Genomic DNA, 55768 nt, shown 5'->3' on the forward strand with positions numbered 1-55768 from the left:
CGTTTTATACCGTATTGACCGAAGGCGACGATCCCCAGGATCCGATTGCCGATGCGGCACGCGCGATTCTCGACGGCCACATTGTGCTGTCACGTCGCCTGGCGGAAGCGGGGCACTATCCGGCGATTGATATTGAAGCCTCAATCAGCCGCGCTATGACCGAGCTGATCCCGCAAGCGCAATATCGCAAGGTGCAGCGCTTTAAGCAGCTGCTGGCCTGCTACCAACGTAACCGCGATCTGGTCAGTGTCGGTGCCTATGCGTCAGGCAGCGATGCGCTACTCGATCAGGCCATCGATCGTTTTCCCGCTCTTGAAGCCTTTCTCCAGCAGGCGATCCACCAACGCAGCGACTACCCGACTGCAATGGCGGCGCTGGCTCAATTATTCCCTGACATCCCGGAGTGACAATGCACATGCGCAATCCCATGGTTATGTTACGTGACAGAGCCGAAGAGACACTGACCGCCTCCACGCAAACGCTGGGGCAGGTGCAGCAGACGTTGCAGCACGCCATGGCGCAGCATCAGCAGCTGCAAACCTATGCAGATGAGTATCAGCAGTCACTGCGGCGGGGCATGACGGGCAGCGGTATGTCGGTGGCGCATCTGGTCAACCATCAGGCGTTTATCGTGTCGCTCAATCAGGTGGTCAGGCAACATGAGAACCAGGTCGATCAGTGCGAACGTGCCGTCGATGGCGCGAAAAAATGCTGGATTAATGACAAGCAGCGCCTGAACGCGTTTGAAACCTTGCTGGCGCGGCGGCAGAGTGATGAGGCGCAGGCGGCCAGCCGTCGTGAGCAGAAGCTGATGGATGAGTGTGCGCAGCGAATCAATCATCTGCGTGGCCGGTTATGACGATGGATATCACGGCACTGCTTAACGGCAAACTCAGCGATGTGTTGAAAACCCGCGAGCCGACTGACGAGGATTTTAGCGAACTGTTACTGGAGAAGCAGGATGGCATGCTGGCGATGGAGGAACCTTTGCTATCGGTATTGGCCACTGCCATTTCCATGCGGAGTTCGGCATCGTCGAATTCCGGGCGGGCGCCAGCGTCTGCACTCACTGGCAGCGACAATCCCCGCTGGCAGTTGCAGCAGTTGATAAGCCAACAGACGGCCAACCTTCACGGATCGGCCCCAGCCGACTCCATCGGATTAGACGACGCCGGGTCTGATGCTACCGCCAGAGCCTTTAGCGCTGGCACGCGCAATATGCTTTTCGCAGACACGGATCGCCTGTCTGTCACGAATACGCGCCATGCACTTGTTGCTAATGCAGATAGTCTGCCTGCCGTGGACACGCGCCATGCGCTTCTCGCCAACGCGAGTAGCCAGCCTGTCGTGAAGACGCGCAGTCCGCTTCTCGCCGAAATGCGCGGCGCGCCCGCCGATCGCTTTAGTCAGCCAGGTTCAGGCAGCCGGTCACCTGTGCCGCAGCCCGAAGTTTCTGCCACGGCAGCCAGCGGCCAACTCGCCGAGCGACAAAGTACACCAATTCTGGCATCGCAAGCTGACACCATAGCGATCACCGAGCTGGGACTCTCCACCAATCATCCTACTCCGATGCCGTTACAGCGAGCGCTGCCCGCGCCAGCAACGGTCACGGTTGCCCTGCAACATCCACCTGAATCCCCCGCGTGGAAGCAGGAATTCAGCCAGCAGATTGCGATACTGAGCCGGCAGGGCGTGCACAGTGCGGAGATCCGTCTGCACCCGGAGAGCTTAGGTGCGTTGCAAATTTCCCTGCGCATGCAGCAAGAACAGGCGCAGATCCATATCGTCAGTGAACATGCCGGCGTACGTCAGGCCATTGAGCAGGCCTTGCCTCAGCTACGAGCGGCGATGGCCGAATCGGGTGTGCAGCTGGGGCAAGCCAGCGTGGGCAATGAGAACCCGCATGCCAATGCAGATGGCCAGCGCGGATCCTCACAGCGACCATCGCCTGACGATGCAGATGACCATCTAGCGGGAGAAGAAGAATCCACCACAGAGTTAATAGCGTCAGCTCCGGGAAATAGTTATGGAATAAATAATTTCGTATAAAAGGGTGAATTAGCCTCAGGTGTGAAATGACATTGGCTTATTCCACTCCATCGGAAAATATTATAATCATGCTCTTCATCAATATTGTTGAGTCTATTAACTCTCACGCTGAGTGTATTCATTATGCAAGAAGAAAAGACCGATAAACCAAAACGTAGCAGCCTGCGAACACTCCTTATTATATTTCTCACACTCAGCCTGGTAACCACCGGTGGCGGTGTAGCCTATTGGTTTTGGCTGGAAAAACAGAGCGTCTCGACTGACGAGCCGAAAGAACCGGTAATAGAAAAAGTGGAGCCGGTCTATGTGCCGCTGAATACTTTCACCGTCAGCCTTAAACCCACCGAGGAAGAAGCTGATCGCGTGCTGTATTTAGGCATTACGGTGAGTTTTATTGACTCACAGTCATCGGCGACGTTAGCGAAATTTATGCCGGAATATCGCAGTCGGCTGTTTATGTTATTCACCCAGCAAACTTTTGAAAAGTTATCAACGGATGAAGGAAAGCATCAGTTGATTGCCGATATTCAAACGGCACTCAGCCAGCCATTGCCACATCAACAGGCAATCACGCCCGCTGAAGTGTTAATTAATGAATTTATTCTGCGGTAAATACTATGTCAGATAGCTTTTTGTCTCAGGATGAAATCGATCGCCTGCTGAATGCCGACAGTGATAGCAGCGCCCCGGTCTCAGACAGTGCAGAAGCCAGTGATATCCGGCCTTACGATCCGCATACGCAGCGTCGGGTGATTCGCGAGCGTCTGCACTCGCTGGAGATCATTAATGAGCGCTTTGCTCGTCAGTTCCGCATCGGGCTGTTTAATCTGCTGCGTCGTGGCCCGGATGTGACCGCTGGCAATATTCACATCCAGTCCTACCACGAGTTTGCGCGCAATTTGCCGGTGCCGACCAACCTGAATCTGCTGCATCTGCATCCGTTGCGCGGCACTTCGCTGATGGCCTTCTCACCGGGGCTGGTGTTTATGGCCGTGGATAACCTGTTTGGCGGCGATGGGCGTTTTCCCACCAAAGCCGATGGGCGCGAATTCACCCCCACCGAGCAGCGTGTAATTAACCGCATGGTGAGCATGGCGCGCGAAGCCTATGAGTTCGCCTGGAGCACCATTTTCAGCATCAAAACCGAGTACATTCGTTCGGAAATACAGGTGAAATTCACCAACATCACCTCATCACCCAATGACGTGGTGGTCACCACCCCATTTGCGGTCGAGATTGGCTCGCATCGTGGCGAATTTAATATCTGTATCCCGTTTAGCACCCTCGAACCGCTACGCGAACTGTTAAGCAATCCGCCGCTCAGCCACTCCCGCAGTGAAGATGCTCACTGGCGCGGCATGCTGGCGGGCGAGATGCGCGAAACCGAGCTGGAGCTGGTGGCGACCTTTGCGCAAATGGAAACCCGGCTCTCATCGGTGCTGCGCATGCAGCAGGGCGATGTACTGACCTTCGACAAACAGGATCGCATCACCGCCAGCGCCGGCGGTGTGCCGATATTCACTGCGCACTACGGGGCCGTGAATAACCAATATGCCCTCAAGGTTGAACAAAAAATTCAGCCTGCATTGTCATCAATAAGCAAGGAGCCACATCCCCATGAGCGATAACCCAACCTCGACGGGCGCTGAAGATCCCTCTATCGACAATCTTTGGGGAGACGCCATGAGCGAGCAGCAGGCTGCCAGCAGCGCGTCGCAAAGCACTGACGATTTGAGCCTGATAATGGATATCCCAGTGAAAATGACTGTGGAATTGGGCCGTACCAAAATGACTATCAAAGAGCTGCTGCGTCTCAGCCAGGGTTCAGTGGTGACGCTGGATGGTCTGGCGGGAGAACCGCTGGATATCCTGATCAATGGCTATCTGATTGCCCAGGGCGAAGTGGTGGTGGTGTCGGATAAATTTGGTATTCGCATCACCGAAATCATCACGCCGTCTGAGCGTATGCACCGGCTAAGTCGCTAATGATCACACACTCTGCTGATGATTCGCTGCTTATGACGCTGCTCGGTGCGCTGGGATTGGTGATTTTACTGATGCTGTTGCTGGCGTGGAGTGCGAAACGCAGCGGCTGGCTGCAGCGTTATCAACGCAGCCATCCGGCCATTAACGTGGTGGCGCGTCTCTCGCTCGGCGCACGCGAGCGGCTGGTGCTGGTGGATATCGGTGAGCAGCGGCTGTTGCTTGGCATCACCGCGCATCAAATCACCTGCCTGAACCAATCACCGCAACCTGACGCTAAGGACGGACGATGAAAGGGCGCGCAGTCATAGCGTTGCTGCTGCTTTTCACCGCCGCCAGCGCCGGGGCCGCCAACAGCGACATTGTCATCGCCCGACCCAACGGTGAAGATGGCTGGACGCTGCCGCTGCAGACGCTGGTGTTGCTGAGCGGCTTTACCTTTATTCCCGGCATTTTGCTAATGATGACGGGTTTCACCCGCATTGTGATCGTGCTGGGGTTACTGCGCAATGCGCTGGGGACGCCCACCGCACCACCGAATCAGGTGCTGGTCGGGCTGGCGCTGTTCCTCACTTTCTACGTGATGTCGCCAGTGCTGAACCAGATTTATGAAAAAGCGTGGCAGCCGCTGCAAAACAACAGCATCACCATGGAAGTAGCGTTGGCGGAAGGGGTTAAACCGCTGCGCGCGTTTATGCTGGATCAAACGCGTGAAGCGGATCTCGCGCTATTTGCACGTATCGCCAAAGCACCGCCGATGAGCGGGCCGGATGCAGTGCCGCTCAGTATTCTGGTGCCTGCCTTTGTCACCAGCGAATTGAAAACCGCTTTCCAGATTGGCTTCACGATATTCATCCCGTTTTTAATTATCGATTTAGTGGTCGCCAGTATTCTGATGGCGCTGGGCATGATGATGGTGCCACCCACCACCATCGCGCTGCCGTTCAAACTGATGCTGTTTGTGTTGGTCGACGGCTGGCAGCTGCTGCTGGGTTCACTGGCACAAAGTTTCTACAGCTAAGGAGCCGCGAATGACACCCGAAAGTGTGATGGTGCTGGGCATGCAGGCGATAAAGGTAGGGTTGATGATTGCCGGGCCGTTGCTGCTGGCCGCACTGGTCACCGGGCTGGCGATCAGCATCATGCAGGCCGCCACTCAAATCAATGAAATGACCATGACCTTTATCCCGAAGATCCTGATGATTGTCGGCGTTGCCGTGTTACTGGGTCCGTGGATGCTGAAAATCTTTATTGAATACATGCGCACGGTGTTCACCAGCATCTCATTCGCGATCGGCTAATGGCGTTTGGCATCCCGTTTGAGCTGCTGACCGCGCAGATTGCCCACGTGTTTTTTATTATGGTGCGCGTGGCCGCGCTGCTGTTTGTCGCGCCGATTTTCAGTGAGAAGGCGATCAGTAAACGGCTGCGGGCTGCACTGGCGCTGCTTATCGCCTTGCTAATTGCCAGCAGCGTGGAAGATGCGCAGGTGGCGTTGATGTCGTGGCGCGGTGCCTGGCTGGTGGTTAAGCAGGTTGTGATCGGTGCCGCGCTCGGTCTGATGCTGCAGCTACTTTTCGCTGCGGTGCGTTTGTGCGGCGAGATCATTGGCATGCAGATGGGACTTTCGTTCGCCACCTTTTTTGACCCTAATAGCGGCAACACGCCGGTGATATCACGTCTGCTCAACCTGCTGGCGATGCTGCTGTTTCTCAGTATCAATGGTCATCTTTGGCTGCTGGCGCTGCTGGCAGAGAGCTTTACCAGCCTGCCGGTGGATGCCGAACCGTTACACGCGGGTGGCCTACGTTATCTGGTGATGCAGGGCGGGTTGATCTTCAGCCAGGGATTGATGCTGGGATTGCCAATCATCACGCTGTTGCTCTGTATCAATATGACGCTGGGGTTGTTGAACCGTTTAACCCCGCAGCTCTCGATCTTCGTGGTGGGTTTTCCCCTGACGTTAGGGGCGGGCATGCTGGCGCTGTTCCTGATGGGCGATACCTTGCCCCCCTTTTTTACCCACCTCACCGCGCGCATGTTTACTCACCTTGAACAGCTGTTAGCCACGCTACGCTAAATAATCTGGCTACCTGATGCAGACATTACGCGCCACGCTCTCTGTACCGGAGGCCAGCACGCGGCCATTGAACAGATACATGGCAATCACGCTGACATCGCCTGCCTGCAAATGCGGGAAGACATACTTTTGCACGTCCTCATCGCGGCTTTTGTCACCCAGGCCACGACTGTGTTGTGTGACGGTGATTTTAAGCAGGTTGTGGTTGAACTCACCGTTAAACCACACTGCACGATGAATCGGAGTGATCGGTGCCGTCAGTTGCCCATCCTCAAAACGCGAAAGCGTGCCGAGATAGCTTAAATGGCCCTGGCTGAAGCCATCGCGATAACTGCGGTAAATCCCCTGCGTCAGCACCCATTCACGCTCACTTTTGATGTCATAAAATGCCAGCGGAAACAGGCACTGGGACTGCTGTGTGGTGGTGGTCAGCCAGCGACCGATCACGGCAGAAAACGCCAGCACAAAGCAACCGATAAACAGCCAGAGCTGCGGGGATTTAATTGACGCGAAAATAGAACGACTCGCATGCATTGTTCGCTTCCTCAAAGGGGTGTTGGCACGCAATCACACCCTGATGTTGCGGATTGTTGGCTGAACTGAGGGTGACGTACAGCACGCTGGCCGCAGGTTTATCCGGGTTCGTCTCCAGTACATAACGGCGATAAGTGCGTAACGTGGTTTCAATTAAGGCGTGCTGCGTGTGATGTCCTTTCGGCACCCAGACGCTGCTGCCAGCAGGGATGGACGGTCCCTGCCAGCTGACAAAATCAATCGGTTTTGGCGTAAGCAGAAAAAAGTGTTGTACCAGTAAAGCCACCAGACACCCGGCAGTGATGCCAGCGACGGTGACGCCTGCTACTCGCCGCCCATTCAGCGGGCTCCGTGCCGGTAGCGAAAGGGGCATTGTCAGTGCGGCGGGTTGCTCGACGGCTGGCGGCGTATTGATGATCAAGCGGTAACCGCTGCGCGTGACGGCCAGCAGGCTAATCTGCTGCTCAAGTTCCAGCGACATCAATGCACGGCGCAGTTTATTGATCATCACGCGCACGCTGTTATCGGTGGCGGCATAACCGGCACGACGCCAGCCAATCTCCATCAGCTGTTCATGCGTCAGCACTTCGCCTTGCGCCTCCGCGAGTGCATACAGGCAGCGCGCGGCGCTGGCGGGCAGCGTCACGGACATATCATCCAGCGTCCGGTTCAGGATGCGCGTACGTCGATCTAATCTGGCCGCCTGACCAAGCAAGATTGTGTTAGGCATAGAGAATTCGTCTATCAATTAGGGTAAAGAGCGGGTCGGTTGTTAATGTTATTTTTGCGCTAACCGCTCCCATTTTTTGCGGCTAAAGAGTGCCAGATTTTCAGCGCTCTCCCGCGTTTATTTTCCCGAAAGTCACCCAAAATCCTCTTAATCATTAAGGTTATTTATTTGATCTAACCCGTAAGATTTATAGAGTTATTTTTTATCGATTATTAACAAGGCTAATGGCCGTTTCACGTTAGTTGTTCGGGTAAAAATGATTAGTATTTTTCATCAGAAAATTGCGGGCAGAAGCAAAAAAGCCCTCCACGGGGAGGGCGAAAAGTGCACGCTGAATGCAATTAAGGAGAGGCACTAATTAACGCAGCAGGCTCAGCACGTTCTGAGGCACCTGATTTGCCTGCGACAGCACTGAAACACCCGCTTGCTGCAGGATGTTGGCGCGGCTCATGGCGGAGACTTCTACCGAGAAGTCCGCATCCTGAATACGCGAACGCGCTTCGCTGGTGTTGATGACGGTAGAGTTGAGGTTGGCAATGATCGAGCCAAAGCGGTTTTGAATCGCACCCAGATCCGAGCGGAAGCTGTTGACGTCGGTCATGGCGCTATCGAGACGTTCCAGCAGATGGTTAGCGACCTTCTGCACTTCATGAGTATCACGCGCACTGGCATCAGCTACCGCGGTAGCGCCGCCTGCGGCATCATCCCAGGTAAAGGATTTCACTTCACCGTCTTTGTTGATGGCGAAGTAATTGCCGTTGTCGGCTTTGAAGATCTGCATCTCGGTATCCGCCATGTCGGCACCGAAGATGTCATTGGACATCTGATTCAGCGTGGCTTCATCAATCAGTTTGCTACCGATTTGCGCGCCGATGCCCTGACTTTTCAGGTTCTTCAGATCGCTTGGGCCATTCTTAAGAATGTCGAAGTCGAGCGTGGTGATTTTTTCTTTCACCGCAATAGTGTCAATTTCAGAAGGATCGCCAGGCGTGGCGTTCGCCTGGAAAGTGATATCCAACTCAACTGCGCTGCCTGGATTAGCACTGTCAGCAGCGAAGAAGCGCAGATTACCTTTGCTGTCTTCCATGGTCACCACTTCGGTATCGGCCACTGCACCGCCGACCAGTGCGGTAATCTTCGCGCGTTCAACATCGTTCAGTTCGAAGGGTTCAGCCATACCCGGAACGGCAAACTGCTCATCCACACCGCGCAGACTTCCCGCAGCAGTAAACTTCGAATCCATCGGCAGACTGTCGATGATTTTCTCAAAGTCTTTAGCAAAGGTATCCAGACCCAGCGAACCTAGCGCCATCTTCGGCAGCTTGATATCAATGGTCTGGCCATCTTTATCACCGATCTGAATCGACAGTTTTTCCTGCGATCCATCCAGCATTTTCACGCCGTTGAAGTTGGTGGATTCGGCGATACGGCCAATCTCATCCAGACGTGCGGTGATCTCCTTTTTGATCGACTCGCGGTCTTCTTTGGAGTTGGTGCCGTTCTTCGCCTGCACCGTCAGTTCACGAATACGTTGCAGGTTTTCATTCACTTCTTCCAGCGCGCCTTCAGTGGTTTGCGCCAGTGAAATGCCGTCATTGGCATTGCGCGTTGCCTGCGTTAAACCGCGCACCGATGAGGTGAAGCGGTTAGAGATGGCCATACCGGCGGCATCATCTTTGGCGCTGTTAATACGCAGGCCCGAAGAGAGGCGCTCAATCGCTGTTCCCAGTGAGTTCTGTGATTTGTTCAGGTTGTTTTGAGCCATCAGACTCAGTGCGTTGGTATTAATGACCTGGGCCATAATCGATATCCTTTTTTCCAGTGAATGCTGCTTAAGCGTGGCAGCGGGAATATGCGTGAGAGGTGACGCATACCTTATTCATCGGGGGAGTCATCAGGTGCTGAAATAATTTTTTGTTTTTTCATGCAAAGGCAAAAAATCACGACAGGTATGCCGCTATATCGAGACTTAAGACGATGGATGAATATCATTGTGTAAATTATTAAGCGAATTCCTGCCGGCACCGATGGTAAAAGTTGATACCCTCGATGAATCAAGGAATTTAAAAATGACGACACCTATTTCAGGATTGGGCGGATCCGGCTTAGATATCCCCGCGCTGATGGAGCAGATTAAAAATGGGGAGAGCAAGAAACTGAATCCCTATTTAAATAAGCAGAGTAAATTTAACGGCCAGGTATCGTCATGGGGAAAAATATCCAATTCACTGGCCTCGTTAAAATCGAATCTGGATAAGCTGCAGAATGAAGGTTTTAACGGTGTCAGCATTGGCGATAATAAAGCTTTTAAAGCCACAGCCGGAAAAGGCGCGATTCCCGACAGCTATTCAGTGATTGTCGAAAAATTGGCAAAAGCACACAAAATTGGCTCGCCGGAGCAGGACAGTAACAGCGCACAGCTGGGGGATGGCTCGGCAACGCGCACTCTGACCATCACGCTGGGCAACGGTAAACCGCTGTCGGTGGAGCTGAAAGATGATGAAACCTCGCTGGCGCAAGTGGCGAAGAAGATCAATGCGCAGAATGGCGATGTCAGCGCCTCAGTGATGCCTGCCGAAGGCGGCAAGTTTCAGCTGGTGGTGACCTCGAAAAAAACCGGCAGTGACGGCCAAATCAAGATGGAAGTCAGCGGAGATAGCCAGCTGGCCGGTGTACTCAACTACGATCCCAAAGCCGCCAATGTGCCGGGAGATCCGGGTTACGATCCAACGCGCATGAAGCAGATCAGCGCTGCGCAAAATGCACTGATGAAAATCGATGGCATCACGGTGGAGCGCAGTTCAAACACCATCAGCGATGCGATTGAAGGCATTACTTTTGAGCTGCGTGAAGTCTCGGAAAAAGATCCGGACGATCCCGGTCAGTTTAAGCCTGAAACGCTGTCAGTGACGGCGGATACTTCAAAAGTGAAAAGCCTGATTGAGGAGTTCATCAATAATTACAACAGCTTCCTCAGTACTTCCGCCAGCGCCAGCACCTATAAGCCACCGGAAAAAAATTCCGATGAGCAGAACAAGCAAAATGGCCCACTGTTCAGCGATGGCACCTTACGCCGTCTGAACAGCCAGATGAAATCGGCTGCCGGCGGCAACTATGGTGAGTCGAGCGAGTTGTATCACTCGCTAGCCAGTATCGGTATCACCGTGAAGTTCGAGGAGTTAAAGCCCGGCGAAGATCGCACCGCGACGCTGGGCACGCTGAGTATCGACAGTAAAAAGCTGGATGCCGCGTTGAAAGAGCACCCGAAAGAGGTGGAAGCGCTGTTCCTTGGTAAAGACGGTGCGCAGGGCATCAAGGGCCAGATGGGCGAGGTGTTCAAAAGTTATCTGGGCGATAACGAGTCGATCCCCAAAACGGAAGGCACCATCGCTTCGACTGTTAAAGGGCTTAAAGATCAAGAAGCGCGGGTTGTGAAGCAGATCGAGCGCATGGAACAGCGCATCGAAGAGAGCCTGAAGCGCCAGCAGAAAGAGTTTATGCGTCTGGATAAAGCGATGACGGATATGCAGGCAATGAGCAATCAGTTGCAGGGTGCGCTGGCAGGATTAGGCTGAGGAACGGGCGATGTACGGTCAAACCGGTAACCGCGCCTATTCTGCGGTTTCATTAGAGAGCCAGGTAAGCGGCGCAACACCGCACCAGCTGATCGCGCTGTTGTTCGAAGGCGCGATCAATGCCATGCGCCGCGCTGAGATCTATTTTCAAACCGGCAATGTTGCCCGGCGAGGCGAGATGATCTCACGTGCGATTAACATCATTGATAACGGTTTGCGTGCCGGGCTTGATCATCAGGTGGGCGGGCAGATCGCCGCCGATCTGGAGCGGTTGTATGAGTATGTGTCGCGCAATTTGCTGTTGGCGAGCGTCAATCAATCGGCTGAGTCGTTGCCGCAACTGATTACGTTGATGGTGGAGATGTCCGACACCTGGAAAGCCATCGATCCGCAGGTGAAATATGCCCAGTGACGTGAAGGAGCAGATTCAAGCCTTGTTGGTACTGAACCAGCGGCTGATTGCACTAGCGCATCAGGACGGGTGGGAGGCGTTTAGCGAGGAGATTGTGGAGTATACACAGCGGATGAAAGCGCTGTGTGCGTGTGATTTCAGTCAGGCGGATGCAGCGTGTTTAGCACAGTTACTGGCGGAGGATATGCAGTTGATGCAGTGCATTCCGGCTCGGTTGGCAACGCTGCAAAGTGAGATCGCCGCGCTGCGTAAATCCCGTCACTCTGCTCGTGCTTATGCGGTGTCGTAGGACATGGGTGCTGGCGCGAGCCCGCACCCAGCCCCCTAAACACTGATATCGTATTTCCTACCCACCACAGCTGGGCCAGACTCCCCGCCAGACCCGTATAGCGTATGATGATGCCCCAGCTGATCCACCACCTTCTGTACCCGCTGGGTTTTCTCCAGATGATGTTGCAAACGCGCCTCCACCTCACTATTCAAAGCCTTACTGCGACGGACGCGCTCGGTGATTTGCTGCCAGCACACAAACAACTGCACGCGATGCAGATAGGGTGCGGCAATGGCTAAGCGTGCTTCCTGCTGCAGCCGCATCTCATCGTGATGCTGCAAGGTCGCAAGTAACTGACTCTTGCTGTCAGTGAGCACCTGCAGCGCCACAGGGTTGATCTGGGGGCGATCAAGCTGATTCGCCTCGGCTACCATAATGGCATCCAGCTCCTCCAGCGTGCTTTTCATCTGAAGCAATGTTGTATGCAGTGTCTCCATCACTTAAACACCTCACTGTTGTGGCGAGATAAGGGAGTGCACCACGCCGCGCGCGATCTCTTCTGCGGCAATCGGCAAATCACCGGCTTCCAGTGCGGTGCGCAATTCGACAACGCGTGCGATATTCACATCGCGGCTATCGTCCGTCTGGAGTTGTTTCATCACACTGCTCAGGCTCACGGTGCTTTGACGCTCCGCATCCGGGCGGGCGCGGAGTGATTGTGGTGTGGAGCGGGCAGGTAGCTCATGGGTGCCCGCAATGGGTGAAACAGGTTGAGTTCGGTCAATCATGGGATCCTCGAAAGCAATAGGTTGTATAGCCTTTACATCGGGGATCGCTGAGAAATCTAAAAATTATTGTGTTAGCGAGATCACCACCAAACCGCCGGCGCTGACAAGCCCGCTTAGCGTTTGTCCGTTGCGCATCTGCACTCGCAACGTGTCGTTTTCCGCCGCATGATGCAGCGCCTTGCCCTGACTGCGCACACGAAATCCCTCGCCGAGTGTGATTACCTCCACCGTCTGACCGGCACGCAATAACCTCGGCTGGCGCAATTGCTGAGATAACAGCGGCTTGCCCGCTTCAACGTCACGTATCAGGTGCTGGCCGAGGATATCGCGCTGCTGAAAGATCAAACCCGCAGGTTGCCCGGCCAGATCGCCACGCTGCGCCACGATATCGCCCGCTTGCAGCACATGTCCGGCAGGCAAAGACGTTCGTGCTGCCCACCAGCGTCCCTGAGCGTGAATACGGATGGCTAAAAAGTACTTACGCGCACCACAGCGTGCGACCAGCGTTCGCCTACCGGTTAGACGCGAATCTTTACCCGCCAGACTCAATACGGGCGCATCACACAGGGCTGCCAGCTGTTCTGACGTCGCCAGCAGCGTTGCGCTGCGTACAATCTCACCCTGGTTATCGGGGAGTTTTAATAACGCATCCAGCTTAGGCTGCAAGCGATGCTCAGCCGGGATGCTGGCTTGCGCTGGCGCGGAAAGGGTTAAGAGAAATAAAATGATCGGGCGTAAAACATCATGTCTCATCAGGATGCCTTTAATATCGTCATTCCCTTAATGATAAATGGAATAATGAATATTCAAACGAGCTAAATAATCTCGTTTATGTAGGTAATTAACCGGGTATGTATTTAACAGACTAATAGCCCCTATTTCTGTGCACTCTTCACAGTGTGATATTTCATTATTCCTGATTAGACTGCTGATGTTTGGATAACGTGAGGCAGGATCTCCCTTATTATGAACACTAAACTCGATGAGGCGTTTCGCTTTCAACAGCAGGCGCTCAATATACTCTCTCGCCGTCAGGACGTGCTGGCGGCTAATATTGCCAATGCGGATACGCCGGGCTACCTGGCACGGGATATCGATTTCTCTCAGCAGTTAAAAAGCGCCATGGCATCTCCTGCTGCTGGCAAATCAGCGGTGTCTTTGTCATTAACCGCAGACCGTCATATCGCGGCGCAATCGACAAACTTCAATGACGATAGCCTGTTATATCGCATTCCCGATCAGCCCAGTGCCGATGGTAATAGCGTCGATATGGATCGCGAGCGCGTTAATTTTGCAGATAACGCCCTGAAATACCAATCCAGCCTCACTTTTCTTGGGGCGGATATAAAGAAAATGATGACCGTGCTGAGTCAGGGGTAAATAAATGGCGTTATTTAGCGTATTTGATATTGCCGGTTCGGCGATGGCGGCGCAATCGCAGCGGCTCAACGTTAGCGCCAGCAATATGGCCAATGCCGACAGTGTGGCGGGTCCCGATCAGCAGCCTTATCGCGCCCGCCAGGTGTTGTTTCGTGTTGATGCCGCGCCGGGCAGTGAGATCGGCGGCGTCAGGGTCAGTGAGGTGGTGGAGAGCAGTGCACCCGAACGTCTGGAGTATCAGCCGGGCCATCCGCTTGCAGATCCGCAGGGCTATGTGCGCATGCCCAACGTCAATGTGGTGCACGAGATGGTCAACACGCTCTCGGCCTCACGCAGCTATCAAGCCAACGTCGAAGTGATGAACTCCGCCAAAGCGCTGATGCAGAAAACGCTCACTCTCGGCCAATAAGGAAGTGCAACCGTGATACCTCAGGTCAATAACAACAATGGCAGCGGCGACGGATCGGGCAGCAGTGCAGGCGATCTTAGCGCCAGCTTTCTGAAACTGCTGGTGGCGCAGATGCAAAACCAGGATCCCACCAATCCGATGGACAACAACCAGCTCACCTCGCAGCTGGCGCAGTTCTCTACGGCGGCGGGCGTCGAAAAACTCAATAGCTCAGTGGCGGATGTGCAGGCGTTGATGGCGCAACTGGGCGGCATGGGGACCGCCGCATGGGTCGGCCGCAGCATTCTGATCGAGGGCGACCCGACAGTGTCGTTTGGTGGCGCTGAAGAGGGGGATGAGGCGAACGACACCTTTAGTTTCCTGCTGGGGGGCGAAGCCGAAACGGTCACCGTCACGCTCACCGATGCCGAAGGCAACAGCTACACCGCACAGCTGAAGAACGTGAAGGCGGGCGTGAAGACCTTCACCCTCGACGATTTACAAAACTTCCAGCCGGAACCCGGCCCGCCGCAGGATCGGGAATACACCCTGAGCTTTGACGCGAAAAACCCTGACGGCGAGCCGCCAAAAATCTCCGGGTTGATTCAGGAACAAGTGCAGGGCGTCACCATTACGCCGGACGGCGCGGTGCTGCATCTGCTCGACCACGATCCCATCCGTATCGGCGATGTGGTGGTGATCCAAAAATAGTGCCTCACTTACTCTCTGGGAAACATTATGAGCTTTTCACAAGGTCTTAGCGGCCTCAACGCCGCCTCCAAAGCCCTCGATGTCGTGGGTAACAACATTGCTAACTCGCAAACCAGTGGCTTTAAAAGCGGCTCGATCACCTTCTCCGATATTTTCGCCGGGTCGGTGGGATTGGGCGTACAGGTCTCCAACGTCAACCAGAACTTCGCTGACGGCGGGATCAATTTCACCGGCGGCAAGCTGGACATGGCGCTGAGTGGGCGCGGGTTCTTCCGCATGGAGAACGAGGCCGGCGGCGTGTTTTACGGACGCAACGGTCAGTTCGACAGTGATGCTGACGGCAATATTTACAACAAAAGCAATGGCCTGTTCCTCACTGGCTTTCAGGCGACCGGTACGCCGCCGACTATTGAACCCGGCGCGCCGGTGGACAAAATCCGTATTCCCACAGACGATATGCCGCCAAATGCCTCGTCCAAAGGATCACTGAACGGCAACCTGAAAGCAGACGACGATAACGTCATCACCGACCCGTTTAATCACGAAGACCAAAAAACCTATAACTACAGCAGCCAGATTGAAGCCACTGACAGTCTCGGCAATAAGCACACTATCAAACTCTACTTTGTGCAGACTGCGGAGGGGGAATGGAAGGCCTATGCGCGCGATGAAACTGCGCCCGATCCCGCTGGTTACAGCGAACTGGAGCTGAATTTTAATTCCAGCGGCCAGATTGACATGCCGGATGCCAACATCAACATCAAAGGTCTGTCGCTGAACGGATCGGAGCCGCTGGATATCAATCTGGATCTCTCTGCTATCACCAAATACAGCGGTGACAGCAGCATCAAACTCAACGAGATCGATGGCCAGGCACCGGGCAAGTATCAAAACTTTGTCATCGGTGATAACGGCGAGATCGTGGTCACCTACAGTAACGGCAAAAAACAGACCGTGGCGCAGATTGTGCTGGCTGATTTCCCTAACAGCGGCGGTCTGTCGCCTCAGGGCGGCAACGCCTGGGCGGAATCCCCCGGCTCTGGTCAGCCCTTCCTTGGTATTGCCGGAAGCGGCAGCTTTGGCAGTTTTAAAGGCAGCTCGCTGGAGGGTTCAAATGTCGATATGGGGCAAGAGATGGTCAACATGATCATCTACCAACGCAACTACCAGTCCAATTCCCAGACCATCAAAACCCAATCCGAACTGCTGCAAACGCTGACTAACCTGCGTTAAGGACATCGACGATGGATCGCGCCATTTATACCGCCATGACGGCCGCGGAGGCGGCGTTAAACCGCCAGGCCGTGACCTCCAACAATCTGGCAAACAGTTCCACCGCTGGCTTTCGCGCTCAGCTGGCGGCCTTCCGCGCCGTGCCAGTCAACGGTGACAGTCTGCCCACGCGTGCGCTGGTGGCGGCTTCGACCCCGATGCATGACAGCAGCATGGGGCCGATTACCCACACCGGACGCAGTCTCGACGTGGCGATGCCGCAAAACGCCTGGCTTAGCGTGGCGTTAGAGGATGGCAGCGAGGGTTACACCCGCAACGGCAACATTGACGTCGATAACGAAGGGGGCTTGCGCATCAACGGCAGGCCGCTGATGGGCGATGGCGCGGCGCTGACGGTGCCACCGCAATCGCACGTCACCGTGGCCGCCGATGGCACGATTTCCGCGCTGGGTGCTGGCAATGATGCCACCGCTGTGGTGCCGGTCGGTCGCATCAAGCTGGTCAGTGCGCAGATGAGCGAGTTGCGGCATGGCGATGACGGCCTGTTCCGCGCCGCAACGGGGAATGCGCTGGCGCAGGATGAGACGCTGCGTCTCAGCCCGGAAGCGCTGGAGGGCAGTAATGTCAGCCCGGTGCACACCATGGCCGAGATGATCGCTAACTCGCGCGGTTTCGACATGAACATGAAAGTGATCCGCAGCGCCGATGAAAACGCGCAGAAAGCCAATCAGTTATTAAGCGTGGGCTAAGCGCCTGCCAGGGAGATCTCAATGATCCGATCGTTATGGATTGCAAAAACCGGTCTGGAAGCGCAGCAGACCAATATGGATGTCATTTCCAACAACCTCGCCAACGTTAACACCAACGGCTTCAAGCGCCAGCGCGCGGTGTTCCAGGATCTGCTGTATCAAACCTTGCGTCAGCCGGGTGCGCAGGCCTCGGAACAGAGCACGCTGCCCAGCGGTTTGCAGTTGGGCACCGGCGTGCGCCCGGTTTCGACGCAGCGGATCCACACCCAGGGTGGCTATAACGAAACCGGCAATGAAACCGATGTCGCGATTGAGGGCAAAGGGTTCTTCCAGTTGCAAATGCCGGATGGCAGCACCGCGTATACCCGCGATGGGCACTTCGATAAAAACGAGAACGGTGAGTTGGTGAATGCGGAGGGGCATCCGGTGCAGCCGGGGATTGTGATCCCGCCGGATGCGAAAACCCTGTCGATCAGCAATGACGGCATCGTCAGCGTGACGCAGCCCGGTCAGGCGCAGCCACAGCAAATCGGCCAACTAACCCTGGCGACCTTTATCAACGAAGCCGGGCTGGAAAGCGTGGGCGGCAATCTGTACCGCGAAACCCAGTCATCTGGCGCACCGAACGAGCTGAATCCGGGCATGGAAGATGCCGGTTCGCTAAAGCAAAAGTACGTTGAGACCTCCAACGTCAACGTCGCGGAAGAGTTGGTCACCATGATCCAGGTGCAGCGCGCCTATGAGATCAACAGCAAAGCGGTATCGGCTTCTGACCAGATGCTGCAACGCCTCACGCAGCTGTAGTGCTCAACACAGGAATCAACATGCGACGTGTGGTGATTATGAGTGCCGCGCTGCTGGCGAGCGGCTGTGCACATATTTTACAGCAGCCGTTGGTAGCGGGGCCGACTTCGGCCGCTCCGTTACCGATGGCAATGTTCGCCAGCGGCGGTTCGTTGTTTATGGCGGGGCAGGGCATGAATTACGGCTATCAGCCGCTGTTTGAGGATCGGCGCCCGCGCAACGTGGGTGACACCTTAACCATCCTATTGCAGGAAAACGTCAGCGCCAGCAAAAGCGCGTCGGCCAACGCCAATCGTAATGGCTCGGCGGGCATGGAGCTGCTCTCGGTGCCGGACAAGCTTAATCGCTGGCTGGGTGACGGCAAGTGGGATCTGGATGCCAAAGGCAAGAACGATTTCAGCGGCAAAGGTGGTGCGGCGGCGCGCAATACCTTTACCGGCACCATTACCGTCACGGTGAATCAGCTGCTGCCCAACGGCAATCTTGGCGTGGTGGGCGAAAAGCAGATCGCCATCAATCAAGGCACCGAATTCATTCGTTTTTCCGGCGTGGTGAACCCGCGCACCATCAGCGGCAGCAACACCGTGCCTTCCACGCAGGTGGCGGATGCACGCATCGAATATGTCGGCGATGGCTACATCAATGAAGCCCAAACCATGGGTTGGCTGCAGCGCCTGTTTCTCAACCTTTCACCTTTTTGAGATCACCATGAACAGAGCCTTTGTTGTTTTTATTGTCAGCCTGCTGAGCCTTAGCGTGCTGCCCGCCGCACAAGCCGAACGTATCCGCGATCTGGTCACCGTGCAGGGCGTACGTTCTAACGCGCTGATGGGCTATGGGCTGGTGGTGGGATTGGACGGCACCGGCGATCAAACCATGCAGGCACCGTTTACCGGGCAAAGCCTGACGAACATGCTGTCGCAGCTCGGTATTACTGTGCCGCCTGGCACCAATATGCAGCTCAAAAATATTGCGGCGGTAATGGTGACCGCGGAGCTGCCGCCGTTTGCGCGACCCGGTGAAAAACTGGATATTTTAGTCTCTTCACTGGGCAATGCCAAAAGCTTGCGCGGTGGCACCTTGCTGATGACGCCCCTGAAGGCCGCCGACAACCAGATCTACGCCATGGCGCAGGGCAACGTGCTGATCTCCGGCGCAGGTGCGCAGGCAGGCGGCAGCCGCGTGCAAGTCAATCAACTGAATGGCGGCCGAATCAGTGCGGGTGCTACCGTTGAACGTGAAGTACCGAATGATTTCGCTAAGCAGAGCGTGGTGCGTTTGCAGTTGAATCACTCCGATTTCTCGCTGGCGCAGCAGATCAGCGATGCCATCAATCAGCGTTACAGCGGAGGGGCGGCCATCGCGGAAGATGCGCGCACGGTGCGCCTGTTTGCGCCCGCTGATGGCCCTTCCCGCGTGCGATTTCTCGCCAATATCCAGAACATCCCGCTACGCGTGGCGGTGCAGGATGCCAGAGTGGTGGTCAACTCGCGTACCGGATCGGTGGTGATCAATCGCCACGTTACGCTGGAGAGCTGCGCGGTGGCGCATGGATCGCTGTCGGTAGAAGTGGCGCAAAGTAATGTGGTCAGCCAACCCAACACGCCGTTTGCCGGCGGTGAAACGGTGGTGACGCCGCAAACGGATATCTCGGTGCGTGATAGCGGCGGTGCGCTGCAAAATGTACGCAGCAGCACCGATCTTAACAATGTGGTGCGAGCGTTAAATACCTTAGGCGCTACGCCGAATGAGTTGATGGCGATACTGCAGGCGATGAAAAATGCGGGCTGCCTGCGCGCGCGTCTGGAGTTCGAATGATGATCGCCGATCGTCCGGCATTTGATCTGCGTTCGCTGGATGCGCTCAAGCGCGAAGCAAAGCGCTCCTCACCTGAAGCGCTGCAGGCTGCTGCACAGCAGATGGAAGGCATTTTTGTGCAGATGATGATGAAGAGCATGCGCGATGCCACCTTCAAAGATGAACTAATGCACAGCGCGGCTTCTGACATGTTTACTGCGATGCACGACCAGCAGGTGGCGCAGCAAATCGCCCGCAGCGGCCAATTGGGATTTGCCGAAATGATTGTAAGGCAATCAGGTGGTGGCGATATGCGCTCCCCGATCCCGCCGCCGCGCCGCGCCAGTGGTCCACTGCGCTTACCCGCGCCGCTGGCCTTTTCTCCTCAGACTGAAAGCACGCATCTCTTTATCGCACGCTTACTGCCTGCTGCGCAGCGGGTGGCGCAGCAAACCGGCCTGCATGCGCATTTGATCGTGGCGCAGGCGGCACTGGAGTCAGGTTGGGGCCAGCGTGAAATTCCGGCCGCCGATGGTTCCCCGAGTCATAACCTGTTTGGCATTAAAGCCAGCGCGGGCTGGCGGGGAAAAACCAGTGAAATTACCACCAGCGAATACATCAATGGCGTGAAACAGCAGGTAAAAGCGGTATTTCGCGTCTATGACTCTTACGAGCAGGGGCTAGGCGATTATGCCGCGCTGTTAAGCCACAACGCGCGCTACCAGTCAGTGGTGCGCGCCACCTCAGCGGAGCAGGGTGCTAGCGCCCTGCAATCCAGCGGCTATGCCACCGATCCCGCTTATGCGCAAAAGCTTATCTCGCTGATTAATAAGGTTAAGACCACGCTGCAACAACCTGCTGCCGCCTATCAAAGTGATCTGACGAAAATATTTTAATCCGGTGTTTTAGAGAATCGGCGAATCACCGATGAAAGATAGAGAGCAACCTCAAAGACAAGCGGTGGATAGCGATGAACAACCTGTTTAATTTAGCCCGAAGTGGTTTAAGCACCGGTCAGGCGGCCCTGAGTGTGGTGGGCAGTAATCTGACTAACGGCATGTCCGACAACTACAGCCGCCGCAATATTTTGATTGGTGAATCAGGCGGCATGAATACCTCGCTGGGCTTTTTTGGTTACGGTGCCCAGGTGAATGGCGTCGATCGCGCTTATGACGCATTTGCCAATTCACAACTGCGCGGCTCTATCAGCAACTGGGCCGGGCTGAAAGGGCGACAGGAGCAACTGTCTGAAATCGACAACATGCTCGGCGACGAATCCGACAACGTCTCGGTTTCACTTAACAATCTGTTCAAGGCCATGGCCACGCTGAGCGGTGATGCTTCTGATGGGCCAGCGCGTTCCGCACTATTTAGTGCGCTGGGTGTATTAACGCAGCGCTTTAACGACAGCGGTAAAAAACTCACTGGGCTGGAGAAAAGCACCAACACGCACATTGAGCAGAGCGTGAAGGACATCAACAGCTACAGCGACCAGTTAGCCAATATCAATAAACAGCTGGAGCGAGTGCAGGCGCAGGGCGGTAATCCCCCCGCTGATCTGCTGGACCAACGCGATGGCTTGCTGGAAAAGCTCAGCGAACAGCTGGGTGTTGAGGTCACTGAAGACAAAGCCTCGGGCCGTGTGGATGTGACTCTGCCTGATGGGCGCCCCCTTATCGCCGGCGATCGCGCCTATAAGTTACAAACCTCGCCGTCCGCCAGCGATCCCAATAAAACCGTGGTCTCTTACGTGGGTCACAATGGCAAGCCTGAGCCACTGAGTGAAACCAGCGTCACCAAAGGCCGTCTCGCCGGATTATTTAAGTTCCGTAATGACGATCTGGCGGTGGCGCGCAATGAGTTGAACCATATCGCTTTTATGATGGCGAGCCGCTTAAACGAACAGCACCATGCGGGCTTCGATGCGGACGGCAATCCCGGTCAGGATCTGTTCTCGCTGCCGGAGATCAAAGCCCTCGCTAATAGCCAAAACACCGGCAGCGGCCGGCTCGATTCCATCCGTGTTACCGACTACAAAGCGGTGAATGCCGAAGATTATAACGTCAGCTTTGATGGCACAGACTGGCATGTTACCGGTGCGGATGGTCGCACGGTTCCGGCGACGGTGACGGGCGGCATGCTGTCATTTGACGGCGTGGAAATCGATCTACCTGCTGGCGTGAATGCGGGCGACAGCTTTAGCCTCAATCCGATGGCCGGTGCTGCTGAAGGGATTGGCCGTGCCCTGGACAGCGCCAGCAAATTTGCCGCCTCTGATGATCCTGCTGGCGGCAGTTCCAATAACAAAAATCTGGAACTGATGCTGAAAATTCAGGATGAAAAACTGATCGGCAAAAATACGCTCACCGATGCCTATACCCAACTGGTTGGCACCATCGGCTCCAATGCGCGCGCGGTTAATTCCGGACTGGAATCGGCCAAAATAGATCTCGATGACAAATTCAACACCAAACAGTCGCTTAGCGGCGTTGATATGAATGAAGAGATGGTGAATATGCAGATGTTTATGCAGTACTACCAGGCCAACAGTCAAATATTGCAAACCGCCACCACGTTATTTGACACGCTGCTATCGATTAAATAAAGGAGTCAGCGATGCGATTAAGCACTTTATATATGTTCAAACAGAATGCGGAAAGTATGTCGCAGCGTGTGAGTGAGAATAACAATATTTACTTGCGCCTCTCGGCAGGTAAATCACTGTTACGCGCATCAGACGATCCGCAAGGTGCCACCGACGCGGTAAAAAACCAGGACGCGCTGGCAAAACTGGAGTTGTACCGCAGCGTGCGATCCGGCGCGCGCAGTGCCATGGAGCACGAGGAGAGTATTCTCAGCAGCGTCGGCAGTATCATCACTACCAGCCTGACGGAGAAAATCATCGCGGCGAAAAGCGATACCTATTCCGCAGAAGACCGCGCTGCGCTGGGAAAAGAGTTATCCGGCATTCGCGGCACCTTATTTGATCTTGCTAATACGCGCGACAGTCAGGGACGCTATATTTTCTCGGGTTATCATAGTGATACTGCACCCTTTGATGCGGCAGGAAATTATCAGGGCGGTAGCGAAGCGCGCCAGCAAACCGTAGCAGATGGCACTGGCATGTCGGTTAGCCGACTGGGCGATGCGGTATTTGGTGACATCTTTGCCGATCTGGATAAGGCGGTGGCGGAGTTGAGCCGTGATCCTATCGACAGAGACGAACTGGAGAAAGCCCTGAGCGCTGCCAGCCAGGCGGTCGACAAAGGCATGGATCGATTGGGCAAAGCGCAGGCTGAACTGGGCACCCATCTGCAGCAACTTGATAGCCTCGATTTAAGCGGTGAGAGTTTGATCAATGACACCATCGTCAAAGTACAAAATGCGATTGGCGCAGATTACGGCACCATGACATCGTTAATTATGGATTCTAAGATGTCTGAATATGCGTTAAATGCGTCGATGATGGTCTTTCAGTCGATGCAAAAAATGAACTTGTTCAATAAATTATAAATTTACCTTTCTGATTCTCAATATCATCGTGTAGCGCGAGAGTAAATCCTATGTTTAATAAAATAAAAATCTACACTGCGGTCAGCTTGATTATCGTGATGTTTGCTGTCGTCCTCTTTTCTACCGTCACTTTTTCGCTATTTAACGCTTATTCCAATAACGAGAACTTTAATAAAATACAGATCGCCTCGTATAGTAATAATCAGATGCGCGATGCTGCCTATAACATCAGTGCAGCACTGGCTAACACCAACGGCATTATGCTGCTGCAGGCGCAGGGAGAAACGGCCTCGCCAACGCTGCTGCAAACCACGGCGCTGATCCTGAAAAGCGCTGAAGAAGATATGCAGCAGTTTATGAGCTCACCGTTCAACAGCGAAGAGGAAACCAAAGTCGCCGAAGAGGTGAACACCGCTTTTAAAGCGGTGTATGACGTGGTGCAGATTAAACTGGATCAGCTCCAGCGCCAGGAGAGTTATCGCGGTTCACTGGAAAGTGAACTGGGGTTGCGCACCACATTGAATCAACGCATTGAGGGCTATAACCAGATTAATTTTAAGCAGAATCAGGAGTATGTCAGCCATGCGGCGAGCAATTACCGCACCATGCTGGTGATTGGGATCAGCGTTACCGTGCTGGCGGCACTCTTACTGATTAGTGTGCGTATCTGGCTGCGCAAGACGCTGGTGCGTCGTATGGAAGGCACGGTTGAGGTACTGAAACGCGTGGCGGCAGGTGATTTGAGCCGCCGCGTCGAGATCGGCAGCGCCAATGAAATCGGCACTATGCTGAGCGAATTGGAACAAATGCGCGTGTCGCTGACCGGCACCATTCTCAGTATTCGTGAGAGTGTGCAGCACATTCATACCAATGCGCAGGAAATTGCCCAAGGCAACAGCGATCTATCTGCGCGTACCGAGGAGCAGGCAGCCTCGTTGCAGCAGACCGCCGCCAGTATGGAGGAGATCAAAACCACGGTGCGGCAGAATGCCGACAACGCCCACACCGCGCGCCAGCTGGCGGTTAGTGCCAGCGACAATGCGCAGCAGGGCGGCAATGTGATGCAAAGTCTGGAGCAGATCATGGCGCAGATCACCGTCAGCTCGCGCCAAATCGCCGATATCAACGGCGTGATTGACAGCATTGCTAATCAAACCAATATCCTGGCGCTGAATGCCGCAGTCGAAGCGGCACGCGCCGGTGAACAGGGACGTGGTTTCGCGGTGGTGGCTGAAGAGGTGCGTAACCTCGCCAGGCGCAGCGCTGATGCAGCCAAAGAGATCAATCAGCTGATCCACACCTGCGTCAGCAATATGGATACGGGATCGCGCCAGGTGAACCAGGCCAGCGTCGTGATGCAGGATATCGTCAGCTCGGTGGCGCAGGTGACGCAGATTATGGGGGAAATTACCTCAGCGTCAGATGAGCAGAGCACCGGTATCAACCAGATTTCGCAGGCGGTAAACGAAATGGATCTGGTGACTCAACAGAACGCGGCGATGGTGGAAGAAGCCGCGATGGCGGCTGGTGGATTAGAAGCGCAGTCCGACGCGCTGGAGAAGCTGGTGGCACAGTTTGTGTTAACTCATGAAGGCTCCGCACAACCGGCTCGTTTGGTCAATAAAGTGAATAACCGCCATCAGGATCTGATATCGGAAAAAGAGAATACGCAGTGGGAATCGTTCTAACGTATTACCCATTAGTGAAATAAAGAGATTAAATAGCCCAGGTACTAAGAGCTTATTGCGCTATATAAATAATAACGCTCAGCTGATAATTAATAACAAGACTATCAGATGGGTGGCAATATGGATAGGTTATATAACGCATCCGGTCTGAATGATAAAAACGAACTGTGGCTAACCTACCATTATCTGGTGCGGCAGGAAGTGTTACGCCTGCAAAAAAGATTACCGGCTAGCGTCGAGTTCGATGATCTCATTCAGGCAGGTGCGATAGGATTTATTGCTGCGGTTGACAGTTATGACGCGAAGAAAGGTGTCACGCTCAGCGCCTGGATTACACAACGCGTGCGCTGGGCGTTAATCGATGAATTGCGAGAACGTGATTGGGTGCCGCGTCGGGTCAGAACCCATTCGCGTGAGATATCTGCGGTTATCCAGATAATTGAACAGGAGCAGGGCGCCAGTGCCAGTGAAAGAGATATTGCCGAACGAATGGGCGTATCGCTGCGGGATTTTCAACAGATGCTGGCAGATAATAACAACAGCCAACTTTTTTCCATGGATGAATTGCAAGAGCATTATGCCGATCTTTGGGAACAAGCTGATGAAGAACATGCCTTGCTGAACCCCCTGCATCACTCTATTCAGGAGGATTTGATTGAGCGTATTGCTGACTACGTACGTTATATTCCTGAGCGGGAGCAGCGCATCTTACAGTTTTATTATCACTATGATCTCAATATGCGCGAGATTGCTTTACTTCTCGACATTACGGAAACACGAGTGAGTCAACTTCACAGTCTGGCAATAAAACGTTTGCGTAGTCGAATGGATTATGATGGAGCAATCTAAAGTGATGCAGCACCTGCAAAGTTGTAAAAGGACATCATCGATAATTAATAACAATTAATAATATTATTATCGTTATTAATCATTTGGTTAGTTGGGTTTTTCATGTGAGGGTTTTCTGACGTGTTGTTACGGAAATTTCTGATGGCTATCATTTTTTCATTGCTGGATGCGGCTCAATCGTCGGCTGTTGGGATGATCGATAGTCACAAAAATGTTCACCCTACGACCACACGATTATCAGCATCACATGGGGAATGGATATTCCTCTCTTAATGACCTCTGCTTTGCACGATAAATATAAGGTGTTATCAATGTCTGACTTTGATGAGTATCTTCAGCATATCCACGATATGAATTTATCTTACCTTCTACTGGCGCAACAATTAATTCGACAGGATAAATTTGCGGCAGGTTTTCGCCTTGGATTATCGGAGTCTACCACTGATAATTTGAAGGCGCTGACGTTACCCCAATTGATGAAGCTGGCCTCGACCAATCAATTAATTTGCCGCTTACGCATTGATGATGAAGTCTTGATTGAGAATCTCACGAAAGAATCGCGGATTGAGGCTCTGCAGAAAATTCACACCGGCATTATCTTGTCGACGGATTTGCTTAATTCAATTAATAAAGAACCTATGGCTGTGGATTAAGGGGGCGAGAATGAGTGAAAGAAATTTATTGCAGGAAGTGCATGACGTTCAAATCGCCATGGTGTTGATCTCTCTCGGAGCACGTATGCAGGTTTTAGAATCTGAGACATCTCTAAGTCGACGACGACTATTACGCTTGTATAAGGAGTTACGTGGATGCCCACCACCGAAAGGCATGTTGCCTTTCTCCGAAGACTGGTTTATGTCGTGGGAACAGAATATTCACTCGTCGATGTTTTATAACATCTACCTGTATTTGAAAGTGACGGAAAAAGGTCCGCCGATTAACGTGTTGATGAAAACGTATCGGCTCTATCTGGAACAGTGTTACGGTCAGAGTCATGAGGAGCCCATATTAGGTCTGACGCGCGCTTGGACGTTAGTTCGCTTTATTGAGTGCGGCATTATTTCCCGTAAAGCGTGCCGGATCTGTCAGGGGGGATATGTGGTGATCACCGAGAACATCAAGAAACCCTTTACCTGCAGTTTGTGCAGCCCACCCTCACGCGCCAGTAAAAAATCTCAGGTTGACCACGTTAATCAACGGCACATTCAGGCCGCCGCCGCTTTTATGCCGGTCATTGCCTGAGGCGCTAGCCCTATTTCAGTGACAAGAAAGTCATACGCCCGTGGCCAGTCTGGCGCGGGCTATCAATAATACAAGGAGCAATCGTGTTAGTTATTTTTGGCTATCTTGTTGTTATATCAACAGTGTTTGGCGGATTTATGCTGGCTGGCGGTCAAATGGCCGCGCTGTTTCAACCTATCGAACTGCTGATCATTGGTGGCGCGGGTATGGGTGCCTTTCTGGTGGGCAACAATATTAAGTCGCTGAAGGCCACGGGCAAAGCGTTGGTAAAGCTGTTTGTTGGCCGCAGCTACAGCAAAGCGATTTACATGGATTTGATGGCTTTGCTGTTCCTCTTGCTGTCGAAGAGTCGCATGCAAGGGTTGATGTCGCTGGAGAAGGACATTGAAGAACCGGAAAGCAGTGAGATCTTCAGCGCCTATCCGCGTCTGCTCAATGACCCCATGCTAAAAAATTTCGTGCTGGATTATTTTCGCCTGATGATCGCCGGCAGCATGAATGCGCATGAAATCGAAGCGCTGATGGATGAAGAGATTGAAACCTGCGAAGAGGAGCTGGAAGTGCCGGCTAACAGCATGAACACGCTGGGTGATGGCTTTCCCGCTTTCGGAATCGTAGCGGCGGTGATGGGGGTGGTGAATGCGCTGGCCGCCGCCGATCGACCGGCCTCCGAGCTGGGCGTGCTGATCGCCCACGCCATGGTCGGCACCTTCCTTGGCATCCTGCTGGCGTACGGTTTTGTATTGCCGCTCGCCACGCTACTACGACAGAAGAGCAGCGATCAGGTCAAAATTTTGCAGTGCATCAAAGTCACGCTGCTCTCCAGCCTAAATGGCTATGCGCCGCAGATTGCGGTGGAATTTGGTCGCAAAACCATCTTCACCAGCGAACGCCCCTCCTTTGAAGAGCTGGAAGAGCACGTGCGTAGCGTGAAATCGAACGCCAGCAAAATGAAGCCGTCGGACGCCAGCGCATGAAGGACGGCAGCCCGGTCATCATCGTTCGCCGCCGTAAAAAGCATAAACATGCGCATCATGGGGGGACGTGGAAAATCGCTTATGCCGATTTCATCACCGCGATGATGGCGTTCTTTTTAGTGATGTGGCTACTGTCGCAGTCCACCGCGCAGCAACGCGAAATGATTGCCGATTACTTTCGCACCCCGTTAAAAACCACGCTGGCGCAGGGCAACAAAGCCAGCCTCAGCGACAGCGTCATTCCCGGCGGCGGGGACGATCTGATTAAACAGCAGGGCGAAGTCTATAAAAGCAGGCTGGATGCGTTAAAGCGCCAGATGGAGAGCCTGAAGCGGGCAAAACAGAAACTGCAGCAGATGATTGCCACCGATCCCCGACTGAATAATTTCCAGTCAAATCTGCTGCTGACGCTCACGCAGGATGGTCTGCTGATTCAGATTACCGATTCGCAACAGCGCCCGATGTTCAAGCTGGGCAGCGAGCAGCCCGAACCCTACATGTTGGGCATTCTGGAGGCGTTGGTGCCGCTGCTCAACGAGTTGCCGAATGCGATCAGTTTGACCGGCCACACCGATTCGCTGCCCTACGCGGGCGGTGTCAGTGGATACAGCAACTGGGAACTGTCAGCGGGACGTTCCAACGCCACGCGACGCGTGCTGACCCATAGCGGATTGGCGGATGAACGTTTTCTGCGGGTGATTGGCACCGCCAGCCGTATGCCGCTGGAAGAAAGTAGACCAGAGGATCCGCGTAATCGCCGCATCAGCATTCTTGTCCTCAGCCACATGAAAGAGCAGGAGATCCAGATGGAAAATACCCTCGCGCAGCACCCTGATGCCCTATTGCAGGATGCCTCCATTCAGCCTGTTGAAGGACACTCCGATGGAATTGAATGATTTTTCGCAGATATTTTTCAGTGAAGCTGAAGAGTTGCTGGCAGAGATGGAACTGCACCTGTTGCAGCTGGATATTGCCGCGCCCAATATTGAGCAGCTCAATGCCATCTTTCGCGCCGCGCACTCGCTGAAGGGCGGGGCGGGTACCTTTGGTTTTGATGCGCTGCAGAAAACCACCCATCTGCTGGAAAACCTGCTGGATGAGGCGCGCAGCGGTGAACGCAGGCTTAACCGGGCAACGGTTCAGCTGTTGCTGGAGAGCAAAGACATCATGCAAAACCAGCTTGCCGCGTACCGCGCGTCTCAGCCGCCCGATGAGGCGCGCTTTCAATACATCTGCGAAGCCCTGCGGCAGATTGCGCTTGAGGCTGCCGAGCCAGCTGCGATAGCAGGTGATGCCGCTGAAGCTGAATTATGCATTACGCTGAGTGATATCGAAGAAGGCGAACAAACGCTGCTCAGACAAGAGCTGGAAAACCTCGGATCGCTGCGCCATCAGGAGCAGACGTCGAAAAGCCTGAAAGTGGTGCTCGCCACCGCTACGCCAGCCGACGATATTCGTGCGGTGCTTGGTTTTGTGCTGAATGACACGCAGATCGCTATTGAACCGGTGGTCGCCGTACCTGCTGCCCCCACATTGACTGCGGAACCCGAGCCCACGGCTTCCGTATTGGCTGCACCTTCTGCGCCGACATCTACGGTGCCGCTTACTGCTCCGGCGCCAACCGCGTCCCCGGGCACTTCTACTGCTCCGGCGCCAACCGCGTCCCCGGGCACTTCTACAGCTCCGGTGCCAGCCACTTCTACGGCCACGTCTATACCCCCGGCACCCACGCCTTCCACCGCGCCGCGTGCGGCCAGCCAGGAATCCAGCAGCATTCGTGTTGCCGTTAGCAAAGTCGATCAAATCATTAATCAGGTCGGCGAGCTGATCATCACCCAGGCAATGCTGTCTCAGCTCACCCAAACATTGGATAACGCCAATCATGACGCGTTGCTCAACTGCGTGGCGCAAATGGAGCGCAACACGCGTGAACTGCAAGAGTCGGTGATGTCGATTCGTATGATGCCGATGGACTACGTTTTTAGCCGTTTTCCTCGTCTGGTGCACGATCTCGGTTCGCGTCTCGACAAAGAGATTGAGCTGACGCTGAAAGGCGGATCTGCCGAGCTGGATAAAAGCCTGATTGAACGCATTATCGATCCGCTGACTCACCTGGTGCGCAATAGTCTCGACCACGGCATTGAAGCCAAAGCACAGCGTATTGCCCAAGGCAAACCGGGCACCGGCAATCTGACGCTTTCCGCTGAACATCACGGCGGCAACATCGTGATTGAAGTAACGGATGATGGCGCGGGCTTGAACCGGGAAAAAATTCTCGCCAAAGCGCGCTCGCAGGGCATGAGCATTAGCGACACGCTCAGCGATGACGAAGTGTGGATGCTCATCTTCGCCGCCGGATTCTCCACCGCAGAAAGTGTCACCGATGTCTCCGGGCGCGGCGTGGGTATGGATGTGGTGCGGCGAAATATTCTGGCGATGGGCGGCCATGTGGAGGTGCAATCGCGGCAGGGCAAGGGCACCACAGTCCGCATCCTGTTGCCGCTGACGCTGGCGATCCTCGACGGCATGTTGGTCAGAGTGGCCGAGGAGATTTATGTGTTGCCGCTGGGTGCGGTGATGGAATCGCTGATGCCGCAGGAGGAGATGCTGTACCGCTATGTGGGTGACGAACGTTTGCTGCAGGTGCGCGGCGAGTATTTGCCGCTGGTGATGCTGCGTCAGCGTTTTTCGGTAAGCGGGCAAGCCCCGAGTGATAACGGCATCGTGGTGATTGTGCAGAGTGCCGGCTGCCGCTACGCGCTGTGGGTCGATCAACTGATTGGCCAGCAGCAGGTGGTAGTGAAAAACCTCGAACAAAACTATCGCAAAGTGACCGGCGTGTCTGCTGCCACCATTCTCGGTGATGGCAGCGTGGCGCTGATTCTGGATGTGGTTGAGCTGGCAACCTTAGCGCTTCCACAGGAAAACGCTGACCGTCTGCGTGTCAGCCAACAGGAGGTAGCAGCATGACATTATCGAAAGCGCTTCAGGGTGATACGGCAGCGCAGGAGTATCTGATTTTTCGTCTCGGCGATGAAGAGTACGGCATCGATATTCTCAAAGTGCAGGAGATCCGTGGCTGCGACCGGGCGACGCGCGTGCCCAATGCGCCGGACTTTCTCACCGGTGTGACCAACCTGCGCGGTGTCATCGTGCCGATTGTAGATTTGCGCGTGCGGTTCAGCCTCCAGGTGGTTCACCAGAATGAGAACACCGTCGTGATTGTGCTGAATCTCAGCGACCGCATTGTCGGTATTGTCGTGGATGGCGTGGTGGACGTGTTGTCACTGGATCACGAGCAGATCAAACCCACGCCAGATGTCTCGGCAGCGCTTTCCAGCCGTTATTTGTTGGGTCTGGGTGTGGTGGATAATCGTATGATGATTTTGGTGAATATTGAGAAACTGCTAAGCCGTGAGGAGTTGGATGCCATGGATGCTGTGACCGATGCGTTAGCGTAGCGGCACCGCGCTATCTTTTACGCTACCAGGCGGATGAGATTGCATGGCAGAATAGCCGCTCGTTTAACAGGAGGTGGATCATGACCGACGAAATCGACCAGCGTATCTACGAATTAGTACGTCGCTACGACGGCGTCTATCTGTTTAAACAAAAAACGCTGACGCCACAGATCGATATCGATACCGATCTTAACTTCGAGCGCGAAGAAGCGCGGGCATTAATGGACGAGTTCTTCAGCGAATTCGAGGTGGATCGCGGCGGATTTATGATTGATACCTACTATCCGGAAGAACCGTCACTGGCGCAGATCCTGAATCCCTTCAATAAGCGAGAAGTCCCGGTGGTGCCGGACTTTACCCTGGGTATGCTGATTGAATCCGCCAAAGCAGGGCGTTGGCTGTATGAGTAATACCAACGCCGCGCGATCACTTCACGTGCAGTTGCGGTTATTAATCGTGCCGTTCCAGCACGAAACGCGCGTTGAGCTTTCTTAAAAACTCAAATGTGGTCATGCAAGGAACACCAAATTGGCGGCAGATATTGGGCACTTTCACTTTGCGTGCGTTGGCAGGCAGAGGAAGTTCATGCGTGATAACGGTAGCCCCGATGCTTTTACTTTTTGCGATAATCCATGGGTCAGCTTTTGCCAGAAATAAATCGCGTGACCCTGGATTGAAATCGGCTTTCATTACACCTTCCACTATTTGCTGAAAAATCAGCTGGGTATCATGATCATTATTAGCAATGAAATGTGCAGGCCTCGCTTTTACCCAGTCTGATAGCTCATCATTTCCGTCTCGTAATTCGCGGGCGATCATGTCTACGCTGCCGACAATGTTGAATGCAAACTGTCTATCCAGCCATTCCCAATAGCCGGGGCAAATATCCATTCCGTAATAAAAGTTTTTCGCCATGATATAAGTGTTTGCATCCAGCAAATATTTCAAAGCCCCATCTCCTCTGCAAATTTTGATAGCCTGGAAGGCTGCATACCATCCAGCAAATCGCTGGCTTCACGTAATAACATTTGACCACTCAGTGCCTGGCTTAAGACAGCACGAGAAAAAGAGGGGCTTATTTGTGCCTTCTTCGTTCTGAAATAACTGGGACCGCCGCTATCATTTTTACTGCGCTGTTGATGGGCAAGTTTCTGCTCTTGGATAAATTGCTGATAATCCTCATGGGAAATCAACTGAAGTGTCAAAGCTCTGCGGGCGATGACCCAACAACTGACATGAAAATGCCCTTCCAGCGGGGCAAGATTTTCGCGCCAGTTTTCCTTATAGGTATTCCATAAAGAGAGGAATTCACTCGCCGGAACCAGGAATTCGGCAGCAACGGCATTGCACAGGATTTCTTCCTGTCTGTGAGTTGATGTGCCTCCATCAGAAACACCGGATTGTCCAATCCAGATATGACCAAGCTCATGAATTAACGTAAATAGTCGAGCGCCGGGTGTATCTGCATGATTTATGAAAATAATGGGAGCAAAATCATCCGCAATGGCGAATCCTCTAAACTCATCCACGTTGAAAGGACGCGTATGATGATTGAGATAAGGCGCTCGCATTACCAGAATACCGAGATCTTCGATACGCTTTATCAATTCATTGTAATAGCTCTCCCAGGTACCGCGTGTTGGGTGCGCCGGTAGATTAAGCTTGTGGCGCATATCCTCAACTATCGCGTTAGCTGAACTGCCGACGGTAAAACGCCCACTAATATTGGGTGCCGCAATTAACTGTTGCTGTAAGTACTCTCTGTACCATTCCTGGCGCATCAGCATAACTTTCAGCAGGTCGATCAATTCAGCACTTGGGCGCAGTGGCCCTTTGCTGCCAATTGTGCGCAAGTCTGGGATGGGCAGTTGTTCTTCGGGAGGATGGGGCAGGAAAAGGTAGCCAAAGGGAACATGTACTTTGCCAGCAAACGCCATTGCCTGATTGAATGTTAAGGGTTGCTGGCCACTTTCCCATTCCTGTAGACGTTCCAGGCTGATGCCGCACTTTTGTGCCAATTTATCCAGGGTAAAACCTGCCCGTTCGCGGGACCAACTGAGCATGGCAGGATTAATATTGGCAATTGTCATAAGGCATCGGGCGTTCATTGAATGTGATGAGAGTATGTGCGCAAGCTTTGAGTCGTTCAATACCTGACCAAATAACGCGTTCCACTCAAGCCAATGTGGCTCATTACGTGAAACGTTAACGCCGATGTTTCCATCAACCCAGCGGTCATGCCACTTCAGACTCCTTTTCTGCTCTAATATCAGCGCGCCAGTTGCCGTTCACTTATTAAAAAAATCTATTAAAAAAAGAGGAAACAGTGAGTTTTATTTTCTTGCGGGGCATCCGATTCACTGGTGTGGCGTCATTATCACGCAGGATCATGGAAAACCTATCAGCGCAAAAAATTCACTTCTCCCGCGCACTAAAAATCATCACACTAGCCACCTTTACCGTTATGGAGTGATGGCATGAAAACCCGATTGCTGCTGGCGTTCGCGCTGCTCACCAGTTTGAGCGTGCCATTGCTGGCAGATGAAGATGGCGTCTCCTTCAGCCATAAAGACTGGGAACTCGCCTGCGACAATACCTTAACCTGCCGCGCTGCGGGTTACAGCGCTGAAGAGGGCGCGGGTGGTTCAGTCCTGCTCACACGTGAGGGCGGGCCCAATGCACCGACCCATGGACGCGTGGTGCTGGCCGATACTGGCGATGATGACTCCAGGCAAGTGGATGCACTGGCGCTGTGGATTGATGATCACGCGCAGGGCGAGGTCACCAAAGTCGAGAACGATGAGTGGACGCTGACCGATGCGCAAACGCTGGCGCTGATTAATGCCATCAAAGGCAGTAGCAAAGTGGAGTTTCGCGGCGGCGAAGAGCCGTTCGAGCTTTCCAGCAATGGTGCCTTTGCCACGCTGCTGAAGATGGACGATGCACAGGGTCGTCTGAGTACGCCTGGCGCGCTGGTGCGCAAGGGCAATAAGCCTGAAAACAGTGTTCCTGCGGCGGTCGCAATGCCGGTGATTCAGCAGGTCAAAGTTGAGAAAGCCGCGCCTCGTCCGTTGAGTGCGGATGAACTGGCGTTGCTCAAGCCGAAGCTGATTGCTTCGCTGACCGATGACGACAGCTGCGATAATCTGGACCCTACGGATGATCAACCTGAAGAGGGCGCTGAGCCGCTCACGTTAACGCCAGTGGATGATACGCATGTGCTGATTGCCGCGCTGTGCTGGCGCGGTGCCTATAACGAAGGCTATGGCTATTGGCTGATGGATCGTGCATTTCAGGGTAAACCGCAGCTGATCACCGATTCCGGTTCCGATTACAGCCAGGGCGTGATTTCCGAGGCGCAGAAAGGCCGCGGTATTGGCGACTGCTGGAGTACAGCGGCCTGGGTATGGGATGGCAAGGATTTCGTGCAGAGCAGTGATGCTACCACCGGCATGTGTCGTGCGATTCGCGCTGGCGGTGCATGGCAATTGCCGACCCTGGTCACTGCGGTGAAGCCCGCCTCTTAATGCGTTGTGAGATTTTGTGAAAAGCCGGCACAAGGGCCTAATCGCCCTACACGCCCTGAGTTGGGTTCAGTGAAGTTGCAGCATTGAAAGTAGATTGAGGAGAGGGCGCGACCTGGCGCCCTCTCACGGTGATGAGGCGTTATTTACCGCAACACTGCTTGTACTTCTTGCCGCTGCCGCACGGGCAGGGATCGTTACGGCCGGTTTTCTCGCCCGCGAAGTGTGGCAGTTGGGGTTCCGGATCGGGCTGTGCCATGCGCTGTTCCTGCCAGTATTCATGCAACTCCAGCGCCGCCGGGCGAATGGCGTCAATGCTGGCCTCAAACTCCTCTGGCGAGAACGCTTCACGCTTTGCCAATTCCGCTTCACTGCCGTGCAGCGTGATGGCGGCCATCGCCGGTTGCAGGCTTTCAGGCAGTTGATCCCAATCTTGATCTAACGCTACGCCGCGCAGATAGCCATAACACCAGTCTTCCACCACAGTGAACTCCTGACCTTCCATCTCCTGCATGCCAAACAGGGGATCAAACTGATCCGGAAAATCAGCCAGACGCTCAGCAATGTCGTTGAAGTGCTGGAAAATCAGCGCCATAAAGCGATCCATTTCACGCTCGTTGGCCCATTTGGGAATGTGTTTCTTGTCGCCCCACAGCGCCACCAGCCACTCACTCGGTTCGATATCGTTCGGGCCGGAGAGCAGAGCCGTCAGCATGCCATCCAGCTCGGAAGTATCCACCACCGACTGTTCATTGCCGTATTTCTCCAGCATATCTTCCAGCCAGTTCAGTTCTTTCTCGGTTAACGGGCCTTGGTTCATACGGCATCTCCTGTGCGGTGCGGGTAGGCAAAATTTTGACGGCGCGATTATAGCGGTAAGCGGCACGGATTTACCGCTTTTTGCATATAGATTGCTGAAGCTTTCCTAAAAATCATTCGCCATAACATATTGCGCAACAGTATTGGCTGGAATGGAACGCCAGTGGCAGCGTAAACGCAGAACTTTACTGCGTTAAGGACCAAATTGTATGGCAGAAACATTGCCGGTGCTGGATTTGGCACTGCTGGAACTCCCGAATGCTGATCAGTCGCCTTATCTCGCCGAACTGCGCACCACGGCGCGCGATGTCGGTTTTTTCTACCTGATCAATCATGGCATCAATCCACAGTTGCTGCAGAACGTGCAAAGCATCACCCAGGCGTTTTTTGCCCTGCCGGATGAGGAGAAGCAGCGTGTCTCGATGATCCACTCACCGCATTTCCGCGGCTACAACCGGGCTGGCGTGGAATATACCCGTGAGCAACGCGACCAGCGCGAGCAGTTTGATATTGGCGCGGAACGTGTGGCGTTAGCGTTACAAGCGGGCGATCCCGCCTGGAAGCGTCTGCAGGGGCCAAATCTATGGCCAGAGGCGCTGCCGCAGCTCAGGCCAGTGATCCACGCCTGGCAGCAGGCGATGACCGGGATTGCACTGCGCCTGTTGCGTGCGTTTGCCAAATCGTTGTCGCTGCCGCCAGATGCATTTGATGCACTGTACGGCACGCATCCCAACGAGCATGTGAAACTGATTCGTTATCCCGGCCAGGCCAGCGATGCCAGCCAGCAGGGCGTCGGCGCGCACAAAGATTCAGGCTTCCTGACGTTTCTGCTACAGGATGGGCAGCCCGGCTTACAGGTTGAAGTGACGCCGGGTCACTGGGTGGATGCATTGCCGAAACCGGGCGCATTTGTGGTGAATATCGGCGAATTGCTGGAGATTGCGACCAATGGTTATCTGCGTGCCACGGTTCACCGTGTGGTATCGCCGCCTGCACGCAAAGAGCGTGTTTCCATCGCCTTTTTCCTCGGTGCACAGCTGGATGCCGAAGTGCCGATTTATCAATTACCGCCGCAGCTGGCGGCAGAAGCGCACGGGCCGACCAGCGATCCCGCCAATCCCTTGCTGCGTGAAGTGGGCTGGAACTATCTCAAAGGGCGTTTGCGATCGCATCGCGACGTGGCAGCGCGTTACTACGCCGACGCCCAGAACACCGTTCAATCATAATAAAAGTAAGGAAAGCACATGACTAAAAAGGTGATAGCAACCCTGGTACTGCTCTCGGTATTCAGCACTTATGCTTCGGCAGCTGCCTTGCGTGTGGCGGCCGATCCGGTGCCGCACAGCGAAATCCTCAACCACATCAAACAAACCGATAAAAAGCTCGATCTGAAGGTGATTGAGCTCAACGGAAATCTTAACGCCAATGAACTGTTAGCGCGCGGCGATGTGGATGCAAACTACTTCCAGCATGTGCCTTATTTGCGCGATCAAGAAAAAGCGTTGGGGGAGAAATTTGCAGTGGTGGCGACGGTGCATATTGAGCCGTTGGGTATTTACTCGCATAAAGTGAAATCCCTGAAAGATCTGCCTGATGGCGCGCAGGTCGCGGTGCCCAATAATGTCACGAACCTCAGCCGTGCGCTGTATCTGCTGCAGGATAGCGGTCTGATTAAGCTCAAGGGCAGCAACGCCAGTTCACTGGTGACGACGGCAGACATCAGTGACAATCCGCATCACCTCAAGATCATTGAAATCGAAGCGCCACAGCTGCCGCGTGCACTGGATGATGCGCAACTGGCGATCATTAACGGTAACTACGCGTTGCAGGCGGGGTTAGTGCCATCGAAAGATGCGCTGGCGCTGGAGCAGGCAAAAGATAATCCGTATGCGAACGTGCTGGTGACGACGCCAAAACTGGCCCATGATCCGCGGATTCTCGAATTAGCCAAAGATCTGGAGTCAAAGCAAACTGCTGAATTTATCAACCAGCACTATCAAGGTTCGGTGATTCCGGTCAACCCATAATCCCGCCTCGCCACCTGTTTCTGGCAGGTGGCGATTCACCTCTTCTGTGTTATATTTCGCCACAAACACCCATCGCACTTTTTGCTAAAAATAAAAAATATCTTAAAAATTAATTGCTATGAAAACTTTCACCAGGAATAATCGGTGATGCTCTGCATCATTCCGCGATCGCTGCTGTTGTGCTTCAGTTTGCTATTGAGCGCCTGTGGCACGCTGTCACAAACTTCTGCGCCGGTCGGCGATAAAGTCTATCTCTCCCATGCGACCTTCAATGAAAACGTCGATGACATCGTGCAGCATTACATGCAGCAAAAGCAGGTGTCGGGCATCAGCATTGCGATTATCCATCAGCGCCAGCCTGCGCAGTTTTATAGTTTTGGCGTCACTGATGCGGTACACCGTTATCCGATCACACCCGATACGTTGTTTGCGCTTGGATCGCTCAGCAAAGGCATAACGGCGGAGGTGATCATTGAGCTGGTGGATCGCGGTGAGCTGCGCTGGAACGATACGCTTGCTACGCTGCTGCCGCCGGAGGTGCCGCTCAGTGAAGATGCAAAACGCATCACGCTGCTGCAACTGGTCACGCACACCTCTGGCCTGCCGCGTCAGGATATGGATTAACCGATGTTTATGAAATTTATGGCGTATCTGCGCAGCGGTGAGAATTTTTACGGCAACCTCGATAGCGATGCAGTGCTGAGCTATCTGGCTGATTTTGACGCACCAGCAAAACCCGCGGCGCAGTATTCCAATCTGGGCTATGCGCTGCTCGGCTATATTCTGAAGCACCGTCTGCATCAGGGCATCGAAAGCCTGGCGCAACGCAATCTGTTCCAACCCCTGGGCATGACCAGCAGCAGCTTCAAACCACAAAGCCTGCGTGGCTATCCGATGCGTGCGCTGGGCCATGCGGGCGACCAGCCAAAGCTGATTCCGCGTGGTGAGTTGACGCCGGATTGGGCATTCAGCAATAACATGGTGGCCGCCGCCAGTTTGTATAGCAACGCACGTGATTTAATCCACTACCTGGATGCGCATCTGCACAATGACGCCAGCGCACCCATCAATGCGGCTTTTGCGCAGGTCAATCACGGTTACGAGCAACATGGCAATCAGTCTCAGAATATTGCCTGGGTAACAGACACCTATGGTGATCAGAAAATCACTTACCAGGTGGGTTACATTGGCGGTTACTCCAGCTTTATCGGATTTGATAAGCAAAATGGCAATGCCATTGTGGTGCTGCAGAACGCCTTTAACTGGAGCAACTATCTGGGTATTGCTCTGTTGATGGATCTGGCACAGAAGAATCAGGCAGAGTAGCGAACATGGTTGCTTGCAATTTTACTGCGCCAAAAGTCGCTTTTGCTGAGGTATGCTGTGCAGCGAAATTTGACGCGCAAAACGCGCCGGGGGAACCTTGTGCGTGCTGCACTTGTCAGTAAATTGGACAGTTAATAATTAACCAGAGTGGAAATCACCAATGCGCAGGACACACGTCACCCTTCTTTCTGCAGGAATTTTTCTGGGCGCTTTGAGCCTGACTCCAGCCGCACTGGCTGAAGGCGAGCAAACGGATAACGTACCACCGCCACCTCAGGTGCAGCAGACCGCACCCGACGCACAAACTCAGGCTCCGGCAGTGGATGCCCCGGCCAGCAATGAACCAGCCGAATCCAGCGGTGATGTGGCACCGATTCGCCCATCGCAGAACGGGATGCAAGATGCCCCTGCCGGGCAAAATAATTACGATCTGAATACCATCATTATCGACTACAAAGAGTACAAAGTCGGTGATGTGGTACCCGATGAGTATCGTAAAAAGCAGTACACCATTGTGGAGTGGCAGCCACGCCACCTGCCAGCACCGCAGCCTGGTACACACTGGGCTTATATCAATGCCAACTACATCCTGATCACCGACGACAGCGGCAAGATTGTGATGGGTAAATCTGGCGACATCTTCTTCAAAGGTTAATCCTTTGTCGCGGCGGCTATCAGGCCGCCGCTACTTCACGTCCAGGCATTGCGCGATGCGCGCGACGCCGGCAATGATTTGACTGGTACTGCTGTTGCCATACCCGAGCACCAACCCTTGCTGCTTTTCCTCTCCCAGATAAAACCCCGACAGTGCACCGGGCGCATAGCCGCTGGCCATCAGCCTCTCCACCACTTCTGCATCTTGTTGTGTATCAGCCAGGCGCAATACCAGATGCATGCCGCACTCGCCGCCCAGCAACGACGTCTGCGTCCCCAGGGTTAGCAACAGTGCTTCGCGCAAGCTGGTTTGACGCTGCCGATAGAGGCGACGCATTTTGCTCAGATGACGGCTGTAGTCCCCGCTGTGAATAAACTGGGCCAGCGCTTGCTGTTCGGGGCGATTTCCCCCGCGCAGTAACTCATGCAAGGCCGGACGTAACAGGGCCAATAGCTGGGGCGGCAGCACCATAAATCCAATGCGAAGTGCCGGAAACAGCGTTTTACTGAACGATCCCACATAAATCACCGATGATGGCTGCATCATGCCTTGCATCGCAGCGATCGGTTCGCCGCTGTAACGGAAATCACTGTCGTAGTCGTCTTCTATAATCCATGACTGATGTTGGCGCGCTGTGGCGAGAAGAGCCATACGACGAGGCGCGCTCATCACCACGCCTGTAGGATATTGATGAGTTGGGGTGTTGTAGATCAGCCGCGGCGGGCGCTGTTGCCAGTCACGGGTTTGCGGAGCCAGGCCTTGTGCATCCACCTGAATAGGCTCAACGCGCATATCCCCAAGGCGCATGGCGGCTTTTGCTCCGCGATAGCCCGGCTCTTCCACCCAACCTATGTCGCCGCGCTGGCTTAGAAGAGACACGCACAACGTCAGCGCCTGCTGCGCGCCTTCGGTAATGACGATTTGCTCCGGTGTGCAGCGGACGCCGCGCGCCAGTGCCAGATGTTGGGCCAGTGCGGCACGCAGAGCAGGCTCGCCGAGCGGATCACCGTAGCCGAGGAGCTGCTGTGGCTGATGCTGCATCACGCGATTAAGCGTTCGTCGCCACTGGGCCAGCGGGAAGTGTGCCAGCGCGGGAACACCGGGCCGCAGCGCCATCTCCTGGCTTAGGGGGCGGTGGTTGGAGCGAAGCTGCGCCACTCTTGGCGGTAACAGAAGGTCACTAGCGCTGACGTCGTGATTAGGGGAGGATGGCGGTTGCGCGAAAGGACTGATGCGGCTGCCCTGACGATCGCTAATCAAAAAGCCTTCGGCCTGAAGCTGTGCCCAGACGCCGGTTACGGTATTGCGTGACACCTCAAGGTCGGCAGCCAGTTGACGTGTTGAGGGCAAAGGCGTTCCTGCGGAGAGTGCGCCTGTCAGAATGGCTTGTTTAATGCGTTGTAACAGCTGCTGCTGTAGCGTAAGTGCGCCCTCGGGAAGTAACGGTGCCAGTAGCAGGCTGTGCAATTCACTATCATTCATTATGATTCTTCGTGGATCCATAAATTTCACTGAATGTGGTGCTTTTTAACATGCCAGCGAACTGGCACGCTGTGCAACAGGTATTCTCTGACAAAGGAATTGAGCGATGACGCAACACACTAACCAGTACGGACAACCGGTAGGCGCACCTTTGCCAGAGTGGCAATCGCGCAGTTGGCCCGCTTATGAGACCTTTACCGGCCACTACTGCCGACTGGAACCACTCAGTGCTGAACGCCATGGGCGCGAACTCTATGCTGCCTATGCGCAGGCCAGCGACGGGCGTGACTGGACCTATATGTTTGCTGAGCCTTTCACCGATGAGGATGCTTATCTGGCCTATGCCAGCAAGATCGAGCAGGGTCGCGATCCGATGCATTTCGCGGTGATTGACCTGCAGACTCAGCGTGCCGTCGGAACGTTGGCGCTGATGCGCATCGATACCACGCACGGTTCAATCGAAATCGGGCATGTGGCTTTTTCGCCGCTGCTCAAGCAAACCCGTATGGCAACGGAAGCGCACTATTTGTTGATGCGCTACGCACTGGAGCAATTGGGTTATCGTCGCTACGAATGGAAGTGCGATAGCTGCAACCAGCCCTCACGCCAGGCAGCATTGCGGTTAGGTTTCCAATTTGAAGGCACTTTTCGTCAGGCCATCGTGTACAAAGGCCGCAGCCGTGACACCTGCTGGTTCTCCATTATTGATGGAGAGTGGCCACAGTTGAAACAGGCCTTTGAGCGCTGGCTGGCAGCAGACAATTTCAATGAGGATGGAACGCAGCGCGCAAAGTTGCAGGCGCAGCGTTAATAGCATGTTGACAGCCGGGCGGGATACCCGGCTCAGTTGCTTAACAGATATTTGGTGGTAAACGCGATCATTGTGGTGGCGATAGTGAACATTATGCGTCTCATCCAGACATTGTCTTGTTTTAGCTCGGTAAAACCAATCTGCATGCGTTGATCTAATTCGTTAAATTTAGCATCGTGCTGGCTGAGTTTTTCATCGATTTTCTCAAACCGCTGGTCGATCTTTTCAAACTTTTCATCTATTTTTTCAAATTTTGCATCGATCTTTTCAAATCTTTCATCGATCTTTTCAAATTTCATATCGATTTTGTCGAATCTTTCATCGATCTTTTGAAATTTCACATCGATTTTGTCGAATCTTTCATCGATCTTTTGAAATTTCACATCGATTTTGTCGAATCTTTCATCGATCTTTTGAAATTTCACATCGATTTTGTCAAACCTTGCATCGATTTTGTCAAATCGCTGATTGACCTCCGTTTCGAACTTGTCAACACGCCCTTCAAGAGAATCAATGCGCTGATTAGTCGCTCTTTGTTCTCGTACTAAGATTTCCGTTGCTTGCGACAAGTCGAATTTGGTTAAGGCATTTTCTTGCTGCATGTCAGCAAAAATATCCACCATGACTTCGGCCTGCTTGTCCGCAACGCCCGCGTCCTGCAAGGCTTTATAGGCTTTATGAGTGTTAAGCATTGTCAATATCATCCTTATTTCCTCTGGTGTCGTTCCATGAAGAAGCAAGCGTATCCAGAGGGTGATAGTTTCTCAATGTGACAATATGGATTTTGCGCGCTACCTCGGAAAAAATCAATGCTTACAATGAGTAACGTGAATGGCTAATAAAAAGGCCTGCGCACAGGCAGGCCTTGGTTTGTGAAAGAAATAGTTCGCGTTAGGGCTGTGGAATTATTTTTATCTCTACCATACCGATACCCAATTTACGCGGGTCCTGGCCCGTGATGTTGCCATCGTTGGAGGGCTGGGGCTCCGGCGGTGCGATAACCAAATTGTGGCTGCCGTTGGGGTTACTGAAGTGCAGCGTGGTGGTAGAGAATTCATCACCGAGATTCAGTCTCTGCTCCTCATCACCGACGCGCACCGGGATGGGCCGATGCGCATTAGGGCCATAGGCGCGTGCGGTGATCACCAGATCAAAACGGGCGGGCAACGGATCGACATATTCGATGTTCACTTCCGGTGCCAGATTGGCATTCGACCATCTTCCCCAGCTCTCGGGCCGTGAAATCCCGGTGAAACCTTTCACGCCAGTGGGGGCGCCAGGCACGGTCAGCAGGAAGCTGTCGGCGTTATAGCGAATCGCATTATCTTCCACGCGAATCTGCTGCTCGTTAAGTTGATAAGTCGCGGCACTCACCTCGACTTTCGGGAATTGCGCTTTGCCCTTCCACTGCGGTTTATCGATGCGCGTTACCGTCGGTTTTGCGCCCATCTGGCCCATGGCGACACAGAGATCGGTAGAGAGGGCCAAATCAGGTTGCCATAAGCGGCCCATCTTGAAGCAGCGATCGACCCAGACGAATTTATCCGAGGCGGTAAAGTCCGCGAGCTGGTAGCGCAGTGGAGCAGAATATTCGCCTTCTGGCAGTGGCTCGACGCGATCCTGCCCGACGCGGAACAGAATCGGCAATTTGAAGGTTGATCCCGAGAAGCTGAAGGTGTTTTTGGGCTGATCGATGGTGAAGACATCCATCTTACTGGGGAATTTCCACAGCTGAATGATATCGGCTTTCCATGCCGTCACCTTCTGCGCCATGTCTTCAAACTGAGCCGATAAAGATGTTGAAGAGAGGCCGCTGCGGCCGAGTCCAATTGCCTTATCACCACCCAGAATATCCAGCACCGTGGCACCGTTATCCAGGGTGCTGCGTTTGCCATCCAGCACTTCCGCCTGTGGCTCGTCACCACGAATCACCATAAACAGATCGCGGCGCGGCTGCTTAATCAGATACTGATGCGCAGTGTTATTCATGGCCAGATGATCCGAACTGACCACGATGATGGTGTTTTTAAACCAGGGCGACGCTTTGATACGCGCAATCAAACGCGCGACATGCTCTTGTGAGCATGCCACAGCGCTGAAGGATTGATTGGGTTTTCCATTGTAGCTGTAACTTTTACGCTGACAGCTGCGCGAGATAAAGCCGTCAGGATGATGGGTGTCCACCGTCAGGGTAAATAAGGCAAATCGCTTTTGCTGACGTGAAAGTTCTTCATACTTCTCAAACACTTCATCCATCACCGTGTCATCGTAAAAACCCCAGTTGTTGCGGTAGCCAGGATCGGCAACCCGGCTCTTTAACTCTTCTGAACCATACATATGTGCGGGCGAAAAGCCGTGTGACAGCAGGAAGGTGTCCTTGCCCGCAAAGCGTAAATCCGCGCCCTGAATAAACCAGTTTTCATAACCGGAGTTCTTCAGGATATCGCCGAGGCAAATATTCTGTGGGTAGAAGCTGGAAAGCGAGGCCGAGGCGTTGCCATCAAAAGGCGCAAACAGGGGAATACCGCATTGCGAAGCCACCATCCCCGCGATGGTGTAATAGGTGCCTGGCAACTGTTCGGTTTCACTGAAATCGATGCTCTGGTCTTTTTCGCGACTCAGTTCCGGCGCGAGTCCGGGGAAAACATCTTGATCAAAATAGGTGCGTTCAAGGCTCTCACCGTAGATGTACACCAGGTTAAGTTTGGGTTCGGGAATGGTTTTATTGGGCGTCTTATAATATTTATCGAAATCAGAGTCGGCCAGACGTGAGTGCGAGGCAATAAGATCTTTCACCTGACGAAAAGCAGGTGTGGTTTGCACCGAACCTGCCGCGCAGGCGATAGCCAGTAAACTCCAGCCTAAATGATGCGGCCGTCTACGGCGGCGTAGCAGCCAGGAAAGCAGGCAAAACAGCAAAAACAGGCCAATGATTAATCCAATGGCGGGCACCACATATTTACTGACGCCGGCACCTGTCAGGCTGTTGGTCAGGGTATACAGCACCGCATCGGTGATGCCATCGCCGGTAAAATAGTTGCTGGCAAACAGCGTGGCATTGAGCACGATAAACAGCGTGAGCAGCACTAAGATCAGGATAAACCAGAATTTATTTCGCCCGGCTTTACAGGAGTAAACGGCGATTGCCGCTAAAAAGAGTACAACCGAAACCAACTCGGACAAGGTTTGATCCTCACATAAATTAGTGACGCCATCCCTGCGCCCTCGGCCCTCTTTAGGGGTTATGCGTCAATTTATATGGGCTGTCACAGTGCTGCAACATAACCACACAGAATTGTGCGGCGGGTTCCGATCCGTTTAAGGCAGGTTTATATTGACTATGGTTTGACCTGGCAGCAACGCACGCGTCGCTGCCAGCGAGGGGCGAGGAGGGATTAGAGCTTACCAGTCAGATACTGCGCTTCGCCGTCGGCAAAGCTCCAGTCGCCTTTGCTGTTAGTGATAAAACTGATCATCAGATCGTTGCCCTGCACGCCACAATTTTCCTGCAACTCGCGCGCTAACTCTGCCATGAAGAGCGTTTTCTGTTCTTCGCTTCTTGGGCTGGTGTACACGCGCACCATCACCAGGTTATCGGTCCGCTCGAAACCCAGCCCGGTATCCTGAAACACCATTTGATAGCGTTTATTCTCATGAACAATCTGATAGCGATCCCGCGCGGGTACTTTGAACGCGGTTAATACCGCGCGGTGCGCGGCGTCCAGTAAGGTACGAATTTCTGATTCAGAACGGCCCTGAATCACATCAAAAGTCAGTAACGGCATAAATAAACCCTCGTTTTTGCTCACAAGATAAGAGTAGGATGTGGCTTTATGCTGCCGCTTGCTGCAGGAAAGAAAAAGCGCGCTGGTTGAAATGATTATTTATTATTTTGAACAATCCATATGAAAGAAATCAAAACTGATGCGCTCTGGGTGCATTTGCACTGGCTAACGGTACTGGCTGAACTGGGCAGTTTTACTCGTGCAGCTGAACGATTAGATGTCAGCAAAGCGGCCATGAGCCAAAAGATTAAAGAGTTGGAAGAGATGGCGGGGGTGTCACTGGTGCAGCGCACCACGCGCAGCGTGCGTCTGACCTCGGCGGGCGAGAAGCTGGTGGATGAGTTGCGCGATCCTTTCGCGCGCATCGCCCAAAGCTTTTTCAGCGTACGTGATGAAGCCGGGCCAGTTCGCGGCCTGGTGCGTGTCAGCGCGCCGGTGGCATTTGCACGTCAGCAGCTGGTGCCGATTATCGGTGATTTTTTGCGAGAGTATCCGCAGGTGCGGCTGCAGTTGGACGTTACCGATCGCTTAGTGTCGTTAGGCAGTGAAGGATTTGATCTCGCCATCCGCCACAGCCAGACATTGCCCGAAACCCATGTGGCGTTGCCGCTGTGTGAGACGCGCGCGCTGTTAGTGGCCTCGCCGGCTTATCTGGCGCAAAACGGTGTGCCTCAGGTGCCAGAATCGTTGCAGCAACATAACTGCCTCTACTACCCGCGTGGTCTGGAATCGCCACAATGGCGTTTCCGCCCGGTGAGTGGCGGCAGTGAATCCGTGCAGGTGAAAATTCAGGGTAATTTTGCCACCAATAACAGCGAATCAATCCGCGATGCCGCGTTGCAAGGGCTGGGCATTGCCATGCTGCCCGATTTCAGCGCCGCGGCGGCGCTGGCAGCAGGCACGTTGCGACAGGTTCTGCCGCAGTGGCAAACCGTGGATGCTTTTGCCGATCGGCTGTGGGTGGTACGCCCGTATGCGGCACAGGTGCCACGGGCGGTGACCACCTTTATCCACTGGCTACGCGCGCGCTTTGTTGATGGGTGAAGCCAACGCCATCGCCGCATGCGGCTGCATCATCTCACCCAGCAGGCTGCTGCGGTTGTAATTGCCTAAACGCAGGTTGAAGTCGAGGTGCATCTGTTCGTTACCGCTGAGCTTAATCACCGGTGGTGGTGTCATAGGACGCTGGTTGAACAGGATGGCATGTGCAAACGCCTCGCTTTTCCAGCCGCTCAAACGCTGATAATAGTAAGCGTTGGCTTCACACTTGCGCAGATAGAGATTCACCCGACGATATCCCCGCATCGCCGCCTGTTGTGCCAGTGAACCCAACTGCTGCTGAGGTTGATCAATTTTCTGGGTCAGGAGTGAAAAGTCATCGCGCTTGTTGAGCTCGTTGAAATAATTCTGCTCACCCAGATGTTTGATGGGGGCGTATTGCTTCTGCCATTCACGAATAAACGGGTTATTCGGAGCCGCCGCCAGAAACCAGTTTTCAATCACTGGCGCCAGATAATTGACGGTGGAGTTTTCACGATAATAACCAATCACATCCATGCAGCGCTCTTGATGAGCACGATGTACCCATGAGAGATCTTCAAATAACAGCGTGCTGCAATCAATGGCAATACCGCCGTAGCGCAACAGCAGTTCCAGACGAATGACTTCGCTTTTTTGCTGTTCGCTTAATAATGTTGAGGTGAAAATAAAATCAGGTAAAACTTCTTTTACCGTTAATCGATTGAGCAAATAGATATCGTGATCAGGATTATCTTTGCGCAGCTTTTGAATATTTAACATCATGGATTTCGGTAAATATTCCTTATCCCAATACATCCACACTTTTTTCGGTATTTCTGGCAGCGACTTTTCGCCAGAAAACAACACGATATTGTCCTCTTCGCGAGGATCGTACTCCGGCGCGCAGAGCGCAGTATGCTGTTTTTTCTGCAGTAATGTCTGGCTGGTAAAAGCGATTCTTTTCCAGTTCTGCCAGAGCGCGAGCGCTGGCTGGAGACGTTTTTTATTCATGGTGCACCTGATTATTGTGATTATGGTGGCAAGGATTCCCTGATGCTGGCAGCTTATGCGCTCTTATGTTTCCTCACGGCTGTGTGTAAAAAGTACTCACATCAGCTTAATAAAGCATTTTGGCCTTAGAGGCTATGACTTTTTTTTTCTTTCAGATAAAACGGAAAATGAAGGATCCGTTAAGGGTAAAATTTCCCGGAAATAATTGAATGGCCGACTGATTTTATAATTAATCATCATTAGGACTATTCCTAATAAAATAACTTGGCCTTGGCGCTGGCTGCGGCTTAGATAAAAAATCCCCGCATTCAAATGGTTTAAAGCGGCTACATTTTTCGCTGGCCTGGCAGGGATTTGCCCCTTCCTGATGCAGGTTAACTACGCTTAGACGAGGTGGTTAACACAAAGGAGGCACTATGCAGCCACACAACCGTGGATTACTGGCGGTCGATAAGCAGGGGAATCGGGTTCTGTTTCTCGATCCCGACACCTTTGCCGTGCAACAGGAGCTGAATGCGTTTCCGCCGCGTCCGCATGAGCTACTGATGTTGCCTGAGCAAGATAAAGCCTATGTGCCGATCTATGGTGATGGCATTCATGGAGACAATCCCCACCCCGGTCACAAAGTGGCGGTGATCGATCTACGCAAACGCCAGATCAGCGGTTTTATCGACTTATCTCCGTTGCAGTCGCCCCACAGTGGCCAATTGGGCCGCGATGGCAAAGTCTACCTCTGCTGTGAAAACAGTGCGGCCGTGGCAGTCATCGATCCCGTTACCGATAGGGTGGAAAAAATGATTAAGCTGCCATCGCACAATGCGCATCGTCTGACGCTCTCACCCAGCGGGCGTAAATTGTTCACAGAGAACGAAGAAGACGCCAGCATCACGGTGGTGGATCTGTGCGAGGCAGAAGGGCGCATCATTGACAACATTCTGCTGCCGGGGCCGATCTCCGGTATCGCGGCCTCGCCGAAGCATCCTTATCTGGTCGCTAGCGCGGCCGACGCGCCGTTACTGTATGTGGTCGATCGCCAAAGCCATCGTATTCGCCAGCGCATTAAACTCACGGCCCATCAACAGCCCTGCCAGGTGGTACGTTTTAGCGCCAACGGTGAGCGATTGGTAGCAATTGGCGATCAGGAGCCGCTCATCACACTGTTTGATGATTTACTCAATCCGTTGGGGGATGTTCCGGTCGGCAACAAACCGATGGATGGCTGTTTTAGTGCTGATAATCGAACACTGCTGATTGCCAATGAAGGCGATGGAACATTGAGCGTGATTGATTTGCTGCAAATGAAAGTGGTAGCGACCCCGAACGCCGGAAAAGGCTGTGAGGTGCTGAGTTACTTCCAGTTGAACTGACGGCGGGGCATCTCCTTGTGGCAACGTTCGTCAGGCACCTGATCGCGACGTTTGATTGGACGTAACAGGGTTAAATAAACGGGCGATGGTAAATCGCGCTGCTCCAGTGGCGGCTGCTGGCATGTTTTTCCGCCTGCCAGCCGCGTTTACGCAATTCCCGGGCGATCATTTTGTTCATGATGCCGTGCCCCACCAGTAACACCGTTCCCTGTTTTGATAACGTGACCAACTTATCTGCCGCCTGACGCGCCCGTGCTCGGGCATGAGTCAACGATTCCACATGCCCGGCGTAACCGCATAACCATAACAGGCGCAAAAGAGCGAGCCAAACGGTCAGCGGCAGGTGCAGGCGTTCGAACGGCAGCAGCGGCATGGCCACTTCACTGAAAACCTCATCCACCTCATGCGGTTGCAGGCCGAGACGCGTGAGCGATGAACGCGCGCGGGGTAGCGGGCTGGAGGCGATCACGCGGGCCATTCGAGCGATGGCCATACTGCGCGGCGGCGGCGAGTCGCAAATGTCGGCCAGGTCATAGCCTTCACACCAGTCGGCCAGCGCTCGCGCAGTAAAGCGCCCGCTGACCGGATGGTCAGGTTTACCGTGTCGCATGAGGATGATGGTCATAGGCGCCCTGTGTGATTTTTACCCAGTGTAATGCAGGTGATAGCTGAACCGCACTGGCGAAAGGGTTTTAAGATTAATTCGCAATTGTCATTAAAGCTTAACTGATTTGTGCGAAAAAAAGCGCGATGAAGGATCAGCCACAACTCAGCTAATGATAAGCAACGCTCGTTAATTGCATTGAGGTTAATGCGCTGCTGTTGGTTTGAATGAGCTGTAATGTTATGAATTAACGCCATTTTTGCTTTCTAATCCCGAGCTATAGTGAAGATAAATTAATTATTTTCACTTTTATCACTTGATTTATCTACGCGCGTAGATAGACTGTGTCCACAGTGATAACTCACGGTGCCAGAGACAAAGTTGGCCTTGAGATGACGTGGTTACATTTGCCTTATTAATGCGATCGATGAAAAAAAACATCGACGAGAACAGGCGAATGAGTGAATTCCAACACCAGGGAGTTCTTTTGACTTTCATCCAGGTTTGCCTACTGAACGTCTTCACCGGGGAGTTCCGCTTGTTGCAAGGGAACCGTCCCACGGAAGGGCGTTTGCTGTTTTCACCTATTTCAGGGAAAAGGTCATGACGGTACATCAGTCCGTTTCGCAACAAACTTCACTGAGCACCTCTTCAGCTGCTGACATGCGGCTGGAAACCTCTTCTGGCCGCAAAGATTTCTGGCGCGCCACCTTCTCTTGCTGGCTCGGCACGGCAATGGAGTATGCGGATTTCGCACTCTATGGCCTGGCAGTAGGCATCATCTTTGGCGATGTGTTTTTCCCCAATGCCACACCCGCTATGGCGCTGCTCTCCAGTTTTGCCACCTGGTCCGTCGGGTTTATTGCACGTCCAATTGGTGCGCTGCTGTTTGGCTGGATCGGTGACCGCAAAGGTCGCAAGACCGTGATGATCGCCACCATCATCCTGATGGGCGCATCGACAACCTTGATTGGTCTCATCCCTTCTTACGCCACGATCGGCGTCTGGGCACCCGCTTGTCTGGTGCTGTTGCGCTTTACCCAAGGGTTGGGCGCCGGTGCGGAACTGTCTGGTGGCACCGTGATGCTGGGCGAATATGCCCCGGTTGCGCGTCGCGGTCTGGTCTCTTCCGTGATTGCCCTCGGCTCGAATAGTGGCACGCTGATCGCTTCGCTGGTGTGGCTGGCGGTGATTCAGATGGATAAACAAACCTTGCTGGATTGGGGATGGCGTATTCCGTTCCTCAGTAGCGTGCTGATTGCCGTGGTCGCGTTATGGCTGCGTCGCCATCTGCGTGAAACCCCGGTGTTTGAGCGCCAGCAGGCGCAACTGCAGGCAGAGCGTAGCGCCACATTGCAGCATGCCGCCGCCGAGGTTGATACCCGCAGTTTCTGGCAGCGCAGCCGTGCGTTCTGGACGATGGTCGGCTTACGTATCGGCGAAAACGGTCCTTCCTATCTGGCGCAGGGCTTTATCGTCGGTTATGTCGCGAAAGTGCTAATGCTCGATAAGTCGGTGCCAACGACGGCGGTGTTTATTGCCTCGCTGCTGGGTTTCCTGATTATTCCGTTTGCCGGTTGGATGTCTGACCGCTTTGGCCGCCGTATCACCTACCGTGGTTTCTGTCTGCTGCTGATGATTTACGCCTGGCCGGCATTCAGCCTGATGGACAGCCGTGACCCGGCGATTGTGATCCCGGTGATGGTCGTAGGCATGGCGCTGGCCTCGCTCGGTATTTTTGGGGTGCAGGCCGCGTGGGGTGTGGAAATGTTTGGTGTCAAACACCGTTACACCAAGATGGCGGTGGCAAAAGAGCTGGGGTCTATCCTTTCTGGAGGGACAGCACCTTTGGTGGCTGCGGCGCTGTTATCGCTCACCGGACACTGGTGGGCGATTGCCGTGTACTTCTCGGCGATGGCGACCATCGGTTTTCTGACCACGTTTGTGGCACCGGAAACGCGTGGGCGCGATCTGAATCTACCGGAAGATGCGATCTGACGCGCAACACGCTGTAAGTGAAACAGTGCCATTGGCCGGTTATTCCGGCCAATGGCATTCATGCAGAGGCAAGAGCATTGGCGAAATCCCCAGGCGGAAATGTAACACGTAGCGATGTGGCGAAAGCCGCCGGCACCTCAGTGGCAGTCGTGAGCTACGTGATTAACAACGGACCGCGCCCGGTGGCGGAAGCCACGCGGCTGCGGGTGCTGGAAGCGATTAAACAGACCGGCTATCGACCGAATGCGGTGGCGCGAGCATTGGCATCCGGCAGCACCAAAACCTTTGGCCTGGTAGTGCCAAATATCAGCAACCCCTTCGTGGCTTCGATGGCGCATATGCTGCTGCAGGAGTCGCTGGATCACGGCCACGTGATGCTGCTGGGGGATGCCGGAGATGATCGCAAGCGTGAGCTGGAACTGATTCAGGGCTTGCTGAATCGTCAGGTGGATGGCCTGTTTTATACCAGTGTCGATCGCCACCCATACATTGATGTGATTCAGGCCAGTGGTACACCGCTGGTGATGCTGGATCGCGTTGCCCCCCGTCCTGGTGTGAGCATGTTGCGGGTCAATGAGCGCGAGGCCTCGCGTCAGGTGACTGAACATCTGCTCAGCCACGGTTATCAACAAGTTGGCATGATCAGCGGTCCGCTGGAGATGTTGAATGCCCAGGATCGTATTCAGGGCTGGCGCGATGCCATGGCAGAGAAAGGCCTGCAGGCAGATGAAGCCCTGATTTTCCCTGCCAGCTACTCGCGACAAGGCGGTTATGACGCCACAAAACGTATGATTGCCAGCGGACAGGTGCCGCGCGCGCTGTTTACCAGCAATGAGGGCCAGGCGATTGGCTGTATCCGTGCGCTCTCTGAACACGGTTTGCGCGTGCCGCAGGATGTCGCCCTGGTGTGCTTTAACGGCACCGATCAATCCGCGTTCCATGTCCCGACATTGACGACCGTACGTCAACCGCTGCGGGAAATGGCACGCAGCGCTATCGCCATGCTGAAAAATGGGGATGGCGAAGCCCAACTGGCAGAGTTCCCTCACTATCTTGAAATCGGTGAGTCCTGTGGTTGCCTGCTTACTCAACAAAAATAAACTTATAACATTATGAAAAGACTGATTATTGATTGTGATCCGGGAAATGGAATTGCAGGGGCGAACACCGATGACGGCCTGGCGCTGGCACTGGCGTTGGCATCACCTTCGCTGTCGGTTGAACTGATCACTACCGTCACTGGCAATACGCCGAGTGCGGTAGGGGCGCAGGTTGCCAAAGATTTACTCCAGCGATTAGGGCTGAATATTCCCGTAGTGCAGGGCGCGTTACAGGCACTCCGCGAAGACCCCGCCCCCTGGCGCGCACGCCTCGATGGCGTCAAGGATGCGAACCTCGCTGAACTGTGGCGGGGCGTGCGTAAGCCGCAGTTGCTCGCGGCAGATGGCAATGATGCCGCAGGCGTAATGGGCCAGCTGATTTGCGATAATCCCGGCGAATTTACTCTGGTGGCGATCGGTCCTCTGACTAATGTGGCGCAGGCGTTGCAGCGTTATCCACAGATGGCTGAATCCGTGGCAGAAATTGTGATTATGGGCGGTGTGTTCGCTTTAGATGATTACATCAAAGACACCAACTTTGGTCTGGATCCCGAAGCGGCGCATCAAGTGCTGCACAGCGGAGCAGCCATCACGCTGGTGCCAATGGATGCCACCACACAAACATTGATGACCCATCAGGATCTTAATCGTCTGACGACCAACAACCACCCATTGCCACAATTTGTCCGCGAGACGCTGCGCCCGTGGATTGACTACTCGATTCGCACTCGCCATCTGCCGGGCTGCTGGATCCACGACGCGCTGGTGATTGCCTGGCTACTCAATCAGCGCGTGGCGGATGGGGTGGATTACTTTGTCGATATTGAGTTACGTGCCGGCGCAACGCGCGGCAAGAGCTGGCGGTATCGGTCGCCACTGCGCCTGGACATTGGCGTGCCGGAGCAGACCGGGGCATTGGTGCACGTGATGCAGAACGTCAACAATCCGTTGCTGCTGGAGATGATTGAGAAGGCGTTTAATCAACTGCAGCGCTGAATGCCCATAGATGGGTGCGGCACACTGAGCCGCACCCGTCTTCCTGCCATACCGCCAGGAATTTGCCCTTTCAGATGGCACTGCTGTACGGCGGTGCAATGTTTCACTCGATGACACGCTTCCTTACACCGCGAATCACTCCCTGACAATTCCCCGCCGCAGCCCCCCTTTCTGACATGCTATATACAAATAGTTAACACAATAATAACCAGCGAAATCATTCGCCGGATAACGTTCCAATAAATTCTGGTCAATGAACCGGAAGCTAATCAGACAGGATACCCCTATGTTCAACTGGACTGCGACCCAGCGAAACGTGGCGTTTGCCAGTTTCGCCAGCTGGACGCTGGATGCGTTCGACTTCTTTATCCTGGTGTTTGTACTCAGCGATCTTGCCCAGTATTTCAACACCAGTGTCTCCGATGTTTCTGTTGCCATTATGCTCACGCTGGCGGTTCGACCAATTGGCGCGCTGATTTTTGGCCGTCTGGCTGAGAAGTATGGCCGCCGCCCGATTCTGATGCTCAATATCGTGATGTTCTCACTGTTTGAGCTGCTCTCTGCATGGTCACCGAACTTCACCGCCTTCCTCGCCTTCCGCGTGATTTACGGCGTGGCGATGGGCGGCATCTGGGGCGTGGCATCGTCACTGGCAATGGAAACCATTCCGGATCGCTCGCGTGGGCTGATGTCCGGCATCTTCCAGGCGGGCTACCCTTGTGGCTACTTGCTGGCATCGATCATTTTCGGACTGTTTTTCGAGTCGGTAGGCTGGCGCGGCATGTTCCTGATTGGCGCATTGCCGATTCTGCTGCTGCCGTTTATCTATTTTAAAGTGCCGGAATCCCCGGTCTGGCTGGCTGCACGCGAGCGTAAAGAGAGCACGGCGCTGCTGCCGATTATTCGTCAGCACTGGAAAATCTGCATCTACATGGTGCTGCTGATGGCGTGCTTTAACTTCTTTAGCCATGGCACCCAGGATCTCTATCCGACTTTCCTGAAAGTGCAGCATCAGTTTGATCCGCACACCGTGAGCATCATCGCCATCAGCTACAACATTGCGGCGATGCTGGGCGGGATTACTTTTGGTGCGCTGTCAGAACGCATTGGCCGTAAGAAAGCGATTATCCTTGCCTCCTTCCTTGCGCTGCCGGTGTTGCCGCTGTGGGCGTTTTCCGGCGGATCCTGGATGATTGGCATCGGCGCGTTCCTGATGCAGTTTATGGTGCAGGGCGCGTGGGGCGTAGTGCCGACCTATCTTACCGAACTGGTGCCTGCGAATGCACGTGCGGTACTGCCGGGCTTTGTTTATCAGTTGGGTAATCTGATTGCCTCGGTCAATGCGACCTTGCAGTCACGCATTGCCGAGGCTCACGGCGGCAACTACGGCCTGGGGATGGCGATCGTTGCCGGTACGGTGGCGGTGCTGATTTGCGTGTTTGTCGCCTTTGGGCGAGAGACGCGGGGTATTGAAATATCCGGTGCCGTGGCGCGCGAACAGCGTTAAAGCGCCTCGCAGACATCGACCCATTTCGCCGCAGTCAGCTCAGCCATGCGCTGCGGCGAAATGCGCACTGCACTGTGAATCGAACCTGCCGCGGGCAGCACTTCATCAAAACCGCGCAGGGTCACATCACAATAAACGGTCAGCGGATTTTCCAGTCCAAAGGGGCAGACGCCGCCTACCGGATGTCCGGTCCAGTTCACCACCTCATCCACACTCAACATGCGGGCCTTAGCGCCGAGTGCGGCTTTCAGCTTGCGGTTGTCGAGGCGGGCATCACCGCGCGTGACGATCAGCACAATGGCATCCTTCACTTTCAACGACAGGGTTTTGGCGATTTGCCCCGGCATCACGCCATGGACGCGTGCGGCCAGTTCTACCGTGGCGGTGCTTTCCGGCATCTCGATGATGTCGATATCCGGTGCATGTTCGGCAAAGAAGTGCCGTACCGACTCCAGGCTCATTTTTTTCTCCGGTAAAAACAGAGCCTAAAAGCTGCCATAAGGGGGGAAAAGTGTAAACGGG

60 protein-coding genes and 1 pseudogene (1 of these 61 running past the window's edge) are annotated in these 55768 nt (G+C 54.0%); 45 read left to right on the top strand and 16 right to left on the bottom strand.

Features of this window, described 5'->3' with window-relative positions; genetic code table 11:
* The 10 genes from fliI to fliR form a co-directional block, all read left to right on the top strand.
* Window positions 1-407: the end of a flagellar protein export ATPase FliI gene (fliI, locus tag FD737_RS15455; protein WP_160833935.1), read on the top strand. It extends 958 nt beyond the left edge of the window; the window shows 407 of its 1365 coding nt (coding positions 959-1365); its start codon lies off the left edge, out of view; the stop codon is at window positions 405-407.
* A 20-nt stretch (window positions 408-427) separates the two neighbouring features.
* A complete protein-coding gene (fliJ, locus tag FD737_RS15460; RefSeq protein ID WP_202404570.1) occupies window positions 428-859 on the top strand; it encodes a flagellar export protein FliJ in 432 nt (143 codons plus the stop codon).
* A 2-nt stretch (window positions 860-861) separates the two neighbouring features.
* Entirely contained in the window at window positions 862-2049 is a 1188-nt protein-coding gene (locus tag FD737_RS15465; protein ID WP_237448808.1) for a flagellar hook-length control protein FliK, read from the top strand.
* Window positions 2050-2172: 123 nt separating this feature from the next.
* A complete protein-coding gene (locus FD737_RS15470) occupies window positions 2173-2661 on the top strand; it encodes a flagellar basal body-associated FliL family protein (RefSeq protein ID WP_160833937.1) in 489 nt (162 codons plus the stop codon).
* Window positions 2662-2666: 5 nt separating this feature from the next.
* Entirely contained in the window at window positions 2667-3677 is a 1011-nt protein-coding gene (gene fliM / locus FD737_RS15475; protein ID WP_097118243.1) for a flagellar motor switch protein FliM, read from the top strand.
* Complete coding sequence (fliN, locus tag FD737_RS15480; RefSeq protein ID WP_097118244.1) at window positions 3667-4035, top strand: flagellar motor switch protein FliN; 369 nt, start codon at window positions 3667-3669, stop codon at window positions 4033-4035. The genes fliM and fliN overlap by 11 nt, the downstream gene beginning before the upstream one ends.
* Window positions 4035-4325 carry a flagellar biosynthetic protein FliO gene (gene fliO, locus FD737_RS15485; protein WP_097118245.1) on the top strand — a complete coding sequence of 97 codons (291 nt, stop codon included), beginning with the start codon at window positions 4035-4037 and terminating at the stop codon, window positions 4323-4325. The genes fliN and fliO overlap by 1 nt, the downstream gene beginning before the upstream one ends.
* Entirely contained in the window at window positions 4322-5053 is a 732-nt protein-coding gene (gene fliP, locus FD737_RS15490) for a flagellar type III secretion system pore protein FliP (RefSeq protein WP_097118246.1), read from the top strand. The genes fliO and fliP overlap by 4 nt, the downstream gene beginning before the upstream one ends.
* A 10-nt stretch (window positions 5054-5063) precedes the next feature.
* Complete coding sequence (gene fliQ / locus FD737_RS15495; RefSeq protein WP_097118247.1) at window positions 5064-5333, top strand: flagellar biosynthesis protein FliQ; 270 nt, start codon at window positions 5064-5066, stop codon at window positions 5331-5333.
* A complete protein-coding gene (gene fliR / locus FD737_RS15500) occupies window positions 5333-6112 on the top strand; it encodes a flagellar biosynthetic protein FliR (protein WP_097118248.1) in 780 nt (259 codons plus the stop codon). The genes fliQ and fliR overlap by 1 nt, the downstream gene beginning before the upstream one ends.
* A 9-nt stretch (window positions 6113-6121) precedes the next feature.
* On the opposite strand, the gene FD737_RS15505 is transcribed toward fliR, so the two are convergent.
* The 3 genes from FD737_RS15505 to FD737_RS15515 form a co-directional block, all read right to left on the bottom strand.
* A complete protein-coding gene (locus FD737_RS15505) occupies window positions 6122-6646 on the bottom strand; it encodes a hypothetical protein (RefSeq protein ID WP_097118249.1) in 525 nt (174 codons plus the stop codon).
* Window positions 6612-7376: a helix-turn-helix domain-containing protein gene (locus FD737_RS15510; protein ID WP_160833938.1), complete on the bottom strand. Its 765-nt coding sequence runs from the start codon at window positions 7374-7376 to the stop codon at window positions 6612-6614. Before FD737_RS15510 ends, FD737_RS15505 begins: the two co-directional genes overlap by 35 nt.
* 358 nt (window positions 7377-7734) lie before the next feature.
* The gene (locus FD737_RS15515; RefSeq protein WP_160833939.1) at window positions 7735-9177 is read right to left on the bottom strand and encodes a flagellin; all 1443 of its coding nucleotides are present in this window, start codon (window positions 9175-9177) and stop codon (window positions 7735-7737) included.
* A 268-nt stretch (window positions 9178-9445) separates the two neighbouring features.
* Here FD737_RS15515 and fliD point away from each other — a divergent pair, with 268 nt between their 5' ends.
* From fliD to fliT, 3 genes are read left to right on the top strand one after another with little or no spacing between them, the layout of a single operon-like run.
* The gene (gene fliD, locus FD737_RS15520; protein ID WP_160833940.1) at window positions 9446-10951 is read left to right on the top strand and encodes a flagellar filament capping protein FliD; all 1506 of its coding nucleotides are present in this window, start codon (window positions 9446-9448) and stop codon (window positions 10949-10951) included.
* Between the two features lie 10 nt (window positions 10952-10961).
* Window positions 10962-11363: a flagellar export chaperone FliS gene (fliS, locus tag FD737_RS15525; RefSeq protein ID WP_034826350.1), complete on the top strand. Its 402-nt coding sequence runs from the start codon at window positions 10962-10964 to the stop codon at window positions 11361-11363.
* Window positions 11353-11652: a flagellar protein FliT gene (fliT, locus tag FD737_RS15530; protein WP_160833941.1), complete on the top strand. Its 300-nt coding sequence runs from the start codon at window positions 11353-11355 to the stop codon at window positions 11650-11652. Before fliS ends, fliT begins: the two co-directional genes overlap by 11 nt.
* A 35-nt stretch (window positions 11653-11687) precedes the next feature.
* Here the strand turns inward: fliT and FD737_RS15535 are convergent, their stop codons facing one another.
* From FD737_RS15535 to flgA, 3 genes are all read right to left on the bottom strand, one after another.
* The gene (locus FD737_RS15535; protein WP_160833942.1) at window positions 11688-12131 is read right to left on the bottom strand and encodes a flagella synthesis protein FlgN; all 444 of its coding nucleotides are present in this window, start codon (window positions 12129-12131) and stop codon (window positions 11688-11690) included.
* 12 nt (window positions 12132-12143) lie between these two features.
* The gene (flgM, locus tag FD737_RS15540; protein ID WP_160833943.1) at window positions 12144-12422 is read right to left on the bottom strand and encodes a flagellar biosynthesis anti-sigma factor FlgM; all 279 of its coding nucleotides are present in this window, start codon (window positions 12420-12422) and stop codon (window positions 12144-12146) included.
* A 63-nt stretch (window positions 12423-12485) separates the two neighbouring features.
* Window positions 12486-13175: a flagellar basal body P-ring formation chaperone FlgA gene (flgA, locus tag FD737_RS15545; RefSeq protein ID WP_160833944.1), complete on the bottom strand. Its 690-nt coding sequence runs from the start codon at window positions 13173-13175 to the stop codon at window positions 12486-12488.
* Window positions 13176-13388: 213 nt separating this feature from the next.
* Between flgA and flgB the strand changes: the two genes are divergently transcribed.
* The 20 genes from flgB to FD737_RS15645 all read left to right on the top strand — a co-directional run bounded on the left by flgB (window position 13389) and on the right by FD737_RS15645 (window position 31624).
* On the top strand, window positions 13389-13802 hold the full coding sequence (gene flgB / locus FD737_RS15550; protein ID WP_160833945.1) for a flagellar basal body rod protein FlgB: 414 nt from the start codon (window positions 13389-13391) through the stop codon (window positions 13800-13802).
* Window positions 13803-13806: 4 nt separating this feature from the next.
* The gene (gene flgC / locus FD737_RS15555) at window positions 13807-14211 is read left to right on the top strand and encodes a flagellar basal body rod protein FlgC (protein ID WP_097118258.1); all 405 of its coding nucleotides are present in this window, start codon (window positions 13807-13809) and stop codon (window positions 14209-14211) included.
* Between the two features lie 12 nt (window positions 14212-14223).
* Complete coding sequence (locus FD737_RS15560; RefSeq protein ID WP_160833946.1) at window positions 14224-14901, top strand: flagellar hook capping FlgD N-terminal domain-containing protein; 678 nt, start codon at window positions 14224-14226, stop codon at window positions 14899-14901.
* A gap of 27 nt (window positions 14902-14928) precedes the next feature.
* Window positions 14929-16134 carry a flagellar hook protein FlgE gene (flgE, locus tag FD737_RS15565; RefSeq protein WP_097118260.1) on the top strand — a complete coding sequence of 402 codons (1206 nt, stop codon included), beginning with the start codon at window positions 14929-14931 and terminating at the stop codon, window positions 16132-16134.
* Window positions 16135-16145: 11 nt separating this feature from the next.
* Window positions 16146-16883, top strand: a complete 738-nt coding sequence (locus FD737_RS15570; protein ID WP_160833947.1) for a flagellar basal body rod protein FlgF — start codon at window positions 16146-16148, stop codon at window positions 16881-16883.
* Window positions 16884-16904: 21 nt separating this feature from the next.
* On the top strand, window positions 16905-17687 hold the full coding sequence (flgG, locus tag FD737_RS15575; RefSeq protein WP_097118262.1) for a flagellar basal-body rod protein FlgG: 783 nt from the start codon (window positions 16905-16907) through the stop codon (window positions 17685-17687).
* A 20-nt stretch (window positions 17688-17707) separates the two neighbouring features.
* Entirely contained in the window at window positions 17708-18388 is a 681-nt protein-coding gene (locus tag FD737_RS15580) for a flagellar basal body L-ring protein FlgH (protein ID WP_160833948.1), read from the top strand.
* A gap of 7 nt (window positions 18389-18395) precedes the next feature.
* On the top strand, window positions 18396-19505 hold the full coding sequence (locus FD737_RS15585; protein ID WP_160833949.1) for a flagellar basal body P-ring protein FlgI: 1110 nt from the start codon (window positions 18396-18398) through the stop codon (window positions 19503-19505).
* Entirely contained in the window at window positions 19505-20380 is an 876-nt protein-coding gene (gene flgJ / locus FD737_RS15590) for a flagellar assembly peptidoglycan hydrolase FlgJ (RefSeq protein WP_160833993.1), read from the top strand. Before FD737_RS15585 ends, flgJ begins: the two co-directional genes overlap by 1 nt.
* A gap of 74 nt (window positions 20381-20454) precedes the next feature.
* Window positions 20455-22089, top strand: a complete 1635-nt coding sequence (gene flgK, locus FD737_RS15595; protein WP_097118264.1) for a flagellar hook-associated protein FlgK — start codon at window positions 20455-20457, stop codon at window positions 22087-22089.
* Window positions 22090-22100: 11 nt separating this feature from the next.
* Window positions 22101-22997, top strand: coding sequence for a flagellar hook-associated protein FlgL (gene flgL, locus FD737_RS15600; RefSeq protein WP_160833950.1), 897 nt, complete (start codon window positions 22101-22103; stop codon window positions 22995-22997).
* Window positions 22998-23047: 50 nt separating this feature from the next.
* Window positions 23048-24685, top strand: a complete 1638-nt coding sequence (locus tag FD737_RS15605; protein WP_097118266.1) for a methyl-accepting chemotaxis protein — start codon at window positions 23048-23050, stop codon at window positions 24683-24685.
* A 120-nt stretch (window positions 24686-24805) separates the two neighbouring features.
* Window positions 24806-25534 (top strand): RNA polymerase sigma factor FliA, encoded by a 729-nt coding sequence (fliA, locus tag FD737_RS15610; RefSeq protein WP_097118404.1) that lies wholly within the window; start codon window positions 24806-24808, stop codon window positions 25532-25534.
* Window positions 25535-25845: 311 nt separating this feature from the next.
* Entirely contained in the window at window positions 25846-26187 is a 342-nt protein-coding gene (gene flhD, locus FD737_RS15615; RefSeq protein WP_097118267.1) for a flagellar transcriptional regulator FlhD, read from the top strand.
* Window positions 26188-26197: 10 nt separating this feature from the next.
* Window positions 26198-26776 (top strand): flagellar transcriptional regulator FlhC, encoded by a 579-nt coding sequence (flhC, locus tag FD737_RS15620; protein ID WP_160833951.1) that lies wholly within the window; start codon window positions 26198-26200, stop codon window positions 26774-26776.
* An 83-nt stretch (window positions 26777-26859) separates the two neighbouring features.
* Window positions 26860-27753, top strand: a complete 894-nt coding sequence (gene motA / locus FD737_RS15625; RefSeq protein ID WP_160833952.1) for a flagellar motor stator protein MotA — start codon at window positions 26860-26862, stop codon at window positions 27751-27753.
* Window positions 27750-28649, top strand: a complete 900-nt coding sequence (gene motB / locus FD737_RS15630) for a flagellar motor protein MotB (protein WP_097118270.1) — start codon at window positions 27750-27752, stop codon at window positions 28647-28649. Before motA ends, motB begins: the two co-directional genes overlap by 4 nt.
* Complete coding sequence (cheA, locus tag FD737_RS15635; protein ID WP_160833953.1) at window positions 28636-30723, top strand: chemotaxis protein CheA; 2088 nt, start codon at window positions 28636-28638, stop codon at window positions 30721-30723. Before motB ends, cheA begins: the two co-directional genes overlap by 14 nt.
* On the top strand, window positions 30720-31214 hold the full coding sequence (locus FD737_RS15640) for a chemotaxis protein CheW (RefSeq protein ID WP_160833954.1): 495 nt from the start codon (window positions 30720-30722) through the stop codon (window positions 31212-31214). The genes cheA and FD737_RS15640 overlap by 4 nt, the downstream gene beginning before the upstream one ends.
* An 80-nt stretch (window positions 31215-31294) precedes the next feature.
* Window positions 31295-31624, top strand: coding sequence for a DUF1493 family protein (locus FD737_RS15645; protein ID WP_160833955.1), 330 nt, complete (start codon window positions 31295-31297; stop codon window positions 31622-31624).
* Between the two features lie 40 nt (window positions 31625-31664).
* Here the strand turns inward: FD737_RS15645 and FD737_RS15650 are convergent, their stop codons facing one another.
* The gene (locus FD737_RS15650) at window positions 31665-32162 is read right to left on the bottom strand and encodes a DUF4411 family protein (RefSeq protein WP_160833956.1); all 498 of its coding nucleotides are present in this window, start codon (window positions 32160-32162) and stop codon (window positions 31665-31667) included.
* Window positions 32159-33304, bottom strand: a complete 1146-nt coding sequence (locus FD737_RS15655) for an ImmA/IrrE family metallo-endopeptidase (protein ID WP_160833957.1) — start codon at window positions 33302-33304, stop codon at window positions 32159-32161. The genes FD737_RS15650 and FD737_RS15655 overlap by 4 nt, the downstream gene beginning before the upstream one ends.
* Before the next feature lie 387 nt (window positions 33305-33691).
* Between FD737_RS15655 and FD737_RS15660 the strand changes: the two genes are divergently transcribed.
* On the top strand, window positions 33692-34741 hold the full coding sequence (locus FD737_RS15660) for a DUF1176 domain-containing protein (RefSeq protein ID WP_160833958.1): 1050 nt from the start codon (window positions 33692-33694) through the stop codon (window positions 34739-34741).
* Between the two features lie 139 nt (window positions 34742-34880).
* Here the strand turns inward: FD737_RS15660 and FD737_RS15665 are convergent, their stop codons facing one another.
* Window positions 34881-35558: a YecA family protein gene (locus tag FD737_RS15665; RefSeq protein ID WP_160833959.1), complete on the bottom strand. Its 678-nt coding sequence runs from the start codon at window positions 35556-35558 to the stop codon at window positions 34881-34883.
* Window positions 35559-35766: 208 nt separating this feature from the next.
* Here FD737_RS15665 and FD737_RS15670 point away from each other — a divergent pair, with 208 nt between their 5' ends.
* The 4 genes and pseudogenes from FD737_RS15670 (at window position 35767) to FD737_RS15685 (ending at window position 39565) form a co-directional block, all read left to right on the top strand.
* Complete coding sequence (locus FD737_RS15670; protein WP_160833960.1) at window positions 35767-36783, top strand: isopenicillin N synthase family oxygenase; 1017 nt, start codon at window positions 35767-35769, stop codon at window positions 36781-36783.
* A gap of 18 nt (window positions 36784-36801) precedes the next feature.
* On the top strand, window positions 36802-37584 hold the full coding sequence (locus tag FD737_RS15675) for a MetQ/NlpA family ABC transporter substrate-binding protein (protein WP_160833961.1): 783 nt from the start codon (window positions 36802-36804) through the stop codon (window positions 37582-37584).
* Window positions 37585-37731: 147 nt separating this feature from the next.
* Window positions 37732-38910, top strand: a pseudogene (locus FD737_RS15680) (serine hydrolase domain-containing protein).
* Between the two features lie 160 nt (window positions 38911-39070).
* Complete coding sequence (locus FD737_RS15685) at window positions 39071-39565, top strand: RcnB family protein (protein ID WP_034826295.1); 495 nt, start codon at window positions 39071-39073, stop codon at window positions 39563-39565.
* A 30-nt stretch (window positions 39566-39595) separates the two neighbouring features.
* Here FD737_RS15685 and FD737_RS15690 read toward each other — a convergent pair whose 3' ends face one another.
* Window positions 39596-41047 carry a PLP-dependent aminotransferase family protein gene (locus FD737_RS15690; protein WP_160833962.1) on the bottom strand — a complete coding sequence of 484 codons (1452 nt, stop codon included), beginning with the start codon at window positions 41045-41047 and terminating at the stop codon, window positions 39596-39598.
* 106 nt (window positions 41048-41153) lie between these two features.
* On the opposite strand from FD737_RS15690, the gene FD737_RS15695 reads away from it, so the two are divergent.
* On the top strand, window positions 41154-41858 hold the full coding sequence (locus FD737_RS15695; RefSeq protein ID WP_160833963.1) for a GNAT family N-acetyltransferase: 705 nt from the start codon (window positions 41154-41156) through the stop codon (window positions 41856-41858).
* Between the two features lie 32 nt (window positions 41859-41890).
* Here the strand turns inward: FD737_RS15695 and FD737_RS15700 are convergent, their stop codons facing one another.
* The 3 genes from FD737_RS15700 to FD737_RS15710 all read right to left on the bottom strand — a co-directional run bounded on the left by FD737_RS15700 (window position 41891) and on the right by FD737_RS15710 (window position 45643).
* A complete protein-coding gene (locus FD737_RS15700; RefSeq protein WP_160833964.1) occupies window positions 41891-42550 on the bottom strand; it encodes a hypothetical protein in 660 nt (219 codons plus the stop codon).
* A gap of 199 nt (window positions 42551-42749) precedes the next feature.
* Entirely contained in the window at window positions 42750-45041 is a 2292-nt protein-coding gene (gene opgB / locus FD737_RS15705) for a phosphatidylglycerol--membrane-oligosaccharide glycerophosphotransferase (RefSeq protein WP_160833965.1), read from the bottom strand.
* A 212-nt stretch (window positions 45042-45253) separates the two neighbouring features.
* Window positions 45254-45643, bottom strand: a complete 390-nt coding sequence (locus tag FD737_RS15710) for a tautomerase family protein (RefSeq protein WP_034826287.1) — start codon at window positions 45641-45643, stop codon at window positions 45254-45256.
* 120 nt (window positions 45644-45763) lie between these two features.
* Here FD737_RS15710 and FD737_RS15715 point away from each other — a divergent pair, with 120 nt between their 5' ends.
* Window positions 45764-46687: a LysR family transcriptional regulator gene (locus FD737_RS15715; protein ID WP_160833966.1), complete on the top strand. Its 924-nt coding sequence runs from the start codon at window positions 45764-45766 to the stop codon at window positions 46685-46687.
* Here the strand turns inward: FD737_RS15715 and FD737_RS15720 are convergent.
* On the bottom strand, window positions 46661-47674 hold the full coding sequence (locus FD737_RS15720) for a glycosyltransferase family 32 protein (RefSeq protein ID WP_160833967.1): 1014 nt from the start codon (window positions 47672-47674) through the stop codon (window positions 46661-46663). The two genes, FD737_RS15715 and FD737_RS15720, sit on opposite strands and share 27 nt — an antisense overlap.
* Window positions 47675-48090: 416 nt before the next feature.
* Here FD737_RS15720 and FD737_RS15725 point away from each other — a divergent pair, with 416 nt between their 5' ends.
* Window positions 48091-49041, top strand: coding sequence for a YncE family protein (locus FD737_RS15725; RefSeq protein ID WP_160833968.1), 951 nt, complete (start codon window positions 48091-48093; stop codon window positions 49039-49041).
* A 70-nt stretch (window positions 49042-49111) separates the two neighbouring features.
* On the opposite strand, the gene FD737_RS15730 is transcribed toward FD737_RS15725, so the two are convergent.
* The gene (locus FD737_RS15730; RefSeq protein WP_097118285.1) at window positions 49112-49666 is read right to left on the bottom strand and encodes a histidine phosphatase family protein; all 555 of its coding nucleotides are present in this window, start codon (window positions 49664-49666) and stop codon (window positions 49112-49114) included.
* 582 nt (window positions 49667-50248) lie between these two features.
* Between FD737_RS15730 and FD737_RS15735 the strand changes: the two genes are divergently transcribed.
* The 4 genes from FD737_RS15735 (at window position 50249) to FD737_RS15750 (ending at window position 55246) form a co-directional block, all read left to right on the top strand.
* Window positions 50249-51643 (top strand): MFS transporter, encoded by a 1395-nt coding sequence (locus FD737_RS15735; RefSeq protein ID WP_160833969.1) that lies wholly within the window; start codon window positions 50249-50251, stop codon window positions 51641-51643.
* Window positions 51644-51720: 77 nt separating this feature from the next.
* Window positions 51721-52743 carry a LacI family DNA-binding transcriptional regulator gene (locus tag FD737_RS15740; RefSeq protein ID WP_058959396.1) on the top strand — a complete coding sequence of 341 codons (1023 nt, stop codon included), beginning with the start codon at window positions 51721-51723 and terminating at the stop codon, window positions 52741-52743.
* Between the two features lie 12 nt (window positions 52744-52755).
* Window positions 52756-53739: a nucleoside hydrolase gene (locus FD737_RS15745; RefSeq protein WP_160833970.1), complete on the top strand. Its 984-nt coding sequence runs from the start codon at window positions 52756-52758 to the stop codon at window positions 53737-53739.
* Between the two features lie 253 nt (window positions 53740-53992).
* A complete protein-coding gene (locus FD737_RS15750; protein WP_176505764.1) occupies window positions 53993-55246 on the top strand; it encodes an MFS transporter in 1254 nt (417 codons plus the stop codon).
* Here FD737_RS15750 and FD737_RS15755 read toward each other — a convergent pair.
* Window positions 55243-55707, bottom strand: a complete 465-nt coding sequence (locus FD737_RS15755; protein ID WP_034826269.1) for a YbaK/EbsC family protein — start codon at window positions 55705-55707, stop codon at window positions 55243-55245. The genes FD737_RS15750 and FD737_RS15755 overlap by 4 nt on opposite strands.
* Window positions 55708-55768 lie beyond the last annotated feature (61 nt).

The sequence above is a fragment of the Pantoea sp. Seng genome, assembly GCF_009829935.1.
GTDB classification, from domain to species: Bacteria; Pseudomonadota; Gammaproteobacteria; order Enterobacterales; family Enterobacteriaceae; genus Pantoea; species Pantoea communis.

What these genes read in the sequence shown, in the direction of transcription:
- FD737_RS15750 (WP_176505764.1), top strand. Translation starts at nt 53,993, where the DNA reads ATGAACCGGAAGCTAATCAGACAGGATACCCCTATGTTCAACTGGACT.
- FD737_RS15655 (WP_160833957.1), bottom strand. Translation starts at nt 33,304, where the DNA reads ATGACAATTGCCAATATTAATCCTGCCATGCTCAGTTGGTCCCGCGAA.
- fliS (WP_034826350.1), top strand. Translation starts at nt 10,962, where the DNA reads ATGTACGGTCAAACCGGTAACCGCGCCTATTCTGCGGTTTCATTAGAG.
- FD737_RS15735 (WP_160833969.1), top strand. Translation starts at nt 50,249, where the DNA reads ATGACGGTACATCAGTCCGTTTCGCAACAAACTTCACTGAGCACCTCT.
- FD737_RS15605 (WP_097118266.1), top strand. Translation starts at nt 23,048, where the DNA reads ATGTTTAATAAAATAAAAATCTACACTGCGGTCAGCTTGATTATCGTG.
- FD737_RS15720 (WP_160833967.1), bottom strand. Translation starts at nt 47,674, where the DNA reads ATGAATAAAAAACGTCTCCAGCCAGCGCTCGCGCTCTGGCAGAACTGG.
- flgB (WP_160833945.1), top strand. Translation starts at nt 13,389, where the DNA reads ATGAACACTAAACTCGATGAGGCGTTTCGCTTTCAACAGCAGGCGCTC.
- FD737_RS15505 (WP_097118249.1), bottom strand. Translation starts at nt 6,646, where the DNA reads ATGCATGCGAGTCGTTCTATTTTCGCGTCAATTAAATCCCCGCAGCTC.
- fliD (WP_160833940.1), top strand. Translation starts at nt 9,446, where the DNA reads ATGACGACACCTATTTCAGGATTGGGCGGATCCGGCTTAGATATCCCC.
- FD737_RS15645 (WP_160833955.1), top strand. Translation starts at nt 31,295, where the DNA reads ATGACCGACGAAATCGACCAGCGTATCTACGAATTAGTACGTCGCTAC.
- flgL (WP_160833950.1), top strand. Translation starts at nt 22,101, where the DNA reads ATGCGATTAAGCACTTTATATATGTTCAAACAGAATGCGGAAAGTATG.
- FD737_RS15700 (WP_160833964.1), bottom strand. Translation starts at nt 42,550, where the DNA reads ATGCTTAACACTCATAAAGCCTATAAAGCCTTGCAGGACGCGGGCGTT.
- FD737_RS15710 (WP_034826287.1), bottom strand. Translation starts at nt 45,643, where the DNA reads ATGCCGTTACTGACTTTTGATGTGATTCAGGGCCGTTCTGAATCAGAA.
- FD737_RS15515 (WP_160833939.1), bottom strand. Translation starts at nt 9,177, where the DNA reads ATGGCCCAGGTCATTAATACCAACGCACTGAGTCTGATGGCTCAAAAC.
- fliO (WP_097118245.1), top strand. Translation starts at nt 4,035, where the DNA reads ATGATCACACACTCTGCTGATGATTCGCTGCTTATGACGCTGCTCGGT.
- fliQ (WP_097118247.1), top strand. Translation starts at nt 5,064, where the DNA reads ATGACACCCGAAAGTGTGATGGTGCTGGGCATGCAGGCGATAAAGGTA.
- FD737_RS15725 (WP_160833968.1), top strand. Translation starts at nt 48,091, where the DNA reads ATGCAGCCACACAACCGTGGATTACTGGCGGTCGATAAGCAGGGGAAT.
- FD737_RS15465 (WP_237448808.1), top strand. Translation starts at nt 862, where the DNA reads ATGGATATCACGGCACTGCTTAACGGCAAACTCAGCGATGTGTTGAAA.
- fliT (WP_160833941.1), top strand. Translation starts at nt 11,353, where the DNA reads ATGCCCAGTGACGTGAAGGAGCAGATTCAAGCCTTGTTGGTACTGAAC.
- flgM (WP_160833943.1), bottom strand. Translation starts at nt 12,422, where the DNA reads ATGATTGACCGAACTCAACCTGTTTCACCCATTGCGGGCACCCATGAG.
- cheA (WP_160833953.1), top strand. Translation starts at nt 28,636, where the DNA reads ATGGAATTGAATGATTTTTCGCAGATATTTTTCAGTGAAGCTGAAGAG.
- FD737_RS15685 (WP_034826295.1), top strand. Translation starts at nt 39,071, where the DNA reads ATGCGCAGGACACACGTCACCCTTCTTTCTGCAGGAATTTTTCTGGGC.
- flhC (WP_160833951.1), top strand. Translation starts at nt 26,198, where the DNA reads ATGAGTGAAAGAAATTTATTGCAGGAAGTGCATGACGTTCAAATCGCC.
- FD737_RS15745 (WP_160833970.1), top strand. Translation starts at nt 52,756, where the DNA reads ATGAAAAGACTGATTATTGATTGTGATCCGGGAAATGGAATTGCAGGG.
- FD737_RS15670 (WP_160833960.1), top strand. Translation starts at nt 35,767, where the DNA reads ATGGCAGAAACATTGCCGGTGCTGGATTTGGCACTGCTGGAACTCCCG.
- FD737_RS15570 (WP_160833947.1), top strand. Translation starts at nt 16,146, where the DNA reads ATGGATCGCGCCATTTATACCGCCATGACGGCCGCGGAGGCGGCGTTA.
- fliJ (WP_202404570.1), top strand. Translation starts at nt 428, where the DNA reads ATGGTTATGTTACGTGACAGAGCCGAAGAGACACTGACCGCCTCCACG.
- flhD (WP_097118267.1), top strand. Translation starts at nt 25,846, where the DNA reads ATGTCTGACTTTGATGAGTATCTTCAGCATATCCACGATATGAATTTA.
- FD737_RS15510 (WP_160833938.1), bottom strand. Translation starts at nt 7,376, where the DNA reads ATGCCTAACACAATCTTGCTTGGTCAGGCGGCCAGATTAGATCGACGT.
- flgJ (WP_160833993.1), top strand. Translation starts at nt 19,505, where the DNA reads ATGATCGCCGATCGTCCGGCATTTGATCTGCGTTCGCTGGATGCGCTC.
- FD737_RS15535 (WP_160833942.1), bottom strand. Translation starts at nt 12,131, where the DNA reads ATGGAGACACTGCATACAACATTGCTTCAGATGAAAAGCACGCTGGAG.
- fliR (WP_097118248.1), top strand. Translation starts at nt 5,333, where the DNA reads ATGGCGTTTGGCATCCCGTTTGAGCTGCTGACCGCGCAGATTGCCCAC.
- FD737_RS15585 (WP_160833949.1), top strand. Translation starts at nt 18,396, where the DNA reads ATGAACAGAGCCTTTGTTGTTTTTATTGTCAGCCTGCTGAGCCTTAGC.
- FD737_RS15640 (WP_160833954.1), top strand. Translation starts at nt 30,720, where the DNA reads ATGACATTATCGAAAGCGCTTCAGGGTGATACGGCAGCGCAGGAGTAT.
- FD737_RS15580 (WP_160833948.1), top strand. Translation starts at nt 17,708, where the DNA reads ATGCGACGTGTGGTGATTATGAGTGCCGCGCTGCTGGCGAGCGGCTGT.
- FD737_RS15470 (WP_160833937.1), top strand. Translation starts at nt 2,173, where the DNA reads ATGCAAGAAGAAAAGACCGATAAACCAAAACGTAGCAGCCTGCGAACA.
- flgG (WP_097118262.1), top strand. Translation starts at nt 16,905, where the DNA reads ATGATCCGATCGTTATGGATTGCAAAAACCGGTCTGGAAGCGCAGCAG.
- FD737_RS15755 (WP_034826269.1), bottom strand. Translation starts at nt 55,707, where the DNA reads ATGAGCCTGGAGTCGGTACGGCACTTCTTTGCCGAACATGCACCGGAT.
- FD737_RS15695 (WP_160833963.1), top strand. Translation starts at nt 41,154, where the DNA reads ATGACGCAACACACTAACCAGTACGGACAACCGGTAGGCGCACCTTTG.
- FD737_RS15730 (WP_097118285.1), bottom strand. Translation starts at nt 49,666, where the DNA reads ATGACCATCATCCTCATGCGACACGGTAAACCTGACCATCCGGTCAGC.
- FD737_RS15690 (WP_160833962.1), bottom strand. Translation starts at nt 41,047, where the DNA reads ATGAATGATAGTGAATTGCACAGCCTGCTACTGGCACCGTTACTTCCC.
- fliN (WP_097118244.1), top strand. Translation starts at nt 3,667, where the DNA reads ATGAGCGATAACCCAACCTCGACGGGCGCTGAAGATCCCTCTATCGAC.
- FD737_RS15715 (WP_160833966.1), top strand. Translation starts at nt 45,764, where the DNA reads ATGAAAGAAATCAAAACTGATGCGCTCTGGGTGCATTTGCACTGGCTA.
- FD737_RS15675 (WP_160833961.1), top strand. Translation starts at nt 36,802, where the DNA reads ATGACTAAAAAGGTGATAGCAACCCTGGTACTGCTCTCGGTATTCAGC.
- fliA (WP_097118404.1), top strand. Translation starts at nt 24,806, where the DNA reads ATGGATAGGTTATATAACGCATCCGGTCTGAATGATAAAAACGAACTG.
- FD737_RS15660 (WP_160833958.1), top strand. Translation starts at nt 33,692, where the DNA reads ATGAAAACCCGATTGCTGCTGGCGTTCGCGCTGCTCACCAGTTTGAGC.
- fliM (WP_097118243.1), top strand. Translation starts at nt 2,667, where the DNA reads ATGTCAGATAGCTTTTTGTCTCAGGATGAAATCGATCGCCTGCTGAAT.
- flgK (WP_097118264.1), top strand. Translation starts at nt 20,455, where the DNA reads ATGAACAACCTGTTTAATTTAGCCCGAAGTGGTTTAAGCACCGGTCAG.
- FD737_RS15665 (WP_160833959.1), bottom strand. Translation starts at nt 35,558, where the DNA reads ATGAACCAAGGCCCGTTAACCGAGAAAGAACTGAACTGGCTGGAAGAT.
- flgC (WP_097118258.1), top strand. Translation starts at nt 13,807, where the DNA reads ATGGCGTTATTTAGCGTATTTGATATTGCCGGTTCGGCGATGGCGGCG.
- flgE (WP_097118260.1), top strand. Translation starts at nt 14,929, where the DNA reads ATGAGCTTTTCACAAGGTCTTAGCGGCCTCAACGCCGCCTCCAAAGCC.
- fliP (WP_097118246.1), top strand. Translation starts at nt 4,322, where the DNA reads ATGAAAGGGCGCGCAGTCATAGCGTTGCTGCTGCTTTTCACCGCCGCC.
- flgA (WP_160833944.1), bottom strand. Translation starts at nt 13,175, where the DNA reads ATGAGACATGATGTTTTACGCCCGATCATTTTATTTCTCTTAACCCTT.
- motB (WP_097118270.1), top strand. Translation starts at nt 27,750, where the DNA reads ATGAAGGACGGCAGCCCGGTCATCATCGTTCGCCGCCGTAAAAAGCAT.